The organism is Bradyrhizobium sp. AZCC 1721, assembly GCF_036924715.1.
Lineage (GTDB): Bacteria > Pseudomonadota > Alphaproteobacteria > Rhizobiales > Xanthobacteraceae > Bradyrhizobium.
On record NZ_JAZHSB010000001.1, the window covers coordinates 3,762,454 to 3,818,225 of the forward strand.

58 protein-coding genes, 1 tRNA gene and 3 pseudogenes (2 of these 62 only partly in view) are annotated in these 55,772 nt (G+C 60.3%); 23 read left to right on the forward strand and 39 right to left on the reverse strand.

What is annotated here, in order from left to right:
• Positions 1–29 carry the start of a J domain-containing protein gene (locus tag V1273_RS17940; RefSeq protein WP_334410433.1) on the reverse strand. 946 nt of this gene lie to the left of the window's left edge, so the window shows 29 of its 975 coding nt (coding positions 1–29); the start codon lies at positions 27–29; its stop codon lies off the left edge, out of view.
• A gap of 7 nt (positions 30–36) precedes the next feature.
• Positions 37–261 carry a hypothetical protein gene (locus V1273_RS17945; protein WP_334410434.1) on the reverse strand — a complete coding sequence of 75 codons (225 nt, stop codon included), beginning with the start codon at positions 259–261 and terminating at the stop codon, positions 37–39.
• A gap of 186 nt (positions 262–447) precedes the next feature.
• Here V1273_RS17945 and V1273_RS34060 point away from each other — a divergent pair, with 186 nt between their 5' ends.
• From V1273_RS34060 to V1273_RS17960, 4 genes are all read left to right on the forward strand, one after another.
• On the forward strand, positions 448–843 hold the full coding sequence (locus V1273_RS34060; RefSeq protein WP_442894096.1) for an ATP-dependent DNA ligase: 396 nt from the start codon (positions 448–450) through the stop codon (positions 841–843).
• 74 nt (positions 844–917) lie between these two features.
• Positions 918–1,145: an ATP dependent DNA ligase gene (locus V1273_RS34065; protein WP_442894160.1), complete on the forward strand. Its 228-nt coding sequence runs from the start codon at positions 918–920 to the stop codon at positions 1,143–1,145.
• Positions 1,145–1,336: a hypothetical protein gene (locus V1273_RS17955; protein WP_334410435.1), complete on the forward strand. Its 192-nt coding sequence runs from the start codon at positions 1,145–1,147 to the stop codon at positions 1,334–1,336. The genes V1273_RS34065 and V1273_RS17955 overlap by 1 nt, the downstream gene beginning before the upstream one ends.
• Before the next feature lie 135 nt (positions 1,337–1,471).
• Complete coding sequence (locus tag V1273_RS17960) at positions 1,472–1,852, forward strand: hypothetical protein (protein ID WP_334410436.1); 381 nt, start codon at positions 1,472–1,474, stop codon at positions 1,850–1,852.
• Positions 1,853–2,340: 488 nt separating this feature from the next.
• On the opposite strand, the gene V1273_RS17965 is transcribed toward V1273_RS17960, so the two are convergent.
• Positions 2,341–4,566 carry a PBP1A family penicillin-binding protein gene (locus V1273_RS17965; RefSeq protein WP_334410437.1) on the reverse strand — a complete coding sequence of 742 codons (2,226 nt, stop codon included), beginning with the start codon at positions 4,564–4,566 and terminating at the stop codon, positions 2,341–2,343.
• Positions 4,567–4,775: 209 nt separating this feature from the next.
• On the opposite strand from V1273_RS17965, the gene ku reads away from it, so the two are divergent.
• The 3 genes from ku to V1273_RS17980 all read left to right on the forward strand — a co-directional run bounded on the left by ku (position 4,776) and on the right by V1273_RS17980 (position 7,050).
• Positions 4,776–5,429: a non-homologous end joining protein Ku gene (gene ku / locus V1273_RS17970; RefSeq protein WP_334362585.1), complete on the forward strand. Its 654-nt coding sequence runs from the start codon at positions 4,776–4,778 to the stop codon at positions 5,427–5,429.
• Between the two features lie 139 nt (positions 5,430–5,568).
• Positions 5,569–6,783 carry a DNA topoisomerase IB gene (locus tag V1273_RS17975; protein ID WP_334412234.1) on the forward strand — a complete coding sequence of 405 codons (1,215 nt, stop codon included), beginning with the start codon at positions 5,569–5,571 and terminating at the stop codon, positions 6,781–6,783.
• 126 nt (positions 6,784–6,909) lie between these two features.
• The gene (locus V1273_RS17980; RefSeq protein ID WP_334410438.1) at positions 6,910–7,050 is read left to right on the forward strand and encodes a hypothetical protein; all 141 of its coding nucleotides are present in this window, start codon (positions 6,910–6,912) and stop codon (positions 7,048–7,050) included.
• 204 nt (positions 7,051–7,254) lie between these two features.
• Here V1273_RS17980 and V1273_RS17985 read toward each other — a convergent pair whose 3' ends face one another.
• A complete protein-coding gene (locus tag V1273_RS17985) occupies positions 7,255–7,605 on the reverse strand; it encodes a PRC-barrel domain-containing protein (protein WP_334410439.1) in 351 nt (116 codons plus the stop codon).
• 519 nt (positions 7,606–8,124) lie between these two features.
• Between V1273_RS17985 and ligD the strand changes: the two genes are divergently transcribed.
• Complete coding sequence (gene ligD, locus V1273_RS17990; protein WP_334362587.1) at positions 8,125–9,009, forward strand: non-homologous end-joining DNA ligase; 885 nt, start codon at positions 8,125–8,127, stop codon at positions 9,007–9,009.
• Positions 9,010–9,256: 247 nt separating this feature from the next.
• Here the strand turns inward: ligD and V1273_RS17995 are convergent, their stop codons facing one another.
• The 4 genes from V1273_RS17995 to V1273_RS18010 form a co-directional block, all read right to left on the reverse strand.
• Positions 9,257–9,466, reverse strand: coding sequence for a hypothetical protein (locus V1273_RS17995; RefSeq protein ID WP_334410440.1), 210 nt, complete (start codon positions 9,464–9,466; stop codon positions 9,257–9,259).
• A gap of 329 nt (positions 9,467–9,795) precedes the next feature.
• Positions 9,796–10,047 carry a hypothetical protein gene (locus tag V1273_RS18000; protein ID WP_334362590.1) on the reverse strand — a complete coding sequence of 84 codons (252 nt, stop codon included), beginning with the start codon at positions 10,045–10,047 and terminating at the stop codon, positions 9,796–9,798.
• 416 nt (positions 10,048–10,463) lie between these two features.
• On the reverse strand, positions 10,464–11,126 hold the full coding sequence (locus tag V1273_RS18005) for an SOS response-associated peptidase (RefSeq protein WP_334410441.1): 663 nt from the start codon (positions 11,124–11,126) through the stop codon (positions 10,464–10,466).
• A gap of 546 nt (positions 11,127–11,672) precedes the next feature.
• Positions 11,673–12,695: a GTP cyclohydrolase II gene (locus tag V1273_RS18010; protein WP_334410442.1), complete on the reverse strand. Its 1,023-nt coding sequence runs from the start codon at positions 12,693–12,695 to the stop codon at positions 11,673–11,675.
• Between the two features lie 232 nt (positions 12,696–12,927).
• On the opposite strand from V1273_RS18010, the gene V1273_RS18015 reads away from it, so the two are divergent.
• A complete protein-coding gene (locus V1273_RS18015; protein ID WP_334410443.1) occupies positions 12,928–13,773 on the forward strand; it encodes a RibD family protein in 846 nt (281 codons plus the stop codon).
• A gap of 129 nt (positions 13,774–13,902) precedes the next feature.
• Here V1273_RS18015 and V1273_RS18020 read toward each other — a convergent pair whose 3' ends face one another.
• From V1273_RS18020 to V1273_RS18035, 4 genes are all read right to left on the reverse strand, one after another.
• Complete coding sequence (locus tag V1273_RS18020) at positions 13,903–14,304, reverse strand: 6-pyruvoyl trahydropterin synthase family protein (protein ID WP_334362595.1); 402 nt, start codon at positions 14,302–14,304, stop codon at positions 13,903–13,905.
• A 9-nt stretch (positions 14,305–14,313) separates the two neighbouring features.
• The gene (locus V1273_RS18025) at positions 14,314–15,018 is read right to left on the reverse strand and encodes a zinc-dependent alcohol dehydrogenase (RefSeq protein ID WP_334410444.1); all 705 of its coding nucleotides are present in this window, start codon (positions 15,016–15,018) and stop codon (positions 14,314–14,316) included.
• A 431-nt stretch (positions 15,019–15,449) separates the two neighbouring features.
• Positions 15,450–16,517: a glycosyltransferase family 4 protein gene (locus tag V1273_RS18030; protein ID WP_334362597.1), complete on the reverse strand. Its 1,068-nt coding sequence runs from the start codon at positions 16,515–16,517 to the stop codon at positions 15,450–15,452.
• A 100-nt stretch (positions 16,518–16,617) separates the two neighbouring features.
• Complete coding sequence (locus V1273_RS18035; protein ID WP_334410445.1) at positions 16,618–17,628, reverse strand: class I SAM-dependent methyltransferase; 1,011 nt, start codon at positions 17,626–17,628, stop codon at positions 16,618–16,620.
• Positions 17,629–17,773: 145 nt separating this feature from the next.
• Here V1273_RS18035 and V1273_RS18040 point away from each other — a divergent pair, with 145 nt between their 5' ends.
• Positions 17,774–18,724, forward strand: a complete 951-nt coding sequence (locus V1273_RS18040; RefSeq protein WP_334410446.1) for an EamA family transporter — start codon at positions 17,774–17,776, stop codon at positions 18,722–18,724.
• A 347-nt stretch (positions 18,725–19,071) separates the two neighbouring features.
• Positions 19,072–19,292, forward strand: a pseudogene (locus V1273_RS18045) (DUF892 family protein); the annotation flags it as partial.
• 90 nt (positions 19,293–19,382) lie between these two features.
• Here V1273_RS18045 and V1273_RS18050 read toward each other — a convergent pair.
• The 3 genes from V1273_RS18050 to V1273_RS18060 all read right to left on the reverse strand — a co-directional run bounded on the left by V1273_RS18050 (position 19,383) and on the right by V1273_RS18060 (position 22,838).
• Positions 19,383–20,240, reverse strand: a complete 858-nt coding sequence (locus tag V1273_RS18050) for an SDR family oxidoreductase (RefSeq protein ID WP_334410447.1) — start codon at positions 20,238–20,240, stop codon at positions 19,383–19,385.
• 226 nt (positions 20,241–20,466) lie between these two features.
• Positions 20,467–21,564 (reverse strand): glycosyltransferase family 4 protein, encoded by a 1,098-nt coding sequence (locus V1273_RS18055; protein ID WP_334410448.1) that lies wholly within the window; start codon positions 21,562–21,564, stop codon positions 20,467–20,469.
• A 32-nt stretch (positions 21,565–21,596) separates the two neighbouring features.
• On the reverse strand, positions 21,597–22,838 hold the full coding sequence (locus V1273_RS18060; RefSeq protein ID WP_334410449.1) for a glycosyltransferase: 1,242 nt from the start codon (positions 22,836–22,838) through the stop codon (positions 21,597–21,599).
• A gap of 1,845 nt (positions 22,839–24,683) precedes the next feature.
• Here V1273_RS18060 and V1273_RS18065 point away from each other — a divergent pair.
• Positions 24,684–24,884 carry a CsbD family protein gene (locus tag V1273_RS18065; RefSeq protein ID WP_057901357.1) on the forward strand — a complete coding sequence of 67 codons (201 nt, stop codon included), beginning with the start codon at positions 24,684–24,686 and terminating at the stop codon, positions 24,882–24,884.
• Between the two features lie 195 nt (positions 24,885–25,079).
• On the opposite strand, the gene V1273_RS18070 is transcribed toward V1273_RS18065, so the two are convergent.
• Positions 25,080–25,244, reverse strand: a complete 165-nt coding sequence (locus V1273_RS18070; RefSeq protein WP_108522349.1) for a DUF3309 family protein — start codon at positions 25,242–25,244, stop codon at positions 25,080–25,082.
• A gap of 176 nt (positions 25,245–25,420) precedes the next feature.
• On the opposite strand from V1273_RS18070, the gene V1273_RS18075 reads away from it, so the two are divergent.
• Genes V1273_RS18075 through V1273_RS18085 form a run of 3 tightly spaced genes read left to right on the forward strand, consistent with a single transcriptional unit; the run spans position 25,421 to position 28,215 of the window.
• Complete coding sequence (locus tag V1273_RS18075) at positions 25,421–26,203, forward strand: DUF1236 domain-containing protein (RefSeq protein WP_334410451.1); 783 nt, start codon at positions 25,421–25,423, stop codon at positions 26,201–26,203.
• Positions 26,204–26,254: 51 nt separating this feature from the next.
• Complete coding sequence (locus V1273_RS34070; protein ID WP_442894161.1) at positions 26,255–26,716, forward strand: DUF72 domain-containing protein; 462 nt, start codon at positions 26,255–26,257, stop codon at positions 26,714–26,716.
• Complete coding sequence (locus V1273_RS18085; RefSeq protein ID WP_334410452.1) at positions 26,614–28,215, forward strand: FAD-dependent oxidoreductase; 1,602 nt, start codon at positions 26,614–26,616, stop codon at positions 28,213–28,215. The genes V1273_RS34070 and V1273_RS18085 overlap by 103 nt, the downstream gene beginning before the upstream one ends.
• Positions 28,216–28,275: 60 nt before the next feature.
• Here V1273_RS18085 and V1273_RS18090 read toward each other — a convergent pair whose 3' ends face one another.
• Both V1273_RS18090 and V1273_RS18095 read right to left on the reverse strand, forming a co-directional pair.
• On the reverse strand, positions 28,276–28,770 hold the full coding sequence (locus V1273_RS18090) for an NUDIX domain-containing protein (protein WP_334410453.1): 495 nt from the start codon (positions 28,768–28,770) through the stop codon (positions 28,276–28,278).
• A gap of 302 nt (positions 28,771–29,072) precedes the next feature.
• Positions 29,073–29,768 carry an HAD family hydrolase gene (locus tag V1273_RS18095; RefSeq protein ID WP_334410454.1) on the reverse strand — a complete coding sequence of 232 codons (696 nt, stop codon included), beginning with the start codon at positions 29,766–29,768 and terminating at the stop codon, positions 29,073–29,075.
• Positions 29,769–30,354: 586 nt separating this feature from the next.
• Here V1273_RS18095 and V1273_RS18100 point away from each other — a divergent pair.
• Positions 30,355–30,954, forward strand: a complete 600-nt coding sequence (locus tag V1273_RS18100) for a diguanylate cyclase (RefSeq protein WP_334410455.1) — start codon at positions 30,355–30,357, stop codon at positions 30,952–30,954.
• Complete coding sequence (locus tag V1273_RS18105; RefSeq protein WP_334410456.1) at positions 30,929–31,195, forward strand: DUF2269 family protein; 267 nt, start codon at positions 30,929–30,931, stop codon at positions 31,193–31,195. The genes V1273_RS18100 and V1273_RS18105 overlap by 26 nt, the downstream gene beginning before the upstream one ends.
• A gap of 264 nt (positions 31,196–31,459) precedes the next feature.
• Here V1273_RS18105 and V1273_RS18110 read toward each other — a convergent pair whose 3' ends face one another.
• The 12 genes and pseudogenes from V1273_RS18110 to V1273_RS18170 form a co-directional block, all read right to left on the reverse strand.
• A complete protein-coding gene (locus V1273_RS18110; protein WP_334410457.1) occupies positions 31,460–32,074 on the reverse strand; it encodes a hypothetical protein in 615 nt (204 codons plus the stop codon).
• A gap of 326 nt (positions 32,075–32,400) precedes the next feature.
• Positions 32,401–33,301, reverse strand: a pseudogene (locus V1273_RS34075) (SIR2 family protein).
• 569 nt (positions 33,302–33,870) lie between these two features.
• On the reverse strand, positions 33,871–34,941 hold the full coding sequence (locus V1273_RS18125) for an ROK family protein (protein WP_334410460.1): 1,071 nt from the start codon (positions 34,939–34,941) through the stop codon (positions 33,871–33,873).
• A 78-nt stretch (positions 34,942–35,019) separates the two neighbouring features.
• Complete coding sequence (locus tag V1273_RS18130; RefSeq protein ID WP_334410461.1) at positions 35,020–35,193, reverse strand: hypothetical protein; 174 nt, start codon at positions 35,191–35,193, stop codon at positions 35,020–35,022.
• A 296-nt stretch (positions 35,194–35,489) separates the two neighbouring features.
• Complete coding sequence (locus V1273_RS18135) at positions 35,490–35,972, reverse strand: DUF3147 family protein (RefSeq protein ID WP_334410462.1); 483 nt, start codon at positions 35,970–35,972, stop codon at positions 35,490–35,492.
• Positions 35,969–36,316, reverse strand: a complete 348-nt coding sequence (locus tag V1273_RS18140) for a DUF3147 family protein (protein WP_334410463.1) — start codon at positions 36,314–36,316, stop codon at positions 35,969–35,971. Before V1273_RS18140 ends, V1273_RS18135 begins: the two co-directional genes overlap by 4 nt.
• The gene (locus V1273_RS18145) at positions 36,313–36,918 is read right to left on the reverse strand and encodes a cupin domain-containing protein (RefSeq protein ID WP_334410464.1); all 606 of its coding nucleotides are present in this window, start codon (positions 36,916–36,918) and stop codon (positions 36,313–36,315) included. Before V1273_RS18145 ends, V1273_RS18140 begins: the two co-directional genes overlap by 4 nt.
• A gap of 130 nt (positions 36,919–37,048) precedes the next feature.
• Positions 37,049–37,951, reverse strand: coding sequence for a YihY/virulence factor BrkB family protein (locus V1273_RS18150; protein ID WP_334410465.1), 903 nt, complete (start codon positions 37,949–37,951; stop codon positions 37,049–37,051).
• 474 nt (positions 37,952–38,425) lie between these two features.
• Positions 38,426–38,944, reverse strand: a complete 519-nt coding sequence (locus tag V1273_RS18155) for a hypothetical protein (protein WP_334410466.1) — start codon at positions 38,942–38,944, stop codon at positions 38,426–38,428.
• Positions 38,945–38,954: 10 nt separating this feature from the next.
• Positions 38,955–39,161 carry a hypothetical protein gene (locus tag V1273_RS18160; protein WP_334410467.1) on the reverse strand — a complete coding sequence of 69 codons (207 nt, stop codon included), beginning with the start codon at positions 39,159–39,161 and terminating at the stop codon, positions 38,955–38,957.
• Between the two features lie 2,001 nt (positions 39,162–41,162).
• A complete protein-coding gene (locus V1273_RS18165; protein ID WP_334410468.1) occupies positions 41,163–41,417 on the reverse strand; it encodes a DUF6074 family protein in 255 nt (84 codons plus the stop codon).
• 362 nt (positions 41,418–41,779) lie between these two features.
• A complete protein-coding gene (locus V1273_RS18170; protein ID WP_334410469.1) occupies positions 41,780–41,971 on the reverse strand; it encodes a helix-turn-helix domain-containing protein in 192 nt (63 codons plus the stop codon).
• A 100-nt stretch (positions 41,972–42,071) separates the two neighbouring features.
• Between V1273_RS18170 and V1273_RS18175 the strand changes: the two genes are divergently transcribed.
• From V1273_RS18175 to V1273_RS18185, 3 genes are all read left to right on the forward strand, one after another.
• On the forward strand, positions 42,072–42,605 hold the full coding sequence (locus V1273_RS18175) for a hypothetical protein (RefSeq protein ID WP_334410470.1): 534 nt from the start codon (positions 42,072–42,074) through the stop codon (positions 42,603–42,605).
• A 30-nt stretch (positions 42,606–42,635) separates the two neighbouring features.
• A complete protein-coding gene (locus tag V1273_RS18180; protein ID WP_334410471.1) occupies positions 42,636–43,901 on the forward strand; it encodes a tyrosine-type recombinase/integrase in 1,266 nt (421 codons plus the stop codon).
• A 75-nt stretch (positions 43,902–43,976) separates the two neighbouring features.
• Positions 43,977–44,066: transfer RNA gene (locus V1273_RS18185), tRNA-Ser, on the forward strand.
• A gap of 170 nt (positions 44,067–44,236) precedes the next feature.
• Here the strand turns inward: V1273_RS18185 and V1273_RS18190 are convergent.
• From V1273_RS18190 to V1273_RS18200, 3 genes and pseudogenes are all read right to left on the reverse strand, one after another.
• The gene (locus tag V1273_RS18190) at positions 44,237–44,512 is read right to left on the reverse strand and encodes a DUF2934 domain-containing protein (protein ID WP_334362694.1); all 276 of its coding nucleotides are present in this window, start codon (positions 44,510–44,512) and stop codon (positions 44,237–44,239) included.
• A 181-nt stretch (positions 44,513–44,693) separates the two neighbouring features.
• Positions 44,694–44,879: a cbb3-type cytochrome oxidase assembly protein CcoS gene (gene ccoS, locus V1273_RS18195; RefSeq protein ID WP_334410472.1), complete on the reverse strand. Its 186-nt coding sequence runs from the start codon at positions 44,877–44,879 to the stop codon at positions 44,694–44,696.
• A gap of 19 nt (positions 44,880–44,898) precedes the next feature.
• A pseudogene (locus V1273_RS18200) lies at positions 44,899–45,263 on the reverse strand (hypothetical protein); the annotation flags it as partial.
• Between the two features lie 31 nt (positions 45,264–45,294).
• Between V1273_RS18200 and V1273_RS18205 the strand changes: the two are divergent.
• Entirely contained in the window at positions 45,295–46,080 is a 786-nt protein-coding gene (locus V1273_RS18205) for a universal stress protein (RefSeq protein WP_334410473.1), read from the forward strand.
• On the opposite strand, the gene V1273_RS18210 is transcribed toward V1273_RS18205, so the two are convergent.
• The 6 genes from V1273_RS18210 to V1273_RS18235 form a co-directional block, all read right to left on the reverse strand.
• Positions 46,064–48,757 carry a bifunctional acetate--CoA ligase family protein/GNAT family N-acetyltransferase gene (locus tag V1273_RS18210; protein WP_334410474.1) on the reverse strand — a complete coding sequence of 898 codons (2,694 nt, stop codon included), beginning with the start codon at positions 48,755–48,757 and terminating at the stop codon, positions 46,064–46,066. The two genes, V1273_RS18205 and V1273_RS18210, sit on opposite strands and share 17 nt — an antisense overlap.
• Before the next feature lie 165 nt (positions 48,758–48,922).
• Positions 48,923–49,291 (reverse strand): hypothetical protein, encoded by a 369-nt coding sequence (locus tag V1273_RS18215; RefSeq protein ID WP_334410475.1) that lies wholly within the window; start codon positions 49,289–49,291, stop codon positions 48,923–48,925.
• A 265-nt stretch (positions 49,292–49,556) separates the two neighbouring features.
• Positions 49,557–50,447 carry a CHAD domain-containing protein gene (locus V1273_RS18220; protein WP_334410476.1) on the reverse strand — a complete coding sequence of 297 codons (891 nt, stop codon included), beginning with the start codon at positions 50,445–50,447 and terminating at the stop codon, positions 49,557–49,559.
• A 2-nt stretch (positions 50,448–50,449) separates the two neighbouring features.
• Positions 50,450–52,015, reverse strand: coding sequence for a bifunctional aminoglycoside phosphotransferase/ATP-binding protein (locus V1273_RS18225; protein ID WP_334410477.1), 1,566 nt, complete (start codon positions 52,013–52,015; stop codon positions 50,450–50,452).
• 2 nt (positions 52,016–52,017) lie between these two features.
• Positions 52,018–53,001: a zinc-dependent alcohol dehydrogenase family protein gene (locus V1273_RS18230; protein ID WP_334410478.1), complete on the reverse strand. Its 984-nt coding sequence runs from the start codon at positions 52,999–53,001 to the stop codon at positions 52,018–52,020.
• Positions 53,002–53,394: 393 nt separating this feature from the next.
• Positions 53,395–54,657: an aminotransferase class III-fold pyridoxal phosphate-dependent enzyme gene (locus tag V1273_RS18235; RefSeq protein ID WP_334410479.1), complete on the reverse strand. Its 1,263-nt coding sequence runs from the start codon at positions 54,655–54,657 to the stop codon at positions 53,395–53,397.
• A gap of 248 nt (positions 54,658–54,905) precedes the next feature.
• On the opposite strand from V1273_RS18235, the gene V1273_RS18240 reads away from it, so the two are divergent.
• A complete protein-coding gene (locus V1273_RS18240; RefSeq protein WP_334362702.1) occupies positions 54,906–55,541 on the forward strand; it encodes a DsbA family protein in 636 nt (211 codons plus the stop codon).
• 85 nt (positions 55,542–55,626) lie between these two features.
• A protein-coding gene (locus V1273_RS18245) for a Bug family tripartite tricarboxylate transporter substrate binding protein (RefSeq protein ID WP_334382196.1) crosses the window boundary here: on the forward strand, positions 55,627–55,772 show its beginning. The gene runs 823 nt beyond the window's last position; only the first 146 of its 969 coding nucleotides appear in the window; it begins with the start codon at positions 55,627–55,629; its stop codon lies off the right edge, out of view.

Here is a 55,772-nt window from a genome sequence, read left to right on the forward strand (position 1 = left end):
GCGACAAGACCAAAGATAAGGAATCCCACTATCAACCTATTTTGTGACGGCCATGCCGATAACGAGAATGGTAACGAAGTAGAAAATAGCGCTGTAGTAGTAGGTCATGAGTTGGCTTCGAGCCTGGCGCGCTGATTCCGAGGCCCTTCCCCTTGCGGGAAACATGTACAGCACCCACTGGAAAACCAAACCGGGTAGCAAAAACCACTTGGCGGGATGGTCGAAAGATAACTGGGGAAGATTTTCTTGCTTCCAGACCATTTGCAACTCGCTGCTCCGCGATTTCCGAATCTTTGCACACCACCTGAGTATGACATCAATACTTAGGTTGAAAGTCCACTCGCCTTTCCGTGGAACTCGGGAGCGTGATGTCAGCCGTGCGAATGGTGGGCCCCAACACACGGAACTCGCAGCCTCACCCTGCCCTCTGCATTTTTCGCCCCGTCTGTGCGTCGATCCCGCGTTTTTAAAGCGCCTCTCGCGGGGCACGACAGCCGCTTAAGCTCGGCTCAGGACCGGCATAGCGCCGCCTCGCGCGCGAAACAACCTCGTCCTTTCAACGACCTGCACTCGCGTCAGCATGACGAAGAAGTCCAGTTTTACGCCTTCGACATGCTGGCGAGCGACGGCGACGATATCCGGAAACTGCCGCTGAGCATGCGAAAGACTAGCCTAGCGAGGCTCCTCGCGCGGCGAGTGGATGGGCATCTGCTGAGTGACTTTGAACAGGGAGAGATCGGCCCAGACTTGTTCAGGCATGCTCCCCCGATGGGGCTTGAGGGGCTTGTGTCCAAGCGCGCTGATATCGTAGCGGACGCTCACCCGATTGCGTCAAGACGCTGACCATCGCGGGCTTTGCACTGGACGGCAACGATTGGGATAGCATCTATGTCGGCCGCCGCAAAGGCGATAACCTGATCTATGCTGGCAAGGTAGACCATGGCTTTGACAAGAAATCATCCGCCGAGCTGCGCAAGCGCCTGACGCCACTGATCCGAAAAACCCAGCCCTATACCAGCGGATCGCGCACAAGGGCATCTGGGTTGAGCCAGAATTGCTCGCTCGCCGAGATCGAGTACCGAGCCAAATCGGGTGAAGGCAAGGTGCGCCATCCTTTCTTGAGAGGCCTTCGGGAGGACCTTTGATGGACGATTTCGATCGCTTCTGGGAATGCGCAAACAAGCCGCTCGACAGCAGGCTGACGATCCCGGCCGACATTCATCACACGGTCACGTCGCTACCGCCGGAAGCGCGGCACGACCGTGCCAAGTTCAATGAGGCCCTGCGAATGGTACAAGAGACCGCCGGCGGAAATTCCGCGCTACACCGGCCGTAACTCGGACAGACGAGTGCGCCTCGGCCCGCCGTCGGACCACTGGGGACGAGTGGTGTGGCCGGTGGTCGCAACAATGGCGAGGAACATCCGCAAGCGCCGACCATTTAACTGGGGCGCTACCAGAGGAACGGATTCATGGCATACCAACCCAATCCGAACGATCCCCATCGTGCGGGCCGGAGTGATGAGGAAATGCGGCGTCGCGATAATGAGCTGCAAGCCGATCCCCAGCTCGCCGAAGGTCCCGCCAGCGGCACCAAGGTCGCAATGTACGCCATCGCCATCGCAGTTGTGCTGGGTGTCCTGTTCTACGGCCTCAATAACAACAGCGTGGACCAGGCGGGCATCACGCCGCCCAGCGAGACCGCGCAGCAGACCCAGCCGGCCAACCCTGCGGGGCCCTCGGGCACGACTAAAACCCAGCCCGGCACGACCACGGGATCGGCGACGACCAACCGTCCGACGCCGCCGTCTCCGAACCCCACAGGTACGGAAGTCGATCGCAGCAAACAGTAAAGGTCAATAAATATGGCCCCAGCGCATGCGCCGAGGCCATCCAAAGTATTACCTTCCTAACAGCCGGATAGGGTAGTGGGCACCCATCCGGCGTTTCGATAGAAGCGGGAAAGGATGGCAACGTCTGCCCAATAGTGAACGGAACGCGGAAGATCGTTTGAGCCCGCAGCCCTGCGTCGGGACCGTTCTTAGGAACCTGCAGCGTTGCTAAGAGTCGAACCCATCGCTCCCGGGGATCGTGGAGACAAGCCGGGAGAAAGTGGCGGTCCCAGCTACCTCCGTGCTGGGACCGTTTCTCATTCAGAGCGATCAGATACGCTCTACCACAACTTCCAAATAATTTGGTTTAAGTCACGGGCTTCCGGGCCATGACAATTTGCCCGTTCACCGCTCCACTTTTGTTGCGGCGAGTCATCGAGCGAACTTCCGAAATAGCTTAATAGCACACGAAAGTTAGCGCCGACCCTTGCTGCCTCCGCGTGGAGCTCTCATCGCTCCGCGTCACAGAAACGGCGCGGGCCGCCGCCATACGGCTGATAGCTGCAGTCCGTCTGGTCGAACGATCGGTAGCGTCGGTAGCACACATCCACGTTGCAGGAGGGGTTGCTCGTAAGCTGAGTCCTGGTCTCGGCGGTTATCGCCGCCGACTGCGGCGGGATCGCGCACACTTTTCGCGGGCCCCGGCGCGGTTGGTACGTGCAATCGGACGCGCGGAAGCCGTCGTAGGCATTCGCGCACATCTCGACATCGCATTGAACCGGATCCGCGCTGCCTTGGCGTTCCGTAGCCGAGCCCGCCTCCGGTGCGATAACCGGCGCAGGCTCCACGGCGGCAACGCGCGGTCCGGTTTTCTGCGCGACCGCGCCTGCCGCCTCCACAAAACGGCTCCAGATTTGCACCGGTAATGATCCTCCCGTGACGCCCCGCATCGGAGACTGGTCGTCGTTGCCGACCCACACGCCAACGACAAGCGTTTCGTTGAAACCGATGAACCAGGCATCGCGATGATCCTGACTGGTGCCCGTCTTGCCGGCAACGAAGCCGCCGGTATCAGCGCTTCGGCCGGTGCCGTCCGTCACCACGCCGCGCAGGAGTGTCACCAGCTCTTCGCGAAACGCCAATTCAGCGCCCGTGGGCGCGCCGAGAGTGCGTAGTCCCTCGTTCTCCGGGCCGACTGCCGTTATTCCGAACGGATCGACCCGCCGACCTGCACGCACTGATGCAAACGCGCCGGCAATGTCGACGAGCGTCAGCTCGGCGGTGCCAAGGGCGAGACTGGGGACTGCCGGCAGCGGCGCGTCAATGCCAAGATCCCGCGCCGCGGCAACCACCTTGTCGAATCCGATATCGGTCGCGAGCCGTACCGCCGCCGTGTTGACAGACTGCGCGAAAGCCTGCTCCAGAGTCATCCTGCCGTAGCGGCGGCCGCCGAAATTCTGCGGCTCCCAGCGCTTGACCTGGAGCGGCGAGGCATCGATGACGTCGCCGAGCGAAAAACCGTTACGCAGGGCGGCATAGTAGACGAACAGCTTGAACGCGGAGCCGGGTTGCCGCCGCGCGTCTGCGGCACGATTGAACTGGCTTTCATCGTAATCGCGTCCGCCAACCAGGGCGACAACGGCACCGTTGGGCCGCATGGCGACAACCGCGGCCTGTGATGGCCCGCCGCGCTGCGGCATCTTCAGCGTGTCTGCGATGATCCGTTCCGCCGTTTCTTGCAGTTCCGGCACCAGCGTCGTTCGCACTGTGACGGTGCGCGCATCTTTGCCGGCCACTTTTGGATACTCGTGCCTGGCGATCCAGTCGCCAAACCAGGAGGTGGCGGGCGCAAACTCAGCAGCGGTCTTTGCGTCGGCCGGCGCGCCTTTGGCTTCCGAGGCGGTCCTTTCGTCGATGGCTCCGGTTGCGACCATCGCGTCGAGCACCTGCTCGGCCCGCTGACGCGCGGCTTCAGGATTGCGGATTGGATTGTAGGCCGAAGGCGCCTGAATCAGACCGGCGAGCATGGCGGCTTCAGCCAAGGAAAGCGCGGCCAGCCCCTTTCCGAAATACACGCGAGCTGCGGACAATACTCCGTAGGCTCCGCCGCCAAGATAGACACGGTTCAGGTATTCGGTGAGTATCGCGTCCTTATCCATGTGAAAGTCGAGCCATAGCGCTGCGAATGCCTCGCGCAGTTTGCGGTTCATCGACTGTTCGCGCCCGACAAGACCGCGCAGCCTCACGAGCTGCTGGGTGATTGTGCTCCCGCCCTGGACAACCCCGCCGGAATCGAGGTTCACCGTCGCTGCGCGCAGCATCGCGAGGGCATCGATCCCGACATGCTGATAGAAGCGGCGATCTTCGATGCTCAGCACCGCCTTGACAAGCAGGTCCGGGAAGGCGTTGCGGGCAGCTACGTCCGCGAGCGGTCCGGCGCGTCCGAGCGAGCGGCCGTCCGCCGCTTTCAGCAGAAGGGAATGCCGGTCGAAGCGCGCCGGCGTATCAGCAGACGGCGCGCCGTACAGCGCCCACAGGATGCCACCGGTGATCACGATGGCCACAACCAGTGTCGCCATGACCATGCCCTGGATGAACGCCACGATGGCGATACTGCGGCGCCGCACTTCCCCCTCGCCTTTCGTCGCTGTGCGCTTGCCGCGCTGGTCCGCCTTCCGCCGCCACTTCGCCAGGGCTGCGCCCCGCAATTGCGTGAGATATTGCCCAAACGTCATCAGGTCCGACCTGATGGCACTGAACAAGGCCCGCCCAGCCGTCGCACTGCGTAAGCTTCCCGGTTGGTCCTGCCGCGCGCCGGTGGCCTCGGAAGACGGGATCACCTCGGACCCAATACGCTCGGAAACCTCCGTCGGCGCCGCCCCGCCTTGAAAGCCCGCCAACCGTTCCCGCCAGCCTTCACGACGAGGCCGCCAAAGAGGGCACCGTGGACTATGATGATGAAGACGAGGAGGAGGAAGCCGTCACTTTCCCGCGGCTGCAGAACACGCGCACAATCCAAATCGAGCGCTTCCTTCCCGCCGGGCAGATCGAGTCGCGATATTTCGAGAAGCCGTACTACATCATGCCCCGCGAGGAGATCAGTCAAGAATCGTTTGCGGTGATCCGAGATGCGATGAGCCGAGAGGCCGTTATCGGCCTTGCGCGCGTGGTACTGTCCTCACGCGAGCGGCCGTTTCTACTCGAGCCGACGGGCCGCGGCCTCCGCGGCGCAACGCTGCGCTTCGCACACGAGATCCGAAATGAGTCGGAATATTTCAGCGAGATTCCAGAGATCAAGCTGCCGCCCGAAATGATGAAGCTCGCGCAGCACATCATCCAGACGAAGTCGGCCGATTTCGATCCTGCTATGCTGGAGGATCACTATCGCAGCGCGCTCGTGCGCATCCTGCGCAAGAAACAGGCGAAGCGTCCCGCGCAGGCCCCTCCAGTCAAGCCGTTACGCGAGAACGTCGTCAACCTCATGGACGCGCTCCGGCGAAGCGTCGCCGCCGAGCGCCCGGCAAAGCCTACCCGCCGGAGCGGCGCGGCGAAACCGGCCACGGGAAGGCACGGCGGGCGCTACCGCAGAGCCGATTGACCAAACGAGCCATAGCTTCAGCGGCGCCCGCTCTTCGAGCCAGTGCAAAGGGTGGCGTTGTCTGACAGCTTATGCCCCTCAGGGAACCCCCTTTCATCAGAAAGGTTCATTTGGAGGCAGGATAGGAGGCGGTGTGTCGCTGGTCGAGCCACCGGATAGCGCGCAGGCGATCGTCGACCCGCGGGATGCCGCCGAATCTGCGGGCCTGAGTTATGTTTCCGTCGAACGGCCCGGTATTCGGCGCAAGAAGGCGGGGACGGGATTCAGTTACACACGACCCGACGGCTCGAGGCTCGAGCCTGACGCGCTGAAGCGGATACGGGCACTCGCGATCCCGCCCGCCTGGACTGACGTGTGGATCTGCCCGTTTCCGGATGGCCACATCCAAGCAACCGGGCGTGACGCAAAGGGTCGCAAGCAATATCGCTACCATGCGCGCTTCCGCGAGGTGCGGGAAAGCACGAAGTACGAGCATGTGGTCGCATTTGCAGACGCCCTGCCTTCCATTCGGGAAACAGTACACGAGCACATGGCATTGCGCGGTCTGCCGCGCGAAAAAGTTATGGCAACCGTCGTACATCTCTTGGAGACCACGTTGATACGTGTAGGGAATGACGATTACGCCAGGCAGAACAACAGCTATGGCCTGACCACGTTGAAGAACCGGCACGTGGCCATCGAGGGAAACGAGGTCCGTTTCCGATTCACTGGTAAAGGCGGCAAACAATGGTCGCTGCACGTACGAGACCGGCGTCTCGCCAAGATCATTAGGGCCTGTCAGGAGCTCCCCGGGCAGGAGCTCCTTCAGTACATCGATGAACAAGGCAATTGCCAGGATGTCACATCGACCGACGTGAATGAGTATCTCAAGGCAATTACCGGTAAAGACATTACGGCAAAGGATTTCCGAACCTGGGCGGGGACGGTGCTGGCGGCCATGGCCTTGAGCGAACTTGAGAGCTTCGATAGTGCCGCTCAGGCCAAACGCAATCTTCGCAGCGCGATCGAAAAAGTCTCCGCACGGCTCGGCAACACGCCGACGATCTGCAGGAAGTGCTACATCCATCCGGAGGTGCTGAACGCCTACATGGACGGAAATCTGGTCCTCGAGATCAAGTTACAAGCCGAGAGCGAGCTTCGGAGCGCTGTCGAAAATCTGAAGCCGGAGGAAGCCGCCGTGCTCGCGTTACTGCGCGCCCGGCTCGCCAAAGTGGCCGAACAGCCGAAGAGCGCCGATCCCAACGTGTTGTCTGGCAAGCGGGAGGCATTCCACAACCACGGGCCACGTGCCCAACCGTCTTTCCTCCTCAAGCCGCCGATCCAGCAAGCGAAGAAAACGGCCGACCGCCCCTGATTGCCGTTGCGCCCAGGGCGGCGGAACACGTGGGAAGCCGCTGACTTGCAAGTTCGAAGCCCTGCCCTGTGTTAGCAGCCGGAGCGGGCGATGGGCCAACGGACTCGTCCGGCAGGAGTGATCTCGATGCTGATGATGAAGAACGAACGGCGGCCGGCCCTCCAGACGCTACGCGGCTGGGCAATCTCGGTGCTGCCGGAGACGGGCCGCGAGGAGTACGACTGGAGAAGGACCGTGCAGATCCGCATTCCCACGAGATGGCGCTGATCGTCGCGTGCCAGGATCCGTCTTTTGGCGTTTCACCGAACGAAGCTCTTGCACCGTCAAGGACGTCCTTGACTCGATTGGCGATACACGCCCGGCGTGTCTGCCCGATCGGGGCTAGGCTGCTTCCCGCTTCTCACCGATTCCCGGGGCTCGACCAGTTCTTCAACGACTCAATTGCCAACTGGGAATGAGCGCTGTCTAGCGTTATAGGCCACCGCGCCCCTCCCAGTACGTAGGCGTTCCGTAGTACCGATGGGTGCGCGTTTCCCAATCTCTATCCTGCCAGGAGTCGTCACTGAACTGACGCGCATCCTTCAGCTGTTGCTCGGTGATACTGGTTCGAAAACCACCAAGCGACGTATCATATGTTAGAGCGCCCCACCCAGCAAATCCGCCAAAGCTCATGACGGCATAAGCCACGCGACCTGACACCTTGTCGATAATGAGGTGATCAATCTCACCGATGTTCTGTCCACCTACCCCATAAACCTCGGTTCCCTGAATGTCTTCACTTGAGATGCATTGATGATCCGGATGGGCTGTAGCGCGGGCCATTGGCTTCTTCCCTCAGCGGGTTTTGTCGACTTAACTCGGCCGCTACGTGGTCGTTCCTGGCGCTTCGGAGGACATTTCACAACGAAAGCGCCCGCCGTAGCGCTCATCTCCGATCTATCGTCGCCGACACTGACTCTAACAACCTCCAGTCCGCAGTAGTCGCAGCAATAATAGGTGCCATCCCTTTTCAAGGCCGTACGGAACGGACCAGCCGGGGGCGGCCTGACGTTCGTGAGAGTATAACGGACCTGCTGTTCAAGCAGGGACACTTCCGAAATTGCCCACAAAACGGACATGCGGCCATAACGCGCGATGTCCGCGCCTGAGGATAAAACGGGCAATCCGCGATTAGGCCATGACGCCTTTGAACCAGCCGAGTGTCTTCGAGCCCCCTGATAGCAAGGTAGTGGCAGAAGCGATCACGCCCCCTGATTGTTCGAGATTTCGGAGAACTGCGCAAGAATGCTCGCTTTCCGGCGGGCTTTTTTGTGAGTTGAGTTATTGCCAAAGCAAATTCAGATGCCGGGGTTCATTAAGCCCCAGCTTGCGACGCTGAGGTCGACGGCGCCGAAGGGCGACCAGTGGCTTCATGAGATCAAATTCGACGGCTATCGCGTTCAGGTCCATGTCAACAACGGTCGCAAGAAAGTCTATACCCGCACCGGGCTGGACTGGACCAAAAGGTTCTCTGTCATTGCTGGCGCCCTCGATATTCCGGGTCAAGCCATCATCGATGGAGAGGTGGTTGTCATACTTGAGGGCCGCACCAACTTTTCCGAACTCCAAGCCGAACTTGCCGCCGGCAGACAAGATCGTTTGGTCTTCTATGCATTCGACCTCCTCTGGCGCGACGGAGAGGTTCGCAGCCGACCGCAGATCGAACGCAAGCAACGCCTTCTGGACCTGCTCAGCGAAAACGACATCGAACTTCCGGTCCTGTTTTCCGAGCACCTCGTCGGCGACGGACAGAAGATGTTTGAGCATGCCACCAAGTTGAACTGGGAAGGCATCATTTCTAAGCGGGCTGACGCCCCGTATCGGTCGGAGCGAAATGAGAACTGGCTGAAGATCAAGGCCGTGCACAAGGGCAAGTTTCCCGTCGTCGGCTTTGTCAAAGACCCTAGCGGCGTGGCCGCGCTGTACCTCGGCAAACAGGAAGGCAAAGAACTGGTTTATATGGGCAAGGTCGGGACGGGTTGGTCTCGCACTGTTTCCAGCCAGATCAGAAAACAGCTTGATACGGTGGTCAGTCCCAAGTCCAAGCTGACCCGGCCCATCAGAAAACCGAAGGCGACATGGGTCGAACCGAAGTTCTTCGCTGACGTCGAGTACCGAGACATTACATCGGAAGGTCTACTACGTGCCAGCTCGTTCAAAGCATTGTCGCGTGATAATAAATCATAATTGTCCCATCTGCTTCGGAGTTGGATGGGTATGCGAAAATCATCCCCAGCGGGCTTGGAGCGATGAACTGGGCTGCCAGTGCGGGGCGGGCATGCCCTGTGAGTGCGTCAGTGCTGACGGACTTGAGGAACCTGACATCAGCCAAGTCCTCGAAGCCCCGTCAACGCGCCACTAGCGCCGCGCGGTCTTCCGACGATTGTATGGTGAGCGGTTCACCGGTCTCAGGGAAATCCCCTCGCGTTGCGCCTTACTGGTGATCGACGCGGGAGGACGCTGCATCTTGAGACTGATAAACGCCGGTTGGCGTGTTGGCTTTAGCAAACGAGCGAAGCTGCTTTATTTCCTTATCGCTCCACGGCTGGCGCGAGCGGCGTTTATACTTCGGGTTTGCTTTGCGCTGTCCCTTCTTGCCGATCGGCGATCCGGGCCGCTTCGATGCTGATCTTGTCGCTGCCATGAGCACCTCCAATGGAGGTTAAGGCACGGATCGGCCTAACGGTTCCCTACTTTTATAGAACGCTTTGATGGCAGGTAGGGCGAATGACACCCTGTGATCCGATGGCCGTCGCGGTAGATTGACGTTAGGTACACGGGCGACTTCTGCTGTTCGCATTCATGGCCCGCTCAACGTCGTCCGCCAGTTGACCCAGATGCTTGGCTAGCCGGTCGAACATTTCGCGTTTAGTCCCATCGGTTGCTAGGTCCCGGATCAGCCGCATCGGTCCGAAGCTTCTCCAGAGAGGCCTGATAGTCCTTCACTTGCAGTCCCCTTGCCAGTTCAGGCCGCTAGGGTTCGGCCCTACTTTTTCGGATCGAACCCAAATTTTCTAGTGCCTTGGGCGGCTGTAGTCCGGGAGATCGAAGCCAATCGTTGATGTGAGATGGCTTTTCGGCCTGTCGGGCGCGCCGCAAAAGCAATTCCCTGGCAGTGCTTCCGGCAGGTTGCTTTTCCGCGGCCTCTTTAAATTTATTCGCCTCTTCCGCCAGCAGCTCTTCAAAGGTCACCGTGTGTTTTGATGCGCTTACGCTTTTAGCCATGCGGTCCCCTCCCCATCGCTAATTACACATCGCTTCTTCCACCCCGTCTGTCCGGTGGCCGACAGAAACAAATCAGCGCATCGCTCGCTCAATCGTGAATGCCGCAACGCGAAGCCCTTCGGGTTCAAATCCGAACCGTGATGTTGCCGCAACCGTTATAAGGTAGCAGGGACGGAGATCATGATGAAGCGCCGTCGATTTAAACAGACCGGTTCTCTTGAAGAGCGTCTCGCCGAACGTGCGAACGAGATCAGGGCACAGGCTGAAGCTCTTCCCCCGGGTAGCATCGAGCGTGAGCGATTAGAGCTGCAGGCAAGGCAAGCTGACACTGTCTCTCATATCAACGAGTGGCTGACCTCACCCGGCCTACAGCCTCCGAAATAGTCGAATTGCCCCGTCGGACGGCAGCGTAACATTCATGCAGCAGCCTTGTCCTCCTTGTCAGCTCCGCGTGCAACGATCTTGATCGCATCGTCGGGCATCGGTCGCTGCAGCGCCTTGGCCTCGTCCCACGGCGCTCTCATCCAAACGTCTCGTTCCTCGTCGGTCTGCAGGATGACCGGCATAGCTTTTGGATGGATCGGTTCGACAACGGCGTTCGGCGACGTGGTGAGAAATCCATAGACGTTGTGTGGACCGGGGATCGGCTTCGACTTCGTGCCGCGGTCGCCCTTGAACTCCGTCCAGATGCCCGCGAAGCAGGTCAGCGGCCGATCGTCATTGATCGCGAACCAAACAACGTCCTTCTTCTTCGTCTCCGGATTGGGTTCAGGTGCGTACTCGGCAAAACTGTTGAACGGCACCAAGCAACGGTTTTCCGGCTTCAGCCAACCTCGCCAATGCGGCGACGACGTATTGCGAATATTGGTAACCGGCGGCCCGCCAGTGCGCGGCGGTGGCGGCATGCCCCAGCGCATCATGACTACCTCGCGTTCGGTGCCCGAATTGCGCACGACCGGCGCCGGATAATCGGGAAACACGCCCGGCATCGGCGGTAGGTTGCCGACATAGCGATTCATCACGCGGAAGAACGCGCGGATGGCTTCTTGGTTTGTGGTGATGCTGTAGAGATTGCACATGTGGAGAACTGCCGCGATAGATGGTTCCCGCTAGTCTCGATCAGTACGCAAGTCTCTCAGCTTTCGCATGTAGTAGCCCTGCCTTTGAAGCGCTGACCTAATCTCATCGCTGACCTTGACAACCCTCTTCTTGCTCTTGCGCCATTTTCCCAGCGTCGCAACAGGCGGTATCGGGCATCCCTTCTTCACAACGAGCAGATCACGTCTGGTGTTAAAATACACATCCATATGTCTATCTCCCAAAAAACGACCGAACTTATCGTTTGTGAGCAGAGCATGGGTTACCGAAACGCAACACCAAGCCATTGTTGTGCGCCTTCCTAATTTACCGCTGGCAGGGCGCGCAGTGATGCGCTTGACCAAGGTAAAGCGGCGCAGGCCCGATGAGCCAGCTAGGTCTCGTGGATTGCTCAGGGGCTTTGGCGACGCTGTAATTGCCAGCCATGAGCACCAAGAAACGTGAGGTCATCTGGGGCGGCCGGATCATGGGCGCGGACCCATACGCGAAATGCAGACAGCCGCTCTCTCGATTACCTCGTCGGCCGGTCAATCCCCGCGCTCACTCCGGCAGTCCGGCTGGAGATCGCCCCTGAGATGGTGACCGGAGCGTACCGCCTTCGTCGTTAGGTACCGCTTGTTGTGGGGGATGACCGGCGCTTCCAGCGCGACGCGGGCAGCGATCTCGATTCCGGCTTTTGTGAGCCCATCGAGCTTGGCCGGATTGTTGGTGAGCAGGACGATCCGCGTGCAGTTCAGGGTTCGCAGCATCAACGCAGCAACGCCATAGTCGCGCTCATCGTCTTCGAAGCCGAGGATCGTGTTGGCATCACGCGTATCGAGCCCGCCGTCCTGCAGTCGATAGGCTCTCATCTTGTTCGCAAGGCCGATACCGCGGCCTTCCTGCGCCATATATAGAATGACGCCGCCGCCGAGGCTTTCTAGATGAGCGAGGGCCAGCCGAAGCTGGTCGCCACAGTCGCATCGCCGCAAGCCGAACACGTCTCCGGTCAAGCATGCCGAATGAAGCCGAACCGGCACCGGTTGGGTAAAATCTGGCTTTCCGACTATGATGGCGACCTGGTCCACGCCGAGAGCATCCCGAAACACGACAAAGCGAGCCGCTCTGCCCGACGCCAGTCGAATCGTTGCTTCGCTCGCGAGCGCAAGTGTATTCGTCGCGTCCGCGGCAAACCGATTGACCCCGTCCGCTTCGACCGTAGCGATCAACTGCATCAGGTCGTCGTCGAGGTTCGGCAGCACGTCCGCTACGAGAGCCGCCGGAAGGCTGCGGCTCAATTTAGCGAGCCGGATTGCCGCCATGGCGGCATGACTTGCAGCCTCCGCCGTTCCTGCAAAATGCCCCTCGTTTTTGGCGCTGGCAGCGAGGTTGAAGATGGTGCTCACGCCGACTGCTCGGGAAAGTGGTAACGCCATTGCGGTCGATGTCTTGATGCCGATCGAGCGCGCTCGCTGTTGCGTGACGACGAGTTTCAGCGCGTTCGGACTGCACAGGACCGCAAAATCATCCAGGCGTTGTTCGTCAAGCCCGTCGACGGGCAACGCGAGCAAGGATTCGCCAGGTGCGCTAATACGAATCGGTCTTCGCGCCTGCAGCTCGCTTAACGCGCGACTGACATTGAGGCATTCCTTGTTGCCAAGCAGGGCTGAATTTGCAGACGAATGCGCGGCGCTCATTCGCGGGTGACCTTCTTTACCGGGCGCGTTCGTAGAACACCGAAAGTCCTGAATCATTCCGCTAGGAATCAGATGGATTTTTGCGGCCGAGTGGTCGATAGTAGCATTGATCGTTCACAGGTTCCGAATTTTGATCTCTGCCGTGCAGTTTGGCAAATTACGCACCCGTGAATTCGCGTCTCCTGATGCATGGGAGAGCTTTGTCCAGCGTTTTCGTAGAGGGCAGCAGCCCCTTCCTCGAGCCTGGGCGGATCTGTTTGGTCCGTTGCGTAACGGGGAAGTGGACGATCTCGTGATCGTAGGGCAGGTCGGCCAATCGCTCGATGGACGCATCGCGACGGCTACTGGCCATTCAAAGTATATCAATTGTCCGGCTGGCATTGAGCACCTTCACCGGCTGCGTGCGCTCGTCGACATTGTCGTCGTTGGCGTTCGCACGGCCGTCGCTGACGACCCGCAATTGACGGTCAGACAAGTAGCTGGCCCTCAGCCGGCGCGCGCCGTGATTGATCCAAGAGGCCGCCTTGGGGCCAATGCGAGATTGTTCGCCGATGATGGTGTTCGCCGACTGCTAATCACGGCAGAGGGCACACGTTGTACGCCACCTCCCGGCGTTGAAGTTGTGACCTTGCCGGCCGAACATGGAAATATAGCTCCGTCCGCCATCGTAGCCTCGCTGACGCGGCTAGGGATGCGCCGCATGTTGATCGAGGGCGGCGCTGATACCGTTTCGCGCTTTATCGCGGCCCGGTGTCTCGATCGCCTGCATATCACCGTTTCGCCCGTCATGTTGGGCGCCGGTGGTCCTGGCATCCAGTTGCCGCCGCTCGAGCGGGCCGATCAAGCTCACCGTATGCCAGTGCGCGTGCACATGATCGAGGATGATGTTCTGTTTGATTGCGATCTCTCGGCTCAGCGCGTGGCGCTCGGTGTGGCAAAGAAGTCGACGTGACCTACGCGCAACGCTGAAGCGCATTTACTGACTGCGGCTTTCGTCTGGCCAGCCAGTGGTCGATTTCGGGGGGCGGATAGCGGTTCGTTTTCACACACGGAGCTGACGGGCACGGCGAAGACGACGTAATCACCATAAGGGTGCCTCGTACTGCGCGCGGGCGACGTGTGACTCCGAGAGCGTGATGCGCAGGGCCTTGAGCTCCCGGCCGGGACGGCCGAGTTCGCCAGCTCGGGCCGGCTTCGCCAGTTCGTCGAAAATATACTTGGACAGAAATTCCGTAGTAGTGTTGCTACCCTTGAACTCGGGCACGTCGTCGAGATTGCGGTAGTTGAGTGGCACCAGCACCGCCTTAAGCGCATTGTGGGCGCGGCCGATGTCGATAACAATTCCATTGTTATCGAGGGTGTCCGCGATGAAGGCTGCATCGACTACGAAGGTCGCCCCGTGCAACGTCTGCGCGGGCCCGAAAACCGCGCCCCGGAACGAATGAGCGATCATGATGTGGTCGCGAACTTCGACGGTAAACAAGGCAGCTCCTTACGAATAGATGACGGGTTGGCAGAGTATGCCGGTCTTGGCGTCGAGAATTCCCGGCAGTTGATGCGGCAAATCGCCAAACGCAACCGCCGGCGCTAGCAATGCATCGAGCCGTTGATCATTGAGCAGTGCGATGGCGGCCGCAAGACGGCGGACGCACGTCCAGCGCGGACGGTGCGATTGAGCTACGCGCCCCACTTGGCTCGATATCAGCCGAAGCCGGCGGCTATGGAAGGGGCCGCCAAGCATTGCGGTCACTGCCGCGTCACCATACCAACTCATCTCGAGCACAGTAGCCTCGTCTCCGCCCAGTTCGAGCGCCATTCGTAGTCCGTCGGGCGAACCGCTGGCATGAACGATGAGGTCGCAGTCACCCCTTGCTTTCCCGGGTTCCGCGAAACTAACCCCGAGTGTTCCTGCTAATTTCGCCCGGCCTGGATTGATATCGACAAGGGTGACGTCCGTACCAGGAATCCGCCCGCACAGATACGCGACGAGAGAACCGACCGCGCCAGCCCCTATGACAGCGATGCGGTCGGCTGGTGCCGGTGCAGCGTCCCACACGCCGTTGAGCGCGGTTTCCATGCTGGCCGCCAGCACTGCACGTCGCGGCGGCACGTCCTCCGGAAGCGCGACCGCTGCGCTCGCAGGGATGTTGAAAGCGGTCTGGTGTGGGAAGAGCGCGAAGACGTTCTTACCCTGCAAGCCGCCTTCGCCGCCCTCGACTCTTCCGACGGGCGGCGTAGCCGTACTTGACGGGAAAGGGAAAATCACCCGCCATGAAGGGCGCGCGCATCCTCTCGAATTCGCTGACGGGTACGCGCCCGCCAAACACGAGTGATTCAGTGCCCCGACTGATTGCGCTATAGATGGTTTTCACGCGTACTTCGCCCGCGCCGGGCGGAGCCATCTCTTCCCGGCGAATTTCGACCTGTCCGGGACCGCGATACCATAGGGCCGAAGCGATATCGGCATTCGCACTAACAGCCATTTTCTAAGATCTCAAACTGGACTTCTCGGCGGCTTGACATGCGATAGTCTGCACCGCCCGCCGGCGAATGAGAAGCCATAACCCTCCTTGCTACTGCGACGTGCGCGCGCTCACCGAGCAAGCTGGATCTACGTGCCCCCAACTCTTAGCCGATCGTCTCGATTGCGCTGGCAAACAGTCGGGCGGAATCTTGCCAAGTGGGGAGCTGAGCCGCTGCCGTGCGAGCATTCGCGGCAAGCCGCCGCCGTTCAGGCGGATCGTCGATCAGACGGCGCAGCGCCTGCGCCAATGCGACCGTGTCCTCCGGAGCCACCAGCAGCCCTGCCTCCGCCGGCACTGTATCGGGGATTGCGCCCGCTCTGGTAGATACGACCGGAAGACCGTGCCCGATCGCTTCGGCGAGCGCCATCCCATACCCTTCGAAACGCGACGCAAGAACAAATATGTCGGATGCCAAATAGAGTTCGATGATGCGCTCAGGCGGCACGGCGCCCAGCACCTCGACCCTGTCGCTGAGGCCGTAGGCCTCGATGTCGGCGTCAAGCTGCGCGGCGGCGGTCGGGTTGCGGGTCCGGTCACCCGCGATCGTCAGCCGCCAGGGCTTGTCGGCAAGCGCGACCAGAGCAGCGATCAGCAGATCGTATCCTTTGTCCGGTACCACCGAGCCAATCGAGAGAAGCCGAACGACCCCATCCTTGCTGCCAGGCGCTGACGGAACTGGATCATTACCCGGTCGGACCACGCTGACGCGCTGAGCCGGGACGTCGTAATCAGCGATCACAATCCGGGCGGTTGCCTCACTCGTGACCACGACCTGCGCGGCAGCGGCGAGCGCAGCGCGCTCGCTCTCGCGGAACACGTCTGCCTGCGTTCTGTCTAGACCGGCGTGCAGAGCAAGCGGTTGGTGCACCAGCGCGACGAGCGGTGTGCGGGATCGGAGCGCGCCGGCCTCTGGCAGGGTCCCAAACGCAAGCCCATCGAGGACTATCGGGCAGCCGGCCGGCACCGCAGACAGTATCGCCAGCGCGCTCGCGCGCTGCGCGATGCTCGGGAACGGAAAGCTGTCGCCTATGTTGGCGACATCGACGCGCCATCCGAGCCGCCGAAGCTCCTGGACGATGCGTCGATCATAGCGATAACCTCCGGTCGGCGTGGCTAAATCGCCCGGCACGGCGAACGCAACGTGCAGTTCATTGCATGGAAACGTGCGCACGGTGCGGATCCGGCGATGGTTGCGTAAGGTTAGACGGATTTGCGCAAGCCGCAAGCCGAACAATATGCCTCTTCATGGCGCCATTCCTTTCGCCGCGCCGCTAGGAAGGTTTCGCTTCCTTCCAGGCGCATAGTGAGAGGCCGCCGCGAAAAGAACCCAATCGAGCGTGTCGCCCGATCACATCAAGCATGGTGAGCAGTCGCGCAACGAGGGCGGGCACGTCTCCTTTGGGAATAAACGTCCAGGGAACAGAGCGACTGCGGCGAAACCCAGCTTGAGCCAGCAGCACGGAAAATTCTTCGCGAGTCAGTATTCTGTCACTGGAAAGATGTTTGGTGTCAAACCCCAACACAGGCGCTATCGCCCGATACCAAACGTAATCGGCATTCGGTGTCAGGCAGAAAAAACGGCCACCAATCTTCAGCACCCTATAGATGCCAGCCAACACCGCTCGCTTGTCTAGCATATGCTCGAACGCACCGATACAAATCGCCAGATCGACGGACTCGTCTGCGATTCCGTTCAGCTCCTCGGCGTTGCCCACGTCAAACGTAAGGTTGGCTTTCCAAGCTGAGTTCCGAAGACGAGCGCGCGCCAATGCGATCATGCCCGGCGAGACATCAATCCCGATGCCACGAGCTACTTCAGGGGCAAGGGCGAACAGGTGATGGCCGTTGCCGCAACCGAGGTCCAGCACCACATCAGAGGGCCGGATTCGAGCCAAGTTTCGCACAAGCGCGAGTCGGTATTCGAGCAGTCGTTGCGGATCACCGTGCTGCTCGGGAGATCCTGTTGATGCACATCGATCAAAGAAGGACCTGATATCCGCGGTGTTGCATGAGGGCGTGGTCCTGACACCGCGAAACATTGACCAAGGCCCTCGTCGTTCGGTGCCAAGCGTCTGTTCCCGCAGTGGGCGGCCTGCGAGATCGGCAGGACTAATCGAATTCCGCTTCTGTATCATCGGCATGGCAGTTACCGACTCTAGACGACAAAACAATTTAATTGCTTCGCTTAGGTTCCCCGGATCGAGGTGGGCGCGCCCCATTTGCCTCTCGTTCGGAACCTGGCGCGTCGATGCGATCGAGTTTTCGCAGACGCTGAATGCCACGCCGCATCGCCCGGCAGGGCCGCAAATGCTAGGCTTGAGAGTCCGGAAAAGAATAGGATCAACATCGCAGAATTCTTGGGGTTCGGTTCTGACGCGGTAGAACGCACGAGTGGGCCGTCAATCGGAATCAGCCACAGCCTCCGCCATGGCAGAACTGAAGGCAATTTCTGGCGAAGTGTCGATTATGAGCTGGTTTTTCATCGCCCTGTGTGCGCCATTCCTACTTGCTTGCGCCAATCACAACGACAAGTTTTTGCTGTCGAGATACCTCGAGCAGAAAAGTATCGGATCGATTGTCATACTCTCTTCGCTGTTCAGCGGCGCGGTAATCCCGATCCTGTTGTTCATTCAGCCGGACGTGGACGACGTCAGCTTCGTTCAAGGAACTGCGCTTGTCGCGACCGGGGTGTCGAGCGTCTTCGCCGGTGTTTTCTATCTCTACGCACTCGACATCGATGAGGCATCTTTCGTCACACCTTTTTATCAGACGGTGCCCATCTTTGCTTACTTCCTCGGCTATCTTATCCTCGGTGAAACGATCACGTTTGCTCAAGGATTGGGTTCGTTCGTTATTATTGTTGGTGCACTTGCATTGTCGTTTGAGTCTGGTCGGCGGGGAATGCGGTTCAAGCGAAACGTTGTGGCACTGATGCTGGGTGCTTCTTTCTTGAGTGCGGTCAATGGCGTCATTTTCAAGCTGATCGCCGTGGACAAGGGTTTTTGGGTTTCGCTTTCATGGGGATTCGTCGGCCAAACGATGACCGGTTTGGCTTTGCTGGTCATCGTTCCAAGTTACCGCAGAGATTTTCTCGACCTATTCCAGCAATCGAAAGTCGCCGCTGTTGGCCTCATCGCACTGAGCAAAACATTGTTCAGTGTCAGCGAAGCCGTCACGCTTTACGCGACTCTCCTGGCGCCCGTCGCATTGGTTCTTCTCGTGAATTCGTTCCAGCCACTTTTCGTCTTTGCATTCGGTATCGTGTTGACCCTGTTTTTCCCTCGCGTGGCCAAGGAATCGCTAGATCGCACGAAGATGCTACAAAAGGGCTTGGGAATTTGCCTCATGCTCGTCGGTGGTTACATGATCAGCAGATAAACATCTGACCGAGCTAACGAAGCCACTTTTAGCGGCGCACGAGTCCGGTATCGACTCCATCGTGACGGGCGCGCTGCTCGCGTCCGGACCTGGCACCTTTGAGACATGCCAGCCTATCCTGAGACTGTACGTTCACCGGGGTAGACCGGAAGTCGCCGTGATGCGGCCAAACCGACGCGAATGACCCCAATGTCTGGTCCGGCCGCGCGTTGCAAGAGGTTTCGTCAACCTGGCAGATGCGATCTTGCATCAATGTATCCGGCCTCTGATTGGAGCGTGTGGTGCTCCGAGCCATCATGGACATCAGCGTGCATACGAGCTGATTAGCGGACAGGCCTCGAATGGACGCGGGCGAATCGAAGGACAGGGCCATACTTGATCTGCCACCGTCGCCGCCGCTTGGGCCGTCGATCACTATGAGAGCTGCCGATATGGGACGTTGATAGCCTAGGACGAGGAACTCGGCCATGACGAGATCGTGCGTTTCCTGACCACCAACCTCAATGAGGAAAAGGCGGCGAACACGAAGCTTAATACCATCGCGTTTCGGAAGGGCGTCAACAATCAAGGCGTCGAACGCCGCCTGACTCAGCACGGGCGCCGGTCCGGGGGGAATGGGGACTTGGCGGCGCCTCAAGGAGCCGGCGGGACGCCTTTTTTACAGGAAGGGCTTGCCGCCGGTGACGGCAATCGTCGCGCCGGATACGTAGCTTGAAAGGGGATCGGCCAGCATGACATAAGCGGTCGCCAGTTCGACGGGCTGACCGGGACGCTTCATCGGGACCTGTTTGCCGAAGTTCTTTACGGAGTCCCCAGGCAAGGTGGATGGAATGAGCGGCGTCCAGATCGGCCCCGGAGCAACCGCATTGGCACGAATGCCCTTCTCGGCCAGAAGCTGCGCCAGTCCCGCCGTAAAATTGTGGATCGCGCCCTTGGTCGTTGCATAGGCCAGAAGCGTCGGGTTGGGGACATCCGAATTGATCGACGCCGTGTTGATGATGCAGCTACCCGGCTTCATGTGGCTTATCGCTGCCTTGGTAAGATAGAACATCGCGTGGATGTTCACCTTAAACGTCAGTTCCCATTCCTCGTCACTAATGTCGTCGATCGAGTTGAAGCTGGCCTGATGCGCCGCGTTGTTGACGAGGATATCTATACCGCCCAGCTCCGATACGGCCTTCGCGATGACGACGCGGCATTGACTGGAGGTCTGTAGATCGCCGGGAAGCAGGACGGCCTTTCTGCCGGCTTCCGTCACCAGCCGCTCGGTCTCCCGGGCATCGTCGTGCTCGTCGAGATAGGAGATCAAGACGTCAGCTCCCTCTCTGGCGTAGGCGATGGCAACCGCGCGGCCGATCCCGCTGTCGCCGCCGGTGATGACGGCCTTCTTGCCGTTGAGGCGACCGCTGCCCTTGTAGGACGTTTCGCCATGATCCGGCGCCGGCTTCATCGCGGCAGTCTTGCCGGGCATCGGCTGCTGTTGGTTTGGAAACGGAGGGCGGGGAAAATTCAGCATGGCTGCCCTCTCTCTGATCGCAATTGCCTTCCAACCCCCGTTTTGCAGATTGGTTCCTGCACCGAAGCAGGCGAACGGCGCGCGGACCTCGCGTATCCTCAAGTTGTTGATGGACTACCGCGACGGTTTCGTAATTCTGCTGGACGTCAGAGCGACATGGCCGTTTTTGCTATCCGCGGGGCCGGAATGGTTGGCACGCACGTGGAGACTAGCGGCCGCTTGCCTGTTACGGGGCCGGACGGCTATCGGGCACTGAGGGAACCAAGGCGGGCCTGATGCCGGGATGAACTTCGCTCACATCAGGATGAATCAGTGCCTTGTAGTGGCGAAGATATTCTTCCGCCATGCGCCTGGCGGTGAACCTCTTCTCGAAATGCCCGCGCACCTGGCTTCGATCGAGTTCGGCGAGCCTTCCGATCGCTTCGACCGCTTCTGTTTCATCCGCTACGACAAACCCGGTAATGCCGTTGTCGATGACTTCGGGCACCGAGCCTGACTTGAACGCCATGACGGGCGTGCCGCACGCCATGGCCTCGATCATGACGAGCCCGAATGGCTCCGGCCAATCGATGGGAAACAACAGCGCCGCAGCGCCTGCCAGAAATTGCTGCTTCGCGTCATCATTGACCTCGCCGGTGAGCTGCACCTGCTCGCCATCGATCTGCGGCTCGAGCTGTTCCTTGAAGTAGCTTCTATCGCCGCGTGGGACCTTTGCGGCGATACGAAGCGGCATTTTGGCACCGCGTGCGATCCGGATGGCGGCTTCCGGTCCTTTCTCCGCCGTCAGCCGGCCCAGGAAGGCAAGGTAGGAGCCGGCCTCGAACGAAGGTCGAAACAGGTCGGCCGGCAAGCCATGGTAAACGGTGCCGATCCAGTTGGCCTCGCTTAGGGGAACGCGCTGATTGTCCGATATCGAAACGAACGGCGCGTCGGGAAAGCTGCGGACCACGTCCGGAAAGCCAGGCAAGTCCATGCGCCCGTGGCAGGTGGTTAGAAACGGAACGCCGAGCCGGCTCAGGAGTGGCAGGTGCAGCCAATCGATATGCGCGTGAATGACATCGAATTCGGTTGCATTGCGGGCTACCGCTTCCAATAACGCGGTCTGGGCAACCATCGGGTCGGTCCGCGGGCGGCCAAGGCGAAGCGCCCGAGGCCAGACCGCATGAAGCCGGGCTGACGTTGCCGAGTCCCCGCTGGCAAACAATGTCACCTCATGTCCCAGGCTCACCAGCTCATCGATCAGCCACGCCACCACGCGCTCGGTGCCGCCGTAAAGCTTGGGAGGGACGCTTTCGGCCAGAGGCGCTATCTGGGCAATCCGCATGGGCTTTCTACCATCGAGATCGAACCAAACCGTCAAACCACCGGCCGTTCGTGTTTGGACAGCAGGTCGAGCCAATCCTCCAATAATCGGCTCATCAAAAAGTTCTGCCGCACGCTTTCTTTCGCGCGCGCACCGAGCTCCTCCCGCAAGTTCGGATTCTTCAAGAGCTCGACCATTCTCGCCGCCGCCTGATCGGGCGTGCTCACCAGAAATCCGTTCCATCCGTCCTTGATCTGGTGCCGGATGCCTCCGACGTCGCCGCCGATGACGGCGGCGCCCTTCCACATTGCCTCGGCGACAGTGAGACCAAAGCCCTCGCGGATCGACTTCTGCAGGACCACGGCGGCAGAGCGCTGCAGTGCGTTCACCAGGGTTGGATCGTCGACGCTGAGAACAATGATACCTTCATCGGCGACGCTCTCGATCGTCTCGAGGATTTGTCCGCCCTCGGGATCGTCAGAGGCATTATTGCCGACGAGCACGAGCGTGCAGTCGACCTGCTCTCTCGCCTTGCGGAAAGCCTCAATCACGCCCATCGGGTCTTTCCACCGATCGAACCTGGAAATCTGCGTTACCAGGGGACGATCTGTCGGAATTTTGTAGTTGCCGAGGAATTCCCGTCTCTCGCGGTCGGACATCTCACGGTTCTTCGCCGAGAACGGATCAATCGCCGGGGTGACGAAATGCTGACCGACCTGGAGATGCTGACCGTATTCGGGCAGCGAAAAGATAGTTGCGTTATATTGCTCGATGAACTGGCGCAGATAAGTCCAAACCGATGCGTGCGGCGACGACAGATCGACGTGACATTGCCAGAGCCACGGCATTTCCCGATCGGAAAAATGCGTGATGAGCGGCAGAGGCTGAGGATCATGCACGATGACTGCGTCGCAGTCGTCAAGATGAAGCCGCGTGGCATTTTCGAACACGACCTCTTCGTAGATCGTCTTTTCAGCGTCGGAAAACTCCAGGCTGGTGCCCTGCAGCGTATTGTGCAGCTTCTTGGTGCAGCCAAAGAAGCCCGGCGTTCCCTGAATCAAATGCCAGTCGGTTTCGATGCCGGTCGCATTCATCATAAGCGTGAGCGGCGTGAGCAGTTCGGTGACGCCTCCGCCGTAGAATGTCGAACTGATATGGGCGACGCGCATCGTGCGCACCCGATCCGCCTTCGCCGCGATGCGCTCGACCGTCGCAGCGCCGATGAGCGGCTCGTACTGTTCGAGCGTATGAAGCCCGAGAGTGGACCGTTGAACGGCGGAGCTGAGCATAGACATCGAAGGGTCGCCCTACAGTTCTCGAGCGCGGGAACGCGGCCTCGTCGGATTTTACAAACTCCGCAAACTTGCAACGGCACAGGAAAAGTTGATCAGCGCCCCTCCAGGACGCTTCTTCCATTTTTTCCCATGCAATAAGTCTGGAAGCGCCAAGAAGTTTCTCCGGCTGGAGGTTGGTCGAGAAGTTGAACTAGATGAACATTTGTTCATCGCGCTTATTGGACGAGTAATGGAGCTGCTCGAAACGTGTTGATCCCGATCGCATGATACCTTGGCGCTCTCAGCTACTGTGGCGACTGAGCTGCGACCCGACCAAATCGAGCTCTGCCGTGGGGTGCATGCCGCTCGGCGAAACAATGCGCATGCTCAAATGCGATTGGACACGACTCGATCGAAGTCGTGCCACCGCGATCCTGAATTGGAAGGCGAGAACGAGCAGGCAGAGGATTTCGCGCGACCGCTCGACGGGCAAGTCCTTAGTTGAATTCTGCGGGCGACCCTGACGTTTGTTTTCAGTCGATCCCGGGTCGCGCGAGCGCCGCCCCGACAGGTTCCAACTTGCGATATCTGTTGCCGTTGAACCTCTGACGCACCGGGAAAAATGGGAAACTTCCAAAGACAACTTGAGTTGCTGTCAAATCGGACGTGCCGATTTCCGGCATCCGGCTTTCCGACCGGATTCGCTGCAGGTCACGCGGCAGTCGGCCAAGATGCACGCGGCGATGCCGCAGCACGCTAAGGGTTCCCAGTGGGTCACACTTATTGGAGTTGGAGGATGGTCGATGAAGTTCTTCGAAAGGCGGTCGACACGGCTTGGACCGTCTATCTGGCGACGCATCGCGACGTCGACGTTGCGGACGGTCGACGATGCCTATTGGAGCGCCATTTGCGAGAGAGGTTGGAGGCCAGCCAAAGCGAGACTGAAGAACTCACGTGTTCTGGAATCGCCTATCTTGACCGGCTTCCCAGGGACGAATGATAAAGCGGATAGAATTTTGCTGCTCGGACAGATAGCAGCAGGAAGCGCGAGACCGGATTGGACATTGCTCGCCCTTTCGTCGCTGCTATCAGCGACGTTGGTCCTGGCAATGCAATCCATTAGTAGATGAAGGCGCGCGCCAGCCTTCGCTCGCAAGTTGCCGTACGAATTAGGCAGCTCACTGGCTTCATCGTCTCGCGCGAGTGCGCCAACGTTTCGAAGAGCTCTTCTCAGCGCACCGGATGGCGCGAGCGTACCGGCCGCTCGTGCAAGCTTGTGAGTGAGGATCGTCCCCTGCGGGAAAATCCGACCCCGGGCAGACCGATTGAATGCATTGGCTAGTTATCTGCGCCCGACCAGAACACCGACCAAGAACGCTATAGTGACTGCGTGTAGGGGCGCTTCTTGAGTCCAACGCGCCAAGCGGTCGAGAGGCGCACCTGGGTGCCGGCCTGCTTCGACGGCGTTGGCGGACTGAGTGGTTTCCTTGACCGTCTGGGTAGCCGCCTGAACGGCCTCTGGCCTGATTGAGCTTGTTTGGGCCATCGATACCACCGATCATCTGAGCTCTCCACGGCAACGCAGAAGATCGACGCCTGGAACGGAGAATCGTTCCCAGACACCTGTTGGCACTGCACTGAAGGGCGAAATATTTGAGAAGATTATGGGCTGCATACTCGCGCGCCTTAGTTCGGAGTTCTGAAAGCTCTGTGCTGAATTCAGGGCTTCTTTTCGTCCGCCCCAAAACTGTTCTTTCTCCTCCGGACGCCCCATTTCCCGGATTGCACGCCACTCCGCGGCTGCGACGAGTAGGAACGAGACGCTGCTCTAAGCGTTGCGGATTCACGTAAGCCGGAGGATCCATCATGGACTGGAACCGAATCGAAGGGAATTGGAACGAAGTCAAGGGCAAGGTCAAACAGAACTGGGCCAAACTGACGGACGATGACCTGACCGCCATCAACGGCCGGCGCGATGAGCTCGAAGGTCGGCTGCAAAAGCGCTACGGCTACGCCAAGGATCAGGCCCGCAAGAACGTTGATGATTGGTTTTCGACATTGCCCTGAACCTCGCGGTTAGAACAAACGCAACTCGCTCGGTGTCCTTAGACCGCCTTGCCACACGTGCGAGGCGGTTTTTGCTGCGACTGGATTTGGCAGGCGGACTAAATGCGCCAGGAACGACCGCGGCGGTCCTCGATGGTGCTAACCCGAAGAAAACCTGTCCGTGCCGGTAAATTGCAACAGCTTGCCCGAAACGATTCAAATTCTGCCCAGCAGAATCAAAATCAGCAGGATAACAATTACGAGGCCCAGTCCACCGCCGCCGTAGTAGCCGGTCCCATAAAATGGGCCGCCGCCAATGCCGCTAAAGCCACCCAACAAGGCAATAACCAAAATGATTAGAATAATCGTACTGATCGACATGGACTCTCTCCCATTTCGCTTGTGCACCAGCGTGGAAAGATAAGCCGATTCTGGAACCGTTGTTCCACCACATGAGGGGCGCTGGGATTTCGAGGCATGGGGACGCACCCAGGAACGTCATAATCTCCTTTTTCGTTAATCGCCGAGGGCAATGCAAACCGTGGAGGAGAGACCCCATGACTAAACGCGTTTTGATCTCTGTCGCCGCGGCGACTCTGATCGCTGGAACCGGTTTCGCTAATGCGCAGGGAACCGGAATGGGCCGTGAATCGCCGTCGGGCGGTGCCGCAACCCAGCAGGGTGGCTCGACAGAACAAAAGTCCGACATGAAGTCCGAGCAGAAGTCGATGGGCGCTGAAAAGAGCCAGCGCACCGAAGACCAGATGAAGGGCGGCAAGGACATGAAGGCGGAAGGCCGCGAAGACAAGGGCATGAAAGCCGAGGGCAAGGAGGACCGCGGCGGTATGAAGGCCGAACAAAAAGGTGATCGTGAGAAGACGACCGGCCAGGGCACGACCCAACGTGACCAAGGCCGTGATCAGAGCACGACGCAGCAGCGTGATCAGAGCACGACACAAGGCCGCGAGCAGACTACGCCTCAGAAGGACCAGAAGGCCCAGGGCAAGGAAGACCGTATGCAGACTCAGCAGCAGGGCGGAGCTGCGGGCCAAGACACGACCACGACGGGCCAGGCTGGCGCTGCCGGGAAGCTCTCGACCGAGCAACGCACCCAGATCACCAGCGCGATCAAGGAGACCCGCGTTCAGCCGGTGACGAACGTGAACTTCTCGGTGTCCGTCGGCACTAAGGTACCGCGCGACGTGACCTTCCATACGCTGCCGGAGCGAGTGGTGACGATCTATCCGGAATGGCGCAGGTACAAGTACATCCTCGTCAAGGAGCAGATCGTAATCGTGGATCCGAACACCTACGAAATCGTGGCGGTTCTGGAGGCCTAAATCCAACGGTTAACTGCGGGTCCAAGGCGGGCAGAAATGCCCGCCTTTCGCATGGAGCATGCCTGCTCAAAACCCCGTATCATCCGTTGCGGTCGACAGATTGAAATTCTTCTGGACCCTACACTTGGCAAGCTCCAACGCGATTCCCGTTGGAAGCGCCCGTTACAATGGCCCACGGGCCACTGTAGTCCGCGAACCCTTTCGCAATGGCCTCGCCGAGTCGGGTCCTGGAAGCGGCAAGGCTGCGACGTGTCCGTCTATTTCGACAACGACCAGAAAAGCGCGGCGCCGGTCGATGCCAGACGCTTGAGCGAGATGACGGGCCGGGCCCGACGGCGGACAAATAGGAACCAGCCACTCGATCGGCCGTTTGATACTCATGGTCATTGTCGACTGATCGGGTTTTTAGGATGGATCCTTTCATCGATCGGCGTAGCCAATCGCTTTGGATGGACATTGCGGTTGCCCCAAACGCGACACGGCTCCAGGGCGGCAAGGAGTGCGATGTTGTGATCATTGGCGCGGGTATTGCCGGGATTTCTACGGCCTATGAACTCGCCGTCGAAGGTCCGCGCGTTGTCGTGCTCGATCGTGGCAAGATCTCGGGCGGCATAACGGCGCGCACCACTGCGCATCTGGCGCCGCTCTGCGATGATCTGACGTCCGCGATGATCGGCCTGCGCGGGGAGGACACATCCCGCCTCTTCTACGAGAGTCAGGCCGCAGCAGTGGATCGCATCGAGGAAATCCAGCAGCGGGAATCCATCGAGTGCGATTTCCGGCGCCTGGACGGTTTTCTGTTTCAGGCGCGCGACACCGACGCGAAGATCATCGAGGATGAATTGGATGCGGTCCGCAAGGTCGGCGCGCCCGTCCGCCGGCTAGTCGGCGTTCCCCTCGCCCATTGCGCCCAGCAGCAAGTATTATGCTATCCGCGCCAAGGCACGTTTCACCCTCTGAAATATCTCAGGGGTCTTGTCGCGGCCGTCGAGACAAAGGGTGGCAGCTTCCACTGTGACACAGTTGTCGAACGGATCGAGGAGCACGACGGCAACGTTATTGTGACGGCCAGCGGCGGTACAGTAACTGCCCAAGCTGCGGTCGTGGCTACAAATGCTCCGATCGTCGATCGATTCGCCCTGCATACCAAAATGGCTCCCTATCGCACCTACGCGATGGCTTTTTCGATCAGGAAGGGAGCTATCCCGGATGCGCTGTATTGGGACACGCTGGATCCCTACCACTACGTACGGCTGCAGCCTGGTGATGATCGAACCGATTTCCTCATCGTCGGGGGTGGCGACCACAAGAGCGGCGAAGCCGATGACGCCGAGGTCCGCTTTCAGGCCCTTGAAGCCTGGACGCGCAAACTCATTCCAGCCGCGCAAGACGTCACCCACCGGTGGTCGGGACAGGTCCTCGACACCATCGATTACGCTGGCTTCATCGGCAGAAATCCGGGAAGCAACAAAATCTACGTGCATACCGGCGATTCTGGCCAAGGCATGACGCACGGCGTGGCGGGCGCCATGATCAACTCAGCACTGATCCTGGGGCGGGAAACCAAATGGGCCGACGTGTATGAGCCCTCGCGCAAGACGCCCGCGATCGGCAACTTCCTGAGAGAGAACGTAACCGCCGTGAAGAACTTCGCCGAGTACCTCGCGCCGGGCGAGCTGGCCGATGTCAGCGACCTGAAAGCCGGACACGGCGCCATCATCCGGCAGGGTACAGGCAAGATCGCAGCCTATCGTGACTCTTCCGGCGCGCTGCATGCCCGCTCCGCAGCCTGTACGCATGTGGGCTGCCACCTACATTGGAATTCATTCGAGACTTGCTGGGATTGCCCCTGCCACGGATCTCACTTCGCCATCGACGGAACACCGCTCAACGCTCCCGCCATCGGCCCGTTGGCTGAGGTAAGCATCAGGGCGGAACAACGCGATGACGAGATGCTGCAAGGCGAACCTGGGAACCTCAATCCGTTCGGTACTCTCAATCGCCTCACCTAGATCCACGGCGTAGGCACCCGACGTTGTGCTATACGCTCCTCGGGGCCCGCACGCGGGCGCTCAGATACTGAATGAGCGCGACTGTTTTTGCATCGATGATCTCGCCAGCCGCAACCCTGTTCGCAGCGTTCTCCAGGGTCGTCTCGACCACCTAGATATCTTCCCCCTCCTCCTTGATTCCGCCGCCTGCGCAAACTCTTTGTGCGGGCGAATAGGAGCAATGAAGAAGAAAATCTTCTCCACGATCGATGCAGGACTGACGTAGAGTTCGAACAATCGTTCGACCTCGACAATTCTGTAACCAAGCTCCTCTTCAATCTCTTTCCGGATTCGCTCTTCAGCTGTTGCACCGTCAAGCTTCCCGGCGCAGGCTTCCAGCACGTTCTCCTGTCCATCGTGAAGGAATATGGGCAGCCTCAATTGCCGGGTCAGCAATACCGTCTTGCGAGCCGGATCATAGGGAAGAACGACAGCAGAATTTCCACTATCGTAAATCTCGCGCTTGCGCTGCTGATGTTCGCCATCGCGCCTGCGCTGGGTATAACTGACGCTCATCAGCTTCCCTTTTTGCTTTGCACAAGCGTCTCGATGTTTCGGATATGTACTCTTTCGCCGACCGTTCTCATGGCCAATAAACGCCGACGAGGAGCTTTCGATCCAGGCGGCGGTACACCTCTCGGAACGAGCCGACGCTGCTAGGCCCGCGCCCGGTAAGCCGGCCATTCCACCGCCACGCCCGCAATAAAAACGTGACCGGCGGACGGGGCCTCTCGCACAGGCGCGCGGCATGGATGCCGCCGACCTTACCAACGCGAGCCACGCGATGCCGCGAAACAGTAAATCATCGAATGCCTGCTCTATGGAAAGCAAACTGGGCTTCCAGAGCCGTCCAAAGAACCTTCATCGCGCATACTTTCCAGACTCGTTAGAAGCTCGGGGAGATCGTCTGCAACGATGGAGCATCCAGCCTCCAGCAGCGCTTCCTTGGCGAATCCGCCAGTAAGGAGACCGGCGGCTGCCACACCGGCTGACCTCGCGGCCTCGGCATCATATGGAGTATCGCCAATCATGATAGCCTGCTTGACCGAGATACCTAACCTTAGAACCGCCAACTCGACCAGCCGAGGGTCTGGCTTGCCATGCTCGACATCGTCCCCACACGCCACACAGGATATGAGGTCGTCGACATCCAGAAGCGATCGGTAATGTTTGAGTTCTGGACCTTTGCAATCCGTAGCCAGCGCAATTCGTCCGCCAGCTTTGGCTATCGCCTCAAGTACATCACGCACGCCCGCGAAGGGCTTTGCCATTGCCAGATATTTGCCGTCGTAAATTTTCTCCTTGGCCTCAAGCACCCTTTTGCGCTCTTCAGCGCTCAAAGCGGGCGCAATGAGCTGAAGCGTCTCGTCGCCGTCCAATCCAGAATAGAGTTGCAGAATTTCATAGGGTACCGTTGCGCCAAAATTGGCCAACGATTCCTGCTGGCTCAGCAAATTCTGGCGCACACAGTCGACTAGCGTGCCTTCCACATCGAATATGTAGCCGGAAAACATACGGCCTCGCACACCTTACACCGCAAGCGCCCTGGATATAAAGTTGTGCGGTCGAAACGGTTCCTAGACAAATGGCAAAGCAATCGTGTTCGATCTGATGCGTCTTTTGTCGCGTTAGAGCTTCCGGTTCAGGCGAACCTGCCGCGAGATCAAGGCTCCCGCGGCGAGTCGACGGCCAAGCTCGCAAAACATCGATTGCTCGGTCAAGGCCAACTTTCCAACCTGGCGTTAGACGATTTGGGGTTCTTCAGCGTGGGACCAATGGCTGCTTGTACTCGTAGGTTGCATAGCGCGTTTCATTCCGCTTTCGCCAATGCAGCGAGCGCGGCCGTCGAAACGACCTGGTTACGGTGCCCGTCAAGAGGGCCGAAACCAACGGTTACGAATTTCAATTCGACCACGGCGAGAACCACTGCTCTCGACCTAATGTTGCCCGAGCGATCATCTGCGAGGCGGTCCCGCAGGGCGAGAGCCCGCGCAGATGACCGCCGCCTACTTCTGGCGAACTCCAAATGAGTTCCGCCAGAGGAACGTTTGTGGCGGCTGCTGATTTATCCGTACAGATACGTTTCAAAGGAGGTTTGACATGGGGCCCGACGAGGTCCTGCGGGGAATGTTGATGTATTTCGTGCTGCCGCTTTGGCTGGCCGCCGGCTTTGCCGATTATCTATGTCATCGCGCCGGCCATATCGAAAAGACAAGCGGATGGAGGGAATCGGTCCTGCACCTTCTTCAGTTCGGCGAAATGGCTCTTCCGGTGCTGGCCGCGCTTTTCCTTGAAATTACATCGGGCGTGATTCTGGTTATGATCGTGTTTCTAATACTTCATGAAGCGACCGCCATTTGGGATGTTCGCTACGCGTCGGCAATGCGCGAGATCGCGCCGGCCGAACAGCACATCCATAGCGTTCTCGAAATGCTTCCCCTGACGGGTTTGCTGCTGGTTATCGCGCTGCACTGGCCGGCTTTCGCTGCATTGTTCGGTTTTGGCATGCCGGATTTCTCATTCACGCTGAAGCAGCAACCGCTACCTGTAACTTACGTCGTAACGATGCTGGTCTTGACCGCGCTCCTGGAGGTTTTGCCCTACATGGAGGAGTTGATCCGCAGTCTGCGTCACCGGGACCAGCAGCACAATTACGGGGGTCTGGCTCGCATGGTTGAGCGGCTATTCTCTCGGGGATGAATGGATCGCAGCTTCCATTCTGCTCTATACTGTGACTGGCGCTTTCTGGTTGCCGGTGGTCTGGATGCAGATGCGCATGCGGGATCTTGCCATCCGCGCCGTCGAGTCACACTCATCGCTACCCTACGAGCATGCGCGTCTTTTCCGTTGCTGGTTCGCCTTCGATTTTCCCGCATTCGCCGCCATACTTATCATCTTCTGGCTCATGATCGCCCGTCCTGCCATCCCCTATTGGGACTAATCCTTGTTTGGTTCATGCTCACGTACGGTCCGACCGGCGCGACGTTTTGGATGGGAGACAAAGGCGTCGTGTGCTGCGAACCGGCCCGTCTAACTCTTGAGACCGGCGACGCATATAAGCTCAAGCGGAAGCTATGCACTTAGCCAACTCAGCCGTTTTATTCGGGCGGAGGAATACCGCGCAAAAGAGCGAAGATTGGCACCAGCCCGGCCATGCGAGATGGAATGACCGTACCGGTTAAAGAAATGCCGCGACCCCAATTCCCTACGTAACAGGTCGTGCCGCTTCCTTGACGGCCTGACTTGTGGTCGCCATTCCGGCCGCGTACGCAGCACCCGCGCCGAGCAGCAGCGCGCAGAAGCTTGCAAACATCACATACGCAAAGTGTTTGCGTGCCTCTTCGATTTGCGATTGCGTCGGAGATCGGACGGCGGAGCCGACCGTTTCGCGATTCGGAACACCCGACAAGGCCGCAACGCGGGCGCTGGCCGCGTATGACGGGCCGACCAGGTTGCTGGCGACACTGGTGGTGGACGTCGGGATCAGCGCCGCTGCCGCTACGACGACCACGGTCGCGACCGACCAAGCGGCCAAGGCCTGTCCTATTCGCCCGAGGCCGGTTTGATCGGGCGAATTGGCCGCCGCGACCGCGCCGCCGATAAAGGCGGCGATGATGCCCGATACGGCCCACCACACGAAGGCGGCCCAGGTGGCACCTGCAGGCGCGGACTGAGCGGTCGGGACATCAATCGCGAGCAGACCGATGCCGAATCCCAGCATGGTCAGTAGGATTTGGACAACCAATGAAGCAAATACTCCAGCCAGAACGGCCGACCAGGTCCAGCCGAAAAAGGCGTTAGGCACTGTACGCGGGGCCATGATGAACTCCTCCAGTTCAACAGTATTCGGTGCCCAACGCGGCGTTCAAACTTCTGTTCCCTTTCAGGAACTGCCGATGCTCTTCTCCGTTTAGAATTCTCAGAGGGACCTGTAATAGGAGTTGACAATGACGTTTGGCAGAGGCGTCCTGCTGTGGCTCTTGGGCATTCCCCTTCCCGTCATCCTGCTGCTCGCGTTGTTCTGGCGTTAGCTGCAGCGGCGGAAGCCGGTGGTCAGGATAGGTGTCCGACGGCTCTGTGCCGGAGGGACTGAATGCGGGGCATAAGGCCCAGAAGACCGAGACCCTTGCCAACAGCGGCACGATATTACGTTCGACAGCAGTGAGCGGGTGATGGTGGTGCCCAGGCTAACGCCGTCAAGAAGGATGGATTTCTTGCTCGGAGATCTGCAAGGAAGGCCGTTAGCGCATCATCTGCGCACGCTCTGCACTCGGGCGTCAGCAGCGTAATTCCCCAGCGTGCGAGCATCGCCTGTTGCACGGCGTTCGATGAAGGCATGAACACAAACGAGCGCGGGCGATGATCCCGGTGGCCTGATCTTTCGCAGGTCTGCCAAATGCCGTGCAGAAGCAGCCGGATGTTGGGATCGGACATGCTCTATCCGATGAACAGGATGGTGCGAGCCAAGGCGTCCGCGCGAAACTTGATATCCAAGAGGGTCGAAGGACAATCGATTGAGAAAATCGGTCTCGGTAAGAACCAGCGACGCATCGTCTTCGAAGTCGTCATGATACTTGACGATATGCGTCACGCCATCCGCAGCACCCGCCATCTGCTTCGCGTTCGCTTTGCGTCATGCTTCTTGTGAACTTCGAACGCCGTTTCGAGATTGCGGTCATGGTTGGTGGTGTAAATGGTCGAAAAATCGGGCTCGACGATGAGTTTATGAAGCTTCGACTCGGCGACGCGATCCGCAGCGACCTTCCAGTTTCGATCCAGCCAACTTCGTAAAGGATCCATTTCGCCTTGCTCCAGGCGATAAAATTCAGCCAGCATCTGATAACCGTCGTTCATTCCATCGATTACGTCGGGACTGAGGTCGAGCTCTTTCAGCAGCTGATCGACGAGGCTTTGCTAAGAAGGCAACCTCACAGCCATCGAGACGCCTGCCAACGAACAGAATCGCGTGACGGCGCTTGATGGCATCTGCCAAGACGTCCCTGGAAGATGACCTTTGCTGTGCTGCACTTGCTTCTGAAGTTGCCATCCGTTTCAAACAGGTCACCGTTTCAACAGGTCAGAGTTGCTCCTTTCGTTATTCGCAGCGGGCTTTGCCGAGGCGCCTAGCTGCAGGCCCGGAACTCGGAGGCTCCTCACTTGCGGCTTCGCAAGCTCCCGGCGATGACGAAGTAGAAAAGTATAAGATACCCCTTCATCTACAGATTCTTCACGCGGCTTCCACCTTGCGTCGAATTTGCTGAGCGCGCTCGCCGTTTAGTAGAACCAGCAAACACCGTTGTCTGTTCCAGTTAACTGCCGGCGAAGCTCTAAGTCTCTTCCCGCATGATGGCTGACCCGAGGAAACATAAATGTTCCTCAAGTAGGAAGCAGAATATTCGAAGTCGGCAAGTAAGCACCAAGGCGGAGGTTAGGAATGGCTACTGAGGCGCGATAGCCTACCCACAATCTTGATTGATACGCTTTCGCATCTTCGGCGGCGTTTATACTGCCGACTTTCGGGAAGGAGCTGGCTATCCATCGGCTATTGCAAAAATCGCCCTAGGAAGCGAGCGCTTCAGACGAGATCGTGCAGAATCTCGCCACCGACCGATAGCCTCAGCGTTCGCGCTTGCCGTTGCGGTTGGTGAAGCGGGCGTTGCCCAGACCGGTGCCGATAGTCAGTACGCCCCAACGCTTCACGTCCTGCATGAATGGGACCTCGGAGAGCCCCTGCACGAGGCCATCATTGTGCATGATGACGGCCGTGTCGTGCTCGCCGATCCGGGGGATCGCTTCGACGAGACTTGCCGGCAGATTGAACTTGCTACTCTCCCAGTTGCCCGGCAGGTTCTGCGCGCCCTTTCTGATCGTGCCGTCGCTCTCGATGACGCCTGGGCATGCGACGCCGATGAACGGCGCGAGCTTGAATCCCTCGTCTTCCGCCTTCGCGATCAGATCCTTGAGCATCTTGACGAGGCGCTTGACGGCGTTCTCACGGGTCGGCTCGTCGTCGGCATGACGCCATAGCTCGAACTTCCACACGCAGGCCCTGGAGAGGTCCGGCGCCTTCTTGCGACGCGTTTCCACGACGCCGCAGCGGATGTTGGTGCCTCCGATGTCGACGGCAAGGATGGAGTCATGAGCTTCGAAAATCCAGGATGGCGCGAGATGTAGCGCGCCGATAAGGCCTGCGTCGTCCGGGTGACGGTGGATCGGCACCATCTCGACCTTGAAGTTCTCGGCCTTGAGGACAATTTCGGCGCGCGCGATGGCGAGTTCGCCGAGCCGGCTGTCGCGAAAGCCGCCGCCCACTACGATGCGCTCGGTCTTGTCCCAAGCCTTGGTCTTGAGGAAGCGGCGCGTTACGTGGGCGAGTTCCTGCGCGAAGTCCTCGATGGTGCTGTGCACGACCGCTGACGCTTCGGTGTCGTCGCCGACCAGGATGGCGTCGAGTTCCTTCTTGCTGATGTTTTCGGAAAGCTCCTTCCCGAACGGGTCGTCGCCAGATTTGCGCAACGGCTTCCGCCACTCTTCGAGAGTTTCCCGGAAGGCGCCTTTGCTGGCGCGGTCCCCGAGGAATCCTTCCTCATCCTTCAGTTCGAGGTTGAAGCTGTCGATCTCAACCCACGGGAGGCGGGAGGCGCCGTGAGCGGCGATGCCGGTGGTCATGATCGTTTCGTCGGCCATGCTGAGCCTTGAACAAGCCGGGGGCAACTAGGCGGTTTGGCATTCAACACGCGCCCCGCACCGCGGTTCCTCGCGTTTTTAGGCAGGCTTCGCCAAATGCACGGTCCGGGATGAGGCGAACTCCTGCCGCACCCTGTTGACCCCCATCGCGGTCTCGAAAAGCGCTTCCTGAATGTCGCGCGCGATTTCGCCCCAGAACCTCCATCGCACACTGTGCCCAAGCGTGGCAAACTGTTCTCGTCCATCCGCCATTTCGTTCTCCCGACGTAGAATGGAACGCCGATGAGATCACGGGCGAATCGAAGGACAAGGCATACTTGACCTGCCATCGTCGCCGCCGCTTGGGCCGTCGCGCGCTGTGAGAGCTACCGATATGGGACGTTTGATAGCCTGGGTCGAGGACCTCGGCCATGACGAGATCATGCGCTTCCTTACCCACGAACTTGAATGAACAAAACGCGGCCACCGCCAGACCTAACCGTGGGCGCTGCGCAAAGGTGTCTAGCCAAAATCTTCGACCGCGGCTCGATTCCGCCATCGTCGTCCGATCAGTCGTAGCGGTTTCGCGAATTCGTTGAGCCGCTGGTCTGTTCCACTGTCCGCACCGATCGCATCTTCCGGCGCGCGTACCAAGCCACCACCGCGATAGTCAGCCACGCGAGCGACGCGCCGATGAAGGCGGCCGGTACGCTGCTGCGTACTACTAACATCGAAAAAGCGACTGCAAAGGCCAGCATGCCCAGCGCGCCGAGCGCGGCGCCAGCGGCGTCGACGGCGGCCGCCATTTGCCCGCGGCGCTCGCCGGCGAGACCCGCTTCGCGCTTGCGGCGGATTTCATGCTTCTCAATCAGCGTCGCGCTCGCGCAGAGTATGGCCGGAAGCGCGAGAAAGAGGCCGCCGACGAATGCTCCATAGCGGCTGCTGACGAGGCCGGTGAAGACGGTCGCGGCACCGCCGAGCGCGAAGCGGATCAGATATTCGTACCAGTGTCCTTCCTTGAGAGATGACGGCGAAAAGCGGATCGGGGTCATGTCTGACCTCCGGCGAAGACTAGCAGCCCGAAGGCGACGATCAGCCAGACGACCAGCGACAACGAGGTAGCCGTCACCGCTCGCAACTTCGCGCGGACAAGGAGATGGCAGACGATGACACTGTAGATGGCGAGCGCAATCGTTCCCGCAATCATCGCCTGAGTTTGCAGGGCGGCGTAGTCTGCCCCGTGCTGATGCACCGCGATTCCAAGCGTGGCGAGCGCGACCGAGGGGGCTGCTCCGAACAGGCCGGCGAAGCTCTTTGGACGCAGAAGATCTCCCAGCATCGCGAAGGCCGATACGACGGCGCCCCCGACGAGGAAACGGATGATGTATTCAGTCATTTCGCTCTCTTCCAGAGTTTCGAGAGCGGCCCGCCGGCCCCGTAGATTGGATCCTTGCGTGGCACAGGCACCTTCGGGATAGTTTTCAGCGCGCGCGGACGGTCCTCGACGGCCGTGCACTCGTCATAAGTACCGGTCGGCGGGTAGGCCCCGATGACGAGGAACTCATCGTCCGCTGAAATGCACTGATGGCCCGTGCCGGCGGGGAGAACGGCGACGTCGCCAGCTTTCAGCGTGAAGATCCTTCCCTTATTGCCGCCGAAGCGAACGCGGCCCTTGCCGCGCGCGATGCCTAGGACCTCATGAATCCTGGAGTGATAGTGCACGTAGTCGTAGATGCCGTCGCGCCAGGTGTCGCCCCATCCGTTAGCTTCGAATAGGTCCTCTATCACCGCCGCCGGGTCGTGGTGCTTGTCGAGATCGACGGCGCCGCGATAGATGATCAGCGGCCATCGCGGATGATTGGGAACGAGACCGTCGTCTTTGAAGCGGGCGGCATGGGGTTTTTTTGCCTGGACGTGTTCCGGAGCCTTTGGTTTCCCGGGGCGTCGGAGGCCGGTGGTGCGCTCAGCGTATTCCTTCAGACCTTCAAGAATCGGCATCGTCATTCTCCACTGAAGCTTCGACTGGGCAAGGTCGTGGTATCCGATGAGCGTCCTCGCTCGCAGAAGATTTCAGGTCCGCTCGCCCGGACAACACGCTCGACTGAATGTCCGCTGCGCTCGAGTGCCCTCATTCGCGGCTCCTCGAACGTCGGTCGGAATGCGATAGCTGGTCCCCTTCCCCACGACCCTTACTCAAGTCACGCCGTTTCAAAGAGCCGCTGTGCTTTGCGTAACTGTGGGTGACCTCGGCGCCCATCAGGATGATCTGCGACGTATAGTAGACCCAAATCAGCACGACAACGATCGAGGCTGCCGCGCCATAGGTTGATTCGAGTCCCTGCTTCCCGATGTAGAAGCCGATGGCCGCCTTCCCCACCTCGAAGAACAGCGTCGTGAGGAACGCGCCCAGCCAGACGTCGCGCCAGCCAACGGACACGTCGGGGAGCCATTTGAACATGATCGCGAAGAGCAACATCACAGCGCCGAACGAAATCAGTATGCTGACGACGTGAAGTGCGCCCTCCGGCAGGTAGGTGGCGGCATATTTGCCGGCCGCGGCGAGGCCTGCGCTCACGACGAGCGAGATCAGAAGGAGAAAGCCGAGTGCCAGCACGGCGGCGAACGACAGCACGTAATTGCGGGCGAAGTGCCAAAGCCCAGTTTTCTCGGACTCGTCCACCTCCCAGACCACGTTGAGCGCATCCTTCAGCTGCACGACGACGCCGATGGCAGCGAACAGCAAGGCTCCGAGGCCCAGGACGGTGGCCAGTGTGCCGGCGGCCGGGCGACTAGCCCCCGCCAGCATCGCCTCGATGGCCTTGGTCCCTGTTTCTCCGAGCATCTCCTTGATCGATGACATCACTTGGGAAGTGACCGCTTCATGGCCGAAAAGCAGGCCGGCTACCGCGATAGCGATCACAGTGATGGGGCCGAGTGAAAACACGGAGTAGTACGCGAGGGCGGCCCCTTGCCTGGCATCCTTGTGGCTCGACCAGTTGGTCGCCGCCTCTTTGACCACTGTCCACCACATGTCCGGTCCAACAGAAGCCGTCGTACCCCAACTAATAAAGGCCGTCCGAATGGAATGTTCCTGCGGAATACAACTGAGCGGAACTGGCACTGCGGCCGAAACGTTGCGTATCCTGGTTCTTGAAAGGATCGGGCGATGGCAGCCAACAAGCCGATCGGTGACAATGCGCGCAAGGGAGCCGTGCGCAAGCGCAGTCATCCTCACCAATTGGCGAGACCACCTGGACAACACGTCGGCGCCGGAATTTATTTGATCAGCCACCTACATTAAAAGGAAGTCGGTCCTTGGTGTGATGCCTGACTACTCCTATTCAGCCCCACGCCACCCACGCAAGAGCCTCTGCCGACAAAAGGCAGGGGCTTTTTGCTTGGTAGTCCACGTTTGCTGAATTGCGGCGAATGGCGTCTATGCGTCAATCGCGTCGGTTTGGCCCTCCGTCAATGACTTCCGGTCTTCCCCTGTAAACGGACATCGTCAGGGCCAGTGGGACGGGAAACCGACGTGCATCCGGCTCTTCTCCTGTCCCAGAGAAGCCCGATCACCTGCGGGCTGAGTTATGCTGCATTCGCCGCGAGAGCGCCGAGGACGTTCAATTCCTCCGAGTCCTGGCGGCGATACACTTCGTCGAAGTCCGTGCCTGGCTTCGGTCAGGATCGGTTCACGGAGCGGCTTTGCCCAGACGCGGAGATCGGTCGAGTGCGCAACTTCTACGGCAGATCGAATTTCCTTGTCCGCCTCACGAATGAACTGGTCGGCGATTTCCGGGGCCGCCGCATCAGCGGCAACTTTCGCCAGCTCTGCACCGTGCGTTTTCCGGAGCATGTCGTTGACCAATTCGTCATGAACGCTCTCGGGGACACCACTTAGCACCGCGGGCACCATGGCAACTGCCGCGGCGATTTCGGGATGCAAGCGCTGCGCCCGATCGCGTTGTTCCTGCGGCAAGCTGCGGACGTAGGCGCGGTATTCCTGATCCTGCAGCACGCTGGCCAAGTCGTCTTTTTCACGCCCCGGCAACTTGGATAGGGATGACTTGATTTCGGAGCGAAGCTTCCTCAGCGAAAGCCGCATCGCGTTCCCGGCGCCATGCCTCGAACGCCGCGGGCGTGCTGATCGAAGCGAGTTCACCCTTCTGAACATCGGCCAGCTTGGCCTTTGCGGCCTCCAGGGCGACCCGGGCGTCATCGAGTTGCTTCGTGATCTTGTTCATCCGTAAGTTCGTCCTTGGGTGGGAGGCGGGAGATAAAGCCCGAGCGAGTTGGCGGCGAGGCTACGCCGGAGACGTCCCACCAACGTCCCGCTGCGGCTGTTTCACGTCCCATAGCGTCCCATTCGGCCGCAGAAACGCAGCAAACCGGCTGCGCGAGATCCGGTACCCTGCTTCGCCACATCGAAGTAGGCGAATCCATCGGCGTTGCTGATTGGGTGAGCGGCAGAGGCGATGCAACGTTGACTTCGGAATGGCGAACTCGTGGATCACATCGCCCGGCCTCATAAGGTCGCCGGGGAGACCATCGTCGCCTTGCGCCGGCGCGCGTTCCGACGGCAGCGAGTCCCGTATAGCTTTGACCGCTGCCTCGATAACATCAAGTCGCGCGGCGATTTCGGCAGCGTCGGTCATCCTTGGCCCACCCCGGGTTTGGCTAGCTCGAATAATTTGTGACCACGCCGCGCGCCCATGCGACGCGCCTTGCCGACGAATGCGACCTTGCCGGAGGACACCAAACGCCGGAGCGCTCTCCGGGTTGCGACAACTTCGGCATTGGTCGGTATGCGCCAGCCCGGCCGAATCATGGGCCGCCGAAAGCAATAAGCGCACGATGCGAGCTCGCGGGCTGTGAGGCAGGGACGCTGGTCTAGAATGTGAAGGATCGCCCGCCGCAGCGCCTTGGGGCGGAACGCGAAACCCCTAGTCAGCCGAAAGTACGACGCCATAGGAATATTTCCTGACAACGAAACCGCGATTTTGAGCGGCCCAAATATAGTGAACACGGGCAAGGCTCGGCCTCGCATGACGTATCCCTCCATACCGGTCCCTATGAAATTTCCCGCGAATTCGCCCCTCGCCGCGTCTGCGGCGGCCCGTGGTGCGTTCGATCGATCTCGACCGCGAGAGCAGCGCGCGACAGCCGAACGCGCGCCGGCGGGCGATTGCAGGAGCCGGGGGTTGCTGGCAATTACGGGGCGTGTGCTGGTTCGGCTCAGGTGCTGTGACTGCTCAGCAGAGTTGAGTGAGCGCCTGTAGTCAAATGAAGCGAGCTCCGCCCTGCCTGGATGGTGGTATAGGCTGGTCATGCGCCGCCTCCCACGATGTGGAGTGGTCGATCTCCGCTTGCTTCCTTCCCCTTCCCTTCGCAGAAATTCAGACTTATCCGCTTGTTCAGGCCTACGAGAGCGTTGCCCGTTAGGGCGACGCTTAGGGCCGTAGGCCCCCGCGCAACGCGCGCCTCGTCAGCGGCTGGGTTGGAGGGTGGCACAGGTCTGGCCCCACCATATAAGCAGCCATCTATGCTGGGGGTCAGACCTGTGCCATGTGCCTTGCGACGACGAAACCAGGTGCGTCGGCTGACGCCCTCGGCCTCCCAAGGCTTAGTCCGCTCTTTGGAATGCTGGGCGAGCCACTCGTCTCGCGGCTGAACCCCCCGCTTCCTTCGTTTTTTGACCCTTCTTTGCAAACTGCGCGCGTTCCTGGCCTCTTCGCGCTCGGCCTTCAGTAGGTCGATGGCACCAATGGTGGTGATGCCCAGTTCAGACCTCACGGCCGCCGTCAAGCCAAGGCGCTTCGCTAGAGTATCCGCGCGCCAACGTATCGGTTTTGCCAGGACGGCATCGACTAGGCGGCTCGCTTCTTCAAGTACCATCCAGGGCGCCCAGATGCGCAGCCAAGATGCCATAGGGCGCCTTCGCTCGCCGGGCAGCATCGCCAAATGGTGCAACATGATCCGCGCGTCGTCGCGGCCGGCATCATCGTCCGGTAGGACGTAACCGTATTGGTGCACAAAAAGACGTTTCAGATCGCCGCATCGGAGCCGCGCCATTGAAGGCGGCCGCTTCTCAGCATTGCGGTATCGAACGTCTATCTCTCGATGGTTGGTTGTTGGACGTTTTCGCGGAACGCTATTGCGGACCAAGACCTTCTGTGTTTTAGTACCGACCTGCACAAAAATATCCTTTCTTCAGGGCTGCCCTTTTGCCGAGGGCGGCCCTTTACCTATGCGCCTGGCTTTCTGGTTTGTTGGATGAGCCGGCCATGGGCCGTTCGGATCGCCGCTTCCAACCGCCGAAGCTCGCGGTCGATCAGCTTGTCAGAGATCCCGATGCGCGCCATCCAGTCGCGCTGCACCCGGATTTGATCGCTAATGTATCGATCGCCGGACTCGGGCTTTAGCGCGGCTGCACGTTCGGCTTGCCTTACGATGAACGGCCAGCGGCGAGTTTGCGGAAAGGGGACGATCTCAGCAGCCATGCGTTAAACCCTCCTGAGGAAGAACCTTTCCGACTCGTCGGTAAAATTGGGCGAAGCAAGGGCAGAACACTCTGAGGGCGCCACGGCGCGCTGTGACGAAGCGGCTTCGATCCGTGTGGGCAAGGCGGCCAACACCGCAAAAGCCGTCGGGTCCACGGCGCCGGAATATTCGCGCGCACAGCGGATTAGGGCATCGCGGGTCCGGTAATAGGACCTGCCGCGCCAATCGTTTGCACGCGCCCTCTCTGGGGAGCCGCGGCGCTGAAGAATCCACTGCAATCCATCTGGGCACCGGATGACGCGCCAATTCGGGTTCAACACTACGACTATGTGCGGGTAGCCGTCGGCCGTCTCACGCAGGCTCATTTCGCGCCGGCCTCTTCCAGCTTTTTGTGCCAGGCCAGCTTGGGCACGCGGATCAGCTTGCCAAATCGAATTACGGGGATCTCGCCGCGCTTCACCGCCTCGTAGCTTGCATTACGCGTGAGCCCGACCAGGGCACCCGCTTCGGGCACGGTGTAGACCAATCGCTGAGCCCCTTCCTCGTCCTTCATGGCGTCATCCAATAATGGTGTGTATCACCAACTATTAGCCCGTTCTGCGTCTGTTCGCAAGTAGTGGACGATACCGACTATTCCGGATAACGTTCACTTTATGGAGATTGGTCTCAAATCGTTTTTGCCGAAGCTCGCGGGTCGTTTACAGACCACACCGGGTTCGCTTTACGAGTACCAACGCAGATTGGTTGCGCTCGGGGTCGTAAGACAGCGCAAAGGCAAAGGCCCCGGCACTGGCGTCAGACTAACTGCCGAAAATCTGGCAGCCCTGATCCTCAGCCAGATGTTCACGGAGAATCCCTCGCTTGTGGACGAACGCGTCAAATGGTTGTGCAAGTCCACCCCGATGGAGAAGTGCGCCTTTACGGGCGCCGCGACGCTTCGAGAGGCGGTCGCTAGGATCCTGCTCATGCCGGGAATTGAACGGAGGCCGTTTCACCGGCTCGTGGTTTATCGCGATCAATTGGAATCGACGCTTTACTTTCAAACAGCACCGAGCAGCATCGCAAAAACTTTCTTCGAAGCTGGCAGAAATCTGGCTGAGTATACGCCGATTTCTACGATCCGAGAATTACGCCATACACCACTTTTCGACATTGCAGGCGATTTCCAGTCGGAGGTCGGCGCATGATCGACCGAAGCATCCGCGAGGGGAACCACAATGGCTAAGCGACGACGCGGACACAACGAGGGCACGATAGACAAGCGCAACGGCAAGCCCTACCGAATTCGCTACACGATCAACGATCGCCGTTACTGCAAAGCGTTCACGGGGACGGTCGCGGAAGCCAAGGAAAAAATTCGCGAGCTGCTCCACAAAGGCGACACCGGCCAGCACATCGAGCCCGACAAGATCACGGTGAGTGCATGGATAGATCAGTGGATCGCGGCTGGCGCTCCTCGAGGCCACGGCAAGCGACGAAAGCCGGTTGGCCAGCGCGCGGTCGAACGCTACGAACAGTTGTTGAATGAGCACGTCAAACCGGCGCTCGGCGGGACGCGATTGCAGCAATTGCAGGCGACGAACATCGATGCCCTCTATGACCGACTCAAGATTAAGGTCGAAGCGAAGGATCTATCTGCTCGCACGGCTCATCACGTCCATATCGTCTTCAATTCATGCCTGGGCACCGCGCAGCGCCGCAAGCTGATCTCGGTAAACCCCATGTCCGCGGTCGAACGTACACCGGACCCGGAGGCGCGGCAGGAGGATGCCGACTCAGACGAAGGCACCGATACCATCGGCGAGGGTTTGAGCCCGGACGAGCTCAAGGCGCTGATAACAGGCTTCCGGCAATCACCGCTCTACCCCGTCGTTGCGTTGGCAGCCGCCACTGGTGCGCGCCGGGGCGAATTGCTGGCGCTGCGCTGGTGCGATCTTTCTGTGGAAAGCAAAACGCTTCGGATCGAATGGGCGCTGGAGCAGACGAAAAAGCACGGCATCCGGCGCAAGCGGCCGAAAACCAAGCGCGGCTGGCGCACCATCGACATCGATGACGCAACGCTCGAGATGCTGCTCGATGTCAGGGATAAGCACCTGCGCATTGCCGCTGGAATCCCTGACGGGGTCGACGTCGATCTCTCGCTGGTCAAACTGCCAGCCGAAGCGCTGATATTCCCGGCGACTCCAGCGCCCGGCTTGGATTTCTCGTTCACGGCCTGGCGCAATCCGAGAAATTTCAGCAAGGAATTCGCCCGCCGCGCCGGGGTGATCGGCTTCGGAGCAACCCGCTTCCATGACCTCAGAGGCATTCACGGCACGGCCCTGCTCGACGCCGGAACGCCGGTGCATATCGTGGCCCAGCGCATTGGGGACGATCCGGCGGTTCTTTTGCGGAACTACGTCAAGCGCCAGCGGACTAAGCAGGCTGCCGAAAACCTCGCCTCGACGATCAGTGGCTTCGTCGGCAGCTTCCTGGGCAAATGAATTGGTACGTTTTTGGTACGCCGTTCGCCTTGCGTTCGGGTCCACCATCCGCTAAGTGGCTGATCCTTCAAGGTTGGAAGGGTGGCCGAGTGGTTTAAGGCACCGGTCTTGAAAACCGGCGTGCCTGCAAGGGTACCGTGGGTTCGAATCCCACCCCTTCCGCCAGTACCCTGTTTCCCTTCGTGCCTCCCTGTTTCGAATCCACAGTGAAATCAAAGACTCCCGCCGTTGAGGCACTGACCGATCGTTGGCAACGGCCTGGGCAGGCCCGCCGTAGCCCTCCTTGCGAAATCGACCAGGCCTGCCCCCTCGGCACGGTCTGCCTCCTGTCGTCGTTACGGTCCGCGTGACGATGCTCGCATGGAACTATGCGGCGCGGGTTTTGCTTTTTCGGATCGGGCGACTTTTGCCTTTTTAGCGGTTTTCATCGCAACTAATCCCGTGTCGGCGGGCGCTGCAGCGGGAGCGTTGCTGCCTGAGCTTTCAACCGATGTCGCGAGAATTTCGCGTTGAGCATTTAGCCAATAGTTGTCTGCCTGGCCCTCGGGTTGACCGTCGGCGATCCAGAGGTAGTAGGCGCGTTCGCGAATGGCCTCGTCGAGATTTGGCATGGGAGTCTCCTTTTATGATGCGCCCAGCCCCGGCAGGCAAAGTCTTGCTCTCGTAAGGTTAACGAAATCTTACCTGCCGGTAGATTGCCTAGCCGGACTGCGATCAGCAGGTGTCTTTGAAGTGCGTCAAGATATTTGGGCGGGCGAAGTCGTCTTTCCGAACAGCGGGTATCGATAGCGCCTAGCGGCGTCCGGTCCTGGTCGAAGGCACCGGCTCTTCCGCAACAGGCTCGTCATCAGCAATCGCGCGCCAGCCTGCCCCTTCGAGGTCGTCGTACTGGCCGTTCTTGAGCGACCAGAGGAAACCCATCAGGCCGATGGCGCCGAGCGTGAGTGCCAGCGGCACGAGGAATACCAAAACTTCCATCAGCAAAACTCCCTGGCGCCGCGATGCGCGCGCGCAGCGCATTCAAGATCACCAGCAGCGACGAACCCGACATGGCGGCGGCAGCGACCAGCGGCGTGGCGAGGCCTGCGATTGCGAGCGGCACGGCAAAGAGGTTGTAGCCTGCGTGCAATCTTGTCCGCCGGCGTGACGGCCGCGCGCCATCCATGGATACCGAGCTGTTCGGCCGCATGGCGTACGGCTGGCTCGCGATCGCCGGACAGAATATCGACTTCGATCCCGGTCTTAAGAAGCGTGGCAATGGGCCGCCGCATCGGGGCGCAGGCGCTGGCGCACGGCGAAGACGTGCCGCGTCTCGCCGTGACGGAAGGCTACGACGGATGCCTCGGGATCCCGGCACAGGATCTACCTTTCGGCGCTAGCTTGCGAGGTGCATGTGGAAGTGCCCGGGCACTTCCTTTCCGGATCGACGGCCAATATTCCCGGGATCATTGCGGGCGAAATGGAAAAGAGCCGGAAGAGCGCCAGGGACATGCTGGCCGCATTCGATGTCGCCGCAAACAAGGCCGGCATTCCGCACGAAAACATTCTCGAGAAATGCCCGACCTTCGCCGTGCCGGATCTCCTCGTGGACTACGCGCGGCTTCGCGACCTCACCATTGTGCCGGTGCCGGAAAGCTACGATCAGTGGTACGCAGAAGCCGTGATATTCGGATCGGGCCGTCCTACTCTCGTCCTGCCCGAGGGCCCGCGGGCCCGTCCGTTCGAACTGGGGACGGTCGCTATCGCCTGGGATTTCAGTCGTGCTGCGGCCCGGGCGATTTCGGATGCGATGCCGATGCTCGAAAAGGCGAGTAAGGTGCGGATCGTTACCGTCACCAACGAGAAGAAGCTGGATAGCAAGCATTCCGCCGCAGCGCTGGCAAAAAACCTGGCGCGACACGGCATCGACGTCGTGCTCGACAAGGTCGACGCCAACGACCAGCCGATCGGCGAGGTGCTCGAAGCCTATACGGCATCACATCGGGTCGACGTTCTCGTGATGGGCGCTTATGGACATTCGCGATGGCGCGAATTCATCCTCGGCGGCGCCACCCAAGAGCCTGCTGTCGAGGCCGCCGCTCCCGATCCTGTTTTCGCACTGACGGCCAGCCGCCATTGTCGTCGTGCGGCAGCGTCACGAAGGCGCATGCGCTCAAAAAGGGCTAAAGCGCGAGCCTGACGTTGCAGATATCGTGCTCCTGGGGGGCCGACTTCACCTCGAAGCCGAGGCTGCGGCACATCGCCAGCATCACCGTGTTTTCGGTCAGCACGTCGCCGGAAATCGCCCTCAATCCTTCGGACTTTGCATATTCGATGATCATCTGCATCAGGATCCAGCCGAGCCCCCTGCCCTTGAGATCGGATCGGAGCAGGATCGCGTATTCGCCGCTCTCATAGATCGAGTCCGAATGGATCCTGACCACCCCGACCAGTTCGTTGGTCGCCTCGTCGAAGGCGACAAAGGCCATCGCCCGGGCGTAGTCGAGCTGGGTCAGGCGGGCGATGAATTCATGGGAAAATTCCTTCATCGGTGCAAAGAACCGGAGCCGCAGATCCTGCATCGTGACGTGTTTCAACATCTCGTGGATCGCTGGCTCGTCCTCAGGCCGGATCGGACGGACGAACACCCGCCAGCCGTCCTTGACCTCGATGTGACGCTGCCATTGCGAGGGATATGGCCGCACGGCAAAATTCGCCGGGCCCGAGCCACGAAATTTTCGTTCCACGCGCCCGATCACAACCCGCGCATCGACCGCCAGCACGCCCGCCTCATCCGCCAGCAGCGGATTGATGTCGAGCCCACGGATATCGGGTATGTCGGCGGCCATCTGCGCCAGCTTGACCAGAACCATTGCGACTGCGTCCTGCTTCACCGCCGGCACGTCGCGATAGGCGCGCAATAGCCGCGAGACACGGGTACGTTCGATCAGGCTGCGCGCCAGTTGCAGGTCGAGCGGCGGCAGCGCCAGCGCCTTGTCATTGATGATCTCGACTGCCGTTCCGCCACGGCCGAACACGACAACAGTGCCAAAGGTCGGATCGTCGGCGAGGCCGAGAATGAGCTCGCGCGCCTTCGCGCGCACCACCATCGCCTGCACCATCACGCCCGATATTCGCGCCTCCGGCCGCAGCGATCTTGCCCGCGCGAGAATCTCGCTGGTCGCCTTGCGCACCGCATCGGCGCTGGTGAGATTGAGTACCACGCCGCCGACATCGGATTTGTGGACGATGTCGCGCGACATGATCTTGAGCACGACGGTCGCCCCCCGCGCAAAGATCGCATTCGCATGCGTGACCGCCTCGTCGGCATCGGCGGCGGCAAAGGTAGGCACGGCCGCGATATCGTAGGCGTCAAGGAGCCGCTTGATCTCGATCGGATCGAGCCATGAACGGCCGTCGGCCAGCGCCGCAGCAACGATCTGCCGCGCTGCATTGATATCGGGAGCGAATTCGATCGGCATCGCGGGCGGAACCTGCGCCAGCGCCTCCACCACCTCGCGATGGCGGACCAGATGCATGAAACCGCGCACGGCGTCGTCTTCGGTCGGATGGTTCGGAATGCCGGCCGCGCTCAAGAGATCGCCGATCGATGGCTCCGCGCCGACCCAGACTGCGAGAACGGGCTTCGGCGCCGTGCGCTGCCCGGCGCGATATTTCTGCACCGCGTCGGTCACGGCCACAGCGATTTCGTCGGCGCGCGCAATCGCCGTCTGCACGTTCATCACCAGCACGGCGTCGTTTTCGGGATCGGCCAGCAACGCTTCGAGCGCTGCGGCATAGCGCGCGGGATCGGCATCGCCGACGATATCGACCGGGTTCGATTTCGACCATGTCGGCGGCAAAACCGCGTCCAGCTTCTCGCGGATCGCCGGCGAGAGAGCCGCAGGAATACCGCCGAGTTCGACCAGCCGATCAACCGCCAGCACGCCGATGCCGCCGCCATTGGTCAGAATCGCAAGCCGCTTTCCAGGCGGCGATTTGACCCGGCCGAGCGTCTCGGCGCAGTCGAACAATTCGCGTAGATTCGATACGCGCAGGATGCCGGCGCGTTGAAACGCAGCGTCATAGACGGCATCAGCGCCGGCGAGCGCTCCGGTATGGGTTGCTGCGGCCCGCGCGCCTTGCGCCATGCGGCCTGACTTGACGACCACGACCGGTTTTATTCTGGCGGCTGCCCGGGCGGCCGACATGAACTTGCGGGCATCCTTGATCGCCTCGATGTACAGCAGGATGGCGTGGGTCTTTTCATCCAGCGCGAAGTAATCGAGCAGATCGGCGATATCGACATCGAGCTGGTCACCGATCGAAACAATGCCGGAAAATCCGACGGCCCGCTGTGCCGCCCAATCCACCATGCCGGCGGCAATGGCGCCGGACTGCGAGATGAGCGCTAAATGGCCCGCGGCCGGCATATGTGCGGAAAAGCTCGCATTGAGACTGACGCCCGGCATCATGATGCCAAGGCAATTCGGGCCGATCAACCGCATGCCGTATTCTTGCGCTGCGCGCTCCGCTGCTTCCGCGAGCGAGCCCGGACCGTGGCCGAGCCCAGCACTGACAATGACGGCGCCGGCCGCGCCGCGCCGACCCGCCTCATCTATCAGGCCGGCGATGGTATGGGCAGGCGCCGTGAGGACAACGAGTTCCGGCGCAAAAGACAGTTTTGCGATGCTGTCTGCGGTCGCGACGCCATCGATCTCGTGATAGCGCAGATTGACGAGGCCGAATTCGCCCTTGAACTGGGCCTTGCGAATATTGTTGAGAATGGCACGGCCTACCGAGCCGTGGCGCGGGCTAGCCCCTACCAATGCGACGGAATGCGGCGAAAGCAAATTTTTCAGACGATAGGTGGACATCGTTTTCCAGTACCGGCAGGTCGCGGCCTACTGTGAGCCTGGAAAGATGTGCAGCGCAATGTTACGTTTGCGCGACAAGTTGGCCTGGAACTGTTCACGCGCCATAACAAATCGCACTCGGCGCGCCGTCGGCAGGGGCGATTTCAGGTGCATGCTACTGGCCAATCAGTTCAACGAGCGTCCGCTGATCAAATTCGACGTGGCCGCAATCATCCGCTCGGCATGCCTGAACAGCCGTTCGGAATCGCGGCGGAAGAAGTCGAGCTGATGCTGGCCGCATTCCTGGCACATCGTCCTGAGGTCCCGCACCGAATGCGCGCTCGCCATCTTCGCGACGAACTCCGTGTACAAGTGCATCTCGGTCCGTGTCCGCTCCAGCATCTCGCCGCCGAGAAACACCCATTCCTCGAACATCATCTTCTGGACACCGAGCATGAACTCCAGCGCGCCCTGATTCAGTTTGGTGGCTTCCACTTCAGCATTTGCGGCCGCAGGAAAGGAACCGGAAGCGGCCCGCTCAGACAGCTCTGACATGACAATCTCCGATTTCTGAATTTCCGCCGAAACGGTGCTGACCGGATAGCGATACTGACCGGATTCGGATCGAACATTGAGGTCCATCAAACTGGCGTTATTGCGTCCGCAGCACCGCCGCAAGGAGATGAGACAAGGAACTCACGGAGACGAAAGGTCGCATCCCTGCCGCCCAGGGATCAGTACGACATCAGCACCGGCACGGTCATGCAGTCGAACGCACTGCGCGTGACAATGTCCGACGGGAGCGCTGCGAACGATGACGTCAGCAGGCTCGGGCCTGTTTCAGTTCACGATAAGACGCGATGGCGGCGCCGAGCAGCACTTTCCTTCGATGGCGATAGCCCGGCGGCACCTTGCTTCGTTTACCGCTTTCGGCCTGCGGCGATCGGCTGGGAAGGCCGGCGAAACGCCTGAGATCGCGGAGGTCGCCCAATGCGCGTTGCATTCGCTTTGCCGGCCGATGGAGGTGATGCAACTCGCCGCGGCTCTGCAGCGCGACGGTTTCCGTGAGCGCTTCCAGCATGTAGCGGAAGCGTTTGACCCTGATCCGCAGCCGGTGACGGCGCGATTCACCCAGCGCCTTCAGGTGGCGTCCCTTGCGGATCAACCGTTCGTGCCAACGGTTGAGTTCGCGCGCGCAATAGGCTTGCAAAGCCTCCGTCTCATTCCGCTTGCACCGCGCCAGCCACTCTCCCTGTCTGGTCCACTCAGCGATTGCCGAGATCAGGCGGCGCGTCCGAACGGTGCGCAGACAGCGAACCAGGCGGCGGTGATCCCACGTCTGGCACTGATCGGCCTGCTTGATGATGTGCTCTGCCCAACCGCGGTAACGCTTGCGGCGTGCATATTCGACCAGGACGTCGCTGTCGCGTGCGGCGCCGAGCGAACCATTCAGCCAGGCGATTTCTTTTTTTAGACGCAGCCATTCCGCATCGACCACGATCGGCGCGAAGAACGCCACAGCGGCGCGCAACCGTGTAATCGCGACGCGGATCTGATGCACCGCCTCGGCATCGCCGGCGCATGCGCTGCTGTGCTGGGCCTTGATAGAAGCGATGCAGTCGAGCGCAATCGTCTGGAATGCGGTTGCACAGTCGAGACTCACCGCGGAGGTGTTGTGCAGGCCGGATGTACTGGTTGGGCGGCCGCGCATCGTCAAGGCTCGTCCGGCACCAAAGGCAGGACCGCCCGGGCGTTGCGCAGCGACTGTTCCGGCGTCCCAGAGGCATCGATCATATGCCATTGTACCGCGCCGAGCGCGAAAGTCTCCTGCTTCAGGGCGACGCTTCGTGTCGCATCGGACGCATCATCCCTGCGCTGCTCGATCCGCGCCAGCCGCGTCGCGAGATCGGTCGTCAGAAAAAGGCCGACGAACCGCGCATTGTGCGTGGCCGCGAGATTCTCGATTTCCTTCCGTTCCGCCTCCTGCAGATAGGCGGCATCGAGCACCACGGAACAGCCCTGGGCGAGCACGCGCAGCGCAGCGCTCGAAAGCGCTTCATACACTCGCTCCGTCGTTGCGGGTCGATAGGCAGATTCCGGCAGAGCGGTGGTTTCGCTGGTACCGAACAGGCGCTTGCGGACGACATCCGAGCGCACGATGAGCGCGCCGGGTGGCGGCTCGATCAGACCCGCGAGTCCGCGTGCAAGCACCGATTTTCCTGTCCCCGACAACCCGCCGATTGCCACCAGCAACGGCGGCTTGGGCGCAATGAGGCGTCCGGCCAGATCGAAATAGCGCTTGGCCTCCTGCCGCACTGCGTCGCTCTCTCCGGCATTTTCGCTCTTCACGAACAGCACATGCGCGCGGATCGCTGCCCGCATCGACAAGAACAGCGGCAGCAGGCGTAGCCCATCGAAGTCTTCATCCGCGGCTGCGGTAACGTAGCGATTGAACACTGCGTTTGCCGCTGCCCCCTGATTGAAGTGGATCATATCCATCAGCGTAAACGCGAGATCGTAGAGAATGTCCGTCGTGGCAATGACGGGATCGAACTCGATGGCATCGAACAGCAGCGGCCGGCCATCGACCAACGTAATATTCGCAAGATGCAGGTCGCCGTGGCAACGGCGCACGAACCCCTGCTCGGCGCGCTGTCTGAGCAGCGGTTGCAATGTCGTTGCAGAGGCGCGGCTGGCGGCATCGAGTTGACCGATCGCAACGGAATCAAGTCCGTGCACGGTTTCAAACTTTGCGGTATTGCGGTCGATGATGGGTAGAACGGAGGCAAGCCAGCTTTTGCCGTCGTGGCGCGGTGCCCTGTCGTGGGATTGCAGAACCGCATCGGCCAAGGCGGTCGCAAGCGACGGATCGATCGTCTTCGATGCAGCGATACGGTCGAACGACTGCTTCTCGTCGAACCGTGTCATTTCGACCGCCCATTCGACCGCGGTGCCCGAGCCGCCGATTTCGAGAACGCCATCGGAATTGCGCGTGATGGGAACAACACGCCGGTAGAGCTCGGGAGCGTTGCCGGCGTTGACCTTCAGTTCCTCCTCGCAGGCGTTCTTGCGCTTCTCCAATGTCGAATAATCGAGGAATGGTAACCGCACGGCACGCTTGATCTTCAATACCCGATCAGCTCCGAGAAAAACCATGGACGCATGGGTATCGATCCGCTTGCCGCCCCCGGCTGCACCGAAACTGGAGCGATCGAGGAAATCGAGCACGTGTTGCTGATTGTCAGCATCGGCTGCGGCAGCATCTGGGGGTGGTCGCATAGTCATGGCTGCAGCACAGCGGCGCCCGTGATCTGCCCGGCGCGCAGTTTGGAGAGGACTTCATTCGCTTCCTGCAACGGAAACACGCTGGTGTGCGTCTTGATGCCAGCCTGCGCCGCGACCTTGAAGAACTCGATCCCGTCGCCCCGCGTCAGGTTGGCAACCGAAAGCAGCCGCCGCTCCTCCCAGAGCATGCGGTAAGGGAACGAGGGAATGTCCGACATGTGAATGCCGGCGCAGACCACGCGCCCGCCTTTGCGCACTGCTTGCAATGCCAACGGCACCAGGGAGCCGACCGGCGCGTAGATGATAGCTGCGTCGAGCGGCACCGGAGGCTGCTCCTCCGACCGGCCGGCCCAAGCTGCGCCGAGCGATAGTGCAAGGCGCTGCGCCACGACGTCGCCCGCACGAGTGAACGCGTAGACCGAACGCCCCTGCCAGCGGGCCACCTGCGCGATGATGTGGCCGGCTGCACCAAAGCCGAAAATACCGAGATGTTTTCCATCGCCCGCCATCACCAGCGAGCGCCAGCCGATCAGGCCCGCACACAGCAAGGGAGCGACAGCGACATCGTCGTCGGCCTCGCCGAGTGGGAAGCAATAGCGCGCGTCCGCGACGAGATGCGTGGCAAATCCGCCGTCGCGCGTGTAGCCGGTGAAGCGCGGGTGGTCGCAAAGGTTCTCACGGCCGCTCCGGCAATAGGGACAGTCGCCGCAGGTATGACCGAGCCAGGGAACGCCGACCCTTTCGCCGATCCTTAGAGACGTCACAGCGGGACCAAGAGCTTCCACCCGACCGACCACCTCGTGGCCGGGAACGATCGGGTAGGCAATATCAGGCAGTTCTCCATCGACGACATGCAGGTCGGTCCGGCACACGCCGCACGCGCCAACCTTGATACGTACTTCGTCGGCCCCGGGCACCGGGTCCTCGCGCGGCTCAAGCCGCAGTAACGCGCCGGGCGCTTGCAGGACCATGGCGTGCATTTCGTCCGGTATCCTCACGCAAACATGTGCGCTCTATCCGTGACGAGCGGGTCATTCCTGAGTCCGTCAATCGAACCCACCCGAACTTTTCCTAACATGGCTACGTCGGCAGCGCAGCACCAGCCACGGCGTTTTGCCATTTCTTGAGCACATGGAACAGGAGATCGCCACATGCGCGCCCATTTATAGTGTCTCGCTCCGTCACGATCGGACCATATCTGGAATCGCTCGAAGACGCCGACATGACAAGGGCGGGCTGGGTACGCCGGCACCTCCCGCGAAAGCAACGACCTACCCGCGCGCGCTCTCGCCGTTTTCTCCTAAGACTGCCCTGCCATCGCCGGTCGTAAAGGCCGCGTTGCGGGGCATTTTTATTGATGCCCGCCAATCGATCTATCGATTGGATCTCGCCTCCAATTCTCGCACGGCCTTGAAGCCGTGCGAGGCTGCCTGCAGCGCCTCGTCGATATCGGATGCGCGATGCGCCGAGGACAGGAACATGTTGTGCTGGGGATGAAAGAACGCGCCGTGGCGGAGCGCGACTGAACAGAACGTCCTACCCTTGCGTACTTCCGGATCAGCCTCGAACAGCATCAGCGGCATTTGTGGCGGGCCGCTTTGGCGGATCGCGATGCCGTGCTCGTTCGCCAACGATGCCAATCCCTCGCGCAGCCTCATGCCCATCGCACGAATATGCCCGGGCACATCCGTCTCGCGCGCGATCCGCAGCGTCGTTCGCGCTGCCGCCATCGCCACCGTGCCGCACCAGAACGACCCGGTAACGAATACCTTGGTGGCGGCTTCGCGGAAGCGGTCGTTGCCGGTAACGGCGGCCAGCGCGTAGCCGTTGGCGATCGCCTTGCTCCAGGCACACAGGTCCGGACGCACGCCGAACGCTTCCCAGCTCCCCCTGACATCGAGACGCAGGCCGGCCCGCACTTCGTCGATGATCAAAGCGGCGTCGGCCGCGTCGCATGCCGCACGCGCGGCTGCCGCGAATTCCTTCGTCGGCAGTTCGAGATCGCGACCCATGTCGTGGCGGAAAGCCGTCACCAGGACCGCAGCGAGATCCTTGCCCGCTTCTTCGACCGCCGCACGCAGGCTCTGCACGTCGTTGTACTCGAAGTGTACCAGATGCGCGCGATCCTCGGCGGTCACGCCGGCAACGCTCGGCGAGCACCATGGCAGCGCGCCGTGATAGCTGCCACGCGCAACCAGCACCTTGCGGCGTCCGGTGCCGGCACGGGCGATCGTCACGCAGCACGTGGTCGCATCGCCGCCGTTCTTCTGAAACATCGCCCAATCGGCATGCGGCAGCTTGGCGACGAGATCCTCGGCAAGCTCCACCATGACCTCGCCCGGGCCGTTCAAGCAGTCGCCTTTGGCGGCCTGCGCTTCAGCCGCCGCCTGAACTTCGGAATGCCGGTGGCCGAGCAGGATGGGCCCCCAACTGCACATGAAGTCGATATATTCGCGCCCGTCGACGTCGCGCACGCGACAGCCCTCCGCGGACGCGAAGAACTGCGGATAGCCTTCCGGGAGCCGCGCGGCATTCAAGTGGCCCCACATGCCGCCGGGAACGACCCGCTTGGCCCGCGCCCGCAACATGGCGTCCGCTGTGTGCGTTTCGCCCAACAGCGCCGTGTGCTCGGTCATGACGTTCTCTTGTTGTAATTCGCCGAGCAGAATAAGGACCCGGCCGCGTGGCTGGGCGGCGCAGGCGTCACACTTGCATCAAACCATCGGTCAAGACAGGCGACAACATCCCTTTGGCACGGCGCGGTCGCCAATGGCGACGGTTCCCGGTGCGCAATCAATCTGATCGGGTGGCTTTTGGCTCGCTAAGCCAATAAAAGACGCACTCCCGTCGCACGGTCGCTTGCCAAATTCGGTTCGGAGCCACGTTGAACGACTATCGTCCCATCGCCGTCCTCGCGCTCGTTGCATTCGCGTCGCTCGCCTTCGCGGGCTCCGCGACGGCGCAAAGCGCGATTGCCGCCAACGTCGCCAAACCGGGATCCCTCCCCGAAATCGCCATTGGGGCTGCCAAGGCGCCGGTGACCATCACCGAATATTCTTCGATGAGTTGCCCGCATTGCGCGGCGTTCAGCCAAAATGTGCTTCCGATGCTGCGTTCGAAATACATCGACACCGGCAAGGTACGCTTCGTGTTCCGCGAATTTCCACTCGACATCAAAGCTGCCGCAGCCTCGATACTGGCGCGCTGCGCCGGCAAGGGCGATTCCGAAAGATACCTCAGCGCAGTCGAGACCCTGTTCAAGCTGCAGGAACGCCTGATGGCGCAGACCAAGGATACGCTGATCTACGTCGGCAAATTGCATGGAATGAGCGAGCAGGAAGTCGAGACCTGCGAGCAGGATCAGGCGCAATTCGACAAGCTTACCGCCGACCAACAATACGCTTATAGCGAGTTGAAGGTTACCTCGACGCCGACTTTCTTCCTCAACGGCGTGCGGCTGCAGGGCTCGATGTCGTTCGAGGAGCTGGAAGAACGGCTCAAGCCGCTGCTGATGAAGTAACGCTCGCCGGCCGTCGCAATAACCCCTTGTCCGGCGTCGCGGCCTCGCCGATGATGGTCCCAACAAACATATTGGGGAGAGCGCCATGGCCACGGCTTTGCGGGTCTTGTTGGCAACCGCGTGGTTGCTATCCGGTGTCCTGGCGTCGTCGGCGCAAAACTATCCAAGCAAGCCGGTGCGCGTCGTGGTCGGCTTCCCAGCGGGCGGACCGACCGATGCCATCGCCCGTAT

What these genes read in the sequence shown, in the direction of transcription:
- V1273_RS18075 (WP_334410451.1), top strand. Translation starts at nt 25,421, where the DNA reads ATGACTAAACGCGTTTTGATCTCTGTCGCCGCGGCGACTCTGATCGCT.
- V1273_RS18100 (WP_334410455.1), top strand. Translation starts at nt 30,355, where the DNA reads ATGGGGCCCGACGAGGTCCTGCGGGGAATGTTGATGTATTTCGTGCTG.
- V1273_RS18125 (WP_334410460.1), bottom strand. Translation starts at nt 34,941, where the DNA reads ATGGCCGACGAAACGATCATGACCACCGGCATCGCCGCTCACGGCGCC.
- V1273_RS17985 (WP_334410439.1), bottom strand. Translation starts at nt 7,605, where the DNA reads ATGGCCCGCGCTACAGCCCATCCGGATCATCAATGCATCTCAAGTGAA.
- V1273_RS18050 (WP_334410447.1), bottom strand. Translation starts at nt 20,240, where the DNA reads ATGCTGAATTTTCCCCGCCCTCCGTTTCCAAACCAACAGCAGCCGATG.
- V1273_RS18190 (WP_334362694.1), bottom strand. Translation starts at nt 44,512, where the DNA reads ATGCCAAATCTCGACGAGGCCATTCGCGAACGCGCCTACTACCTCTGG.
- V1273_RS17995 (WP_334410440.1), bottom strand. Translation starts at nt 9,466, where the DNA reads ATGGCAGCGACAAGATCAGCATCGAAGCGGCCCGGATCGCCGATCGGC.
- V1273_RS18000 (WP_334362590.1), bottom strand. Translation starts at nt 10,047, where the DNA reads ATGGCTAAAAGCGTAAGCGCATCAAAACACACGGTGACCTTTGAAGAG.
- V1273_RS18210 (WP_334410474.1), bottom strand. Translation starts at nt 48,757, where the DNA reads ATGTCCACCTATCGTCTGAAAAATTTGCTTTCGCCGCATTCCGTCGCA.
- V1273_RS18160 (WP_334410467.1), bottom strand. Translation starts at nt 39,161, where the DNA reads ATGAACAAGATCACGAAGCAACTCGATGACGCCCGGGTCGCCCTGGAG.
- ccoS (WP_334410472.1), bottom strand. Translation starts at nt 44,879, where the DNA reads ATGGAAGTTTTGGTATTCCTCGTGCCGCTGGCACTCACGCTCGGCGCC.
- V1273_RS18065 (WP_057901357.1), top strand. Translation starts at nt 24,684, where the DNA reads ATGGACTGGAACCGAATCGAAGGGAATTGGAACGAAGTCAAGGGCAAG.
- V1273_RS18145 (WP_334410464.1), bottom strand. Translation starts at nt 36,918, where the DNA reads ATGCCGATTCTTGAAGGTCTGAAGGAATACGCTGAGCGCACCACCGGC.
- V1273_RS18180 (WP_334410471.1), top strand. Translation starts at nt 42,636, where the DNA reads ATGGCTAAGCGACGACGCGGACACAACGAGGGCACGATAGACAAGCGC.
- V1273_RS18055 (WP_334410448.1), bottom strand. Translation starts at nt 21,564, where the DNA reads ATGCGGATTGCCCAGATAGCGCCTCTGGCCGAAAGCGTCCCTCCCAAG.
- V1273_RS18150 (WP_334410465.1), bottom strand. Translation starts at nt 37,951, where the DNA reads ATGTGGTGGACAGTGGTCAAAGAGGCGGCGACCAACTGGTCGAGCCAC.
- V1273_RS18095 (WP_334410454.1), bottom strand. Translation starts at nt 29,768, where the DNA reads ATGTTTTCCGGCTACATATTCGATGTGGAAGGCACGCTAGTCGACTGT.
- V1273_RS18140 (WP_334410463.1), bottom strand. Translation starts at nt 36,316, where the DNA reads ATGACTGAATACATCATCCGTTTCCTCGTCGGGGGCGCCGTCGTATCG.
- V1273_RS18060 (WP_334410449.1), bottom strand. Translation starts at nt 22,838, where the DNA reads ATGTCTATGCTCAGCTCCGCCGTTCAACGGTCCACTCTCGGGCTTCAT.
- ligD (WP_334362587.1), top strand. Translation starts at nt 8,125, where the DNA reads ATGCCGGGGTTCATTAAGCCCCAGCTTGCGACGCTGAGGTCGACGGCG.
- V1273_RS18070 (WP_108522349.1), bottom strand. Translation starts at nt 25,244, where the DNA reads ATGTCGATCAGTACGATTATTCTAATCATTTTGGTTATTGCCTTGTTG.
- V1273_RS18215 (WP_334410475.1), bottom strand. Translation starts at nt 49,291, where the DNA reads ATGTCAGAGCTGTCTGAGCGGGCCGCTTCCGGTTCCTTTCCTGCGGCC.
- V1273_RS17955 (WP_334410435.1), top strand. Translation starts at nt 1,145, where the DNA reads ATGGACGATTTCGATCGCTTCTGGGAATGCGCAAACAAGCCGCTCGAC.
- V1273_RS18090 (WP_334410453.1), bottom strand. Translation starts at nt 28,770, where the DNA reads ATGAGCGTCAGTTATACCCAGCGCAGGCGCGATGGCGAACATCAGCAG.
- V1273_RS17960 (WP_334410436.1), top strand. Translation starts at nt 1,472, where the DNA reads ATGGCATACCAACCCAATCCGAACGATCCCCATCGTGCGGGCCGGAGT.
- V1273_RS18225 (WP_334410477.1), bottom strand. Translation starts at nt 52,015, where the DNA reads ATGCGACCACCCCCAGATGCTGCCGCAGCCGATGCTGACAATCAGCAA.
- V1273_RS17980 (WP_334410438.1), top strand. Translation starts at nt 6,910, where the DNA reads ATGCTGATGATGAAGAACGAACGGCGGCCGGCCCTCCAGACGCTACGC.
- V1273_RS17965 (WP_334410437.1), bottom strand. Translation starts at nt 4,566, where the DNA reads ATGACGTTTGGGCAATATCTCACGCAATTGCGGGGCGCAGCCCTGGCG.
- V1273_RS18235 (WP_334410479.1), bottom strand. Translation starts at nt 54,657, where the DNA reads ATGACCGAGCACACGGCGCTGTTGGGCGAAACGCACACAGCGGACGCC.
- V1273_RS18165 (WP_334410468.1), bottom strand. Translation starts at nt 41,417, where the DNA reads ATGGCTGCTGAGATCGTCCCCTTTCCGCAAACTCGCCGCTGGCCGTTC.
- V1273_RS18040 (WP_334410446.1), top strand. Translation starts at nt 17,774, where the DNA reads ATGGCAGAACTGAAGGCAATTTCTGGCGAAGTGTCGATTATGAGCTGG.
- V1273_RS18135 (WP_334410462.1), bottom strand. Translation starts at nt 35,972, where the DNA reads ATGACCCCGATCCGCTTTTCGCCGTCATCTCTCAAGGAAGGACACTGG.
- V1273_RS34070 (WP_442894161.1), top strand. Translation starts at nt 26,255, where the DNA reads ATGGAGCATGCCTGCTCAAAACCCCGTATCATCCGTTGCGGTCGACAG.
- V1273_RS18220 (WP_334410476.1), bottom strand. Translation starts at nt 50,447, where the DNA reads ATGCGCGGCCGCCCAACCAGTACATCCGGCCTGCACAACACCTCCGCG.
- V1273_RS17945 (WP_334410434.1), bottom strand. Translation starts at nt 261, where the DNA reads ATGGTCTGGAAGCAAGAAAATCTTCCCCAGTTATCTTTCGACCATCCC.
- V1273_RS18130 (WP_334410461.1), bottom strand. Translation starts at nt 35,193, where the DNA reads ATGGCGGATGGACGAGAACAGTTTGCCACGCTTGGGCACAGTGTGCGA.
- V1273_RS18170 (WP_334410469.1), bottom strand. Translation starts at nt 41,971, where the DNA reads ATGAAGGACGAGGAAGGGGCTCAGCGATTGGTCTACACCGTGCCCGAA.
- V1273_RS18230 (WP_334410478.1), bottom strand. Translation starts at nt 53,001, where the DNA reads ATGCACGCCATGGTCCTGCAAGCGCCCGGCGCGTTACTGCGGCTTGAG.
- V1273_RS18110 (WP_334410457.1), bottom strand. Translation starts at nt 32,074, where the DNA reads ATGGCCCCGCGTACAGTGCCTAACGCCTTTTTCGGCTGGACCTGGTCG.
- V1273_RS18085 (WP_334410452.1), top strand. Translation starts at nt 26,614, where the DNA reads ATGGATCCTTTCATCGATCGGCGTAGCCAATCGCTTTGGATGGACATT.
- V1273_RS18005 (WP_334410441.1), bottom strand. Translation starts at nt 11,126, where the DNA reads ATGTGCAATCTCTACAGCATCACCACAAACCAAGAAGCCATCCGCGCG.
- V1273_RS18175 (WP_334410470.1), top strand. Translation starts at nt 42,072, where the DNA reads ATGGAGATTGGTCTCAAATCGTTTTTGCCGAAGCTCGCGGGTCGTTTA.